This window comes from Clostridium sp. LS (assembly GCF_002760435.1).
GTDB lineage: Bacteria > Bacillota > Clostridia > Clostridiales > Clostridiaceae > Clostridium.
In genome coordinates this window covers 1-55386 of sequence record NZ_AUUU01000029.1, presented here as the reverse complement: position 1 = coordinate 55386, position 55386 = coordinate 1, and the positions used below count along the sequence as shown (strand labels likewise).

Annotated in this window: 47 protein-coding genes and 1 other annotated feature; of the genes, 37 read left to right on the top strand and 10 right to left on the bottom strand. The window is 28.7% G+C overall.

Annotated features, from left to right (window positions below; translation table 11 throughout):
- Positions 1 to 427 precede the first annotated feature (427 nt).
- Positions 428 to 725 (top strand) — a binding site (T-box leader).
- 134 nt (positions 726 to 859) lie between these two features.
- The 4 genes from COL3_RS07770 (at position 860) to COL3_RS07755 (ending at position 8115) form a co-directional block, all read left to right on the top strand.
- Entirely contained in the window at positions 860 to 3505 is a 2646-nt protein-coding gene (locus COL3_RS07770) for a valine--tRNA ligase (protein WP_008420730.1), read from the top strand.
- A 180-nt stretch (positions 3506 to 3685) separates the two neighbouring features.
- The gene (locus tag COL3_RS07765; RefSeq protein WP_008420729.1) at positions 3686 to 4519 is read left to right on the top strand and encodes a TerC/Alx family metal homeostasis membrane protein; all 834 of its coding nucleotides are present in this window, start codon (positions 3686 to 3688) and stop codon (positions 4517 to 4519) included.
- A gap of 258 nt (positions 4520 to 4777) precedes the next feature.
- A complete protein-coding gene (locus COL3_RS07760) occupies positions 4778 to 6085 on the top strand; it encodes a folylpolyglutamate synthase/dihydrofolate synthase family protein (RefSeq protein WP_008420728.1) in 1308 nt (435 codons plus the stop codon).
- 53 nt (positions 6086 to 6138) lie between these two features.
- Positions 6139 to 8115 (top strand): HIRAN domain-containing protein, encoded by a 1977-nt coding sequence (locus COL3_RS07755; RefSeq protein ID WP_008420727.1) that lies wholly within the window; start codon positions 6139 to 6141, stop codon positions 8113 to 8115.
- A gap of 303 nt (positions 8116 to 8418) precedes the next feature.
- Here the strand turns inward: COL3_RS07755 and COL3_RS07750 are convergent, their stop codons facing one another.
- Positions 8419 to 8670 carry a TIGR03905 family TSCPD domain-containing protein gene (locus tag COL3_RS07750; protein ID WP_008420725.1) on the bottom strand — a complete coding sequence of 84 codons (252 nt, stop codon included), beginning with the start codon at positions 8668 to 8670 and terminating at the stop codon, positions 8419 to 8421.
- Positions 8671 to 9075: 405 nt separating this feature from the next.
- Between COL3_RS07750 and COL3_RS07745 the strand changes: the two genes are divergently transcribed.
- Positions 9076 to 9972: a YncE family protein gene (locus COL3_RS07745; RefSeq protein WP_008420723.1), complete on the top strand. Its 897-nt coding sequence runs from the start codon at positions 9076 to 9078 to the stop codon at positions 9970 to 9972.
- Here the strand turns inward: COL3_RS07745 and COL3_RS07740 are convergent, their stop codons facing one another.
- A complete protein-coding gene (locus tag COL3_RS07740) occupies positions 9973 to 10497 on the bottom strand; it encodes a DUF4364 family protein (RefSeq protein WP_008420721.1) in 525 nt (174 codons plus the stop codon). It abuts the gene before it with no gap.
- Between the two features lie 168 nt (positions 10498 to 10665).
- Between COL3_RS07740 and COL3_RS07735 the strand changes: the two genes are divergently transcribed.
- Both COL3_RS07735 and COL3_RS07730 read left to right on the top strand, forming a co-directional pair.
- Positions 10666 to 11448 (top strand): polysaccharide deacetylase family protein, encoded by a 783-nt coding sequence (locus COL3_RS07735; RefSeq protein ID WP_008420718.1) that lies wholly within the window; start codon positions 10666 to 10668, stop codon positions 11446 to 11448.
- Between the two features lie 195 nt (positions 11449 to 11643).
- Positions 11644 to 12294, top strand: a complete 651-nt coding sequence (locus COL3_RS07730) for a single-stranded DNA-binding protein (protein ID WP_008420717.1) — start codon at positions 11644 to 11646, stop codon at positions 12292 to 12294.
- Between the two features lie 147 nt (positions 12295 to 12441).
- Here the strand turns inward: COL3_RS07730 and dapD are convergent, their stop codons facing one another.
- Positions 12442 to 13152: a 2,3,4,5-tetrahydropyridine-2,6-dicarboxylate N-acetyltransferase gene (dapD, locus tag COL3_RS07725; RefSeq protein WP_008420714.1), complete on the bottom strand. Its 711-nt coding sequence runs from the start codon at positions 13150 to 13152 to the stop codon at positions 12442 to 12444.
- 157 nt (positions 13153 to 13309) lie between these two features.
- On the opposite strand from dapD, the gene COL3_RS07720 reads away from it, so the two are divergent.
- The 3 genes from COL3_RS07720 to COL3_RS07710 all read left to right on the top strand — a co-directional run bounded on the left by COL3_RS07720 (position 13310) and on the right by COL3_RS07710 (position 15935).
- Positions 13310 to 14455 carry an aminotransferase class I/II-fold pyridoxal phosphate-dependent enzyme gene (locus COL3_RS07720; RefSeq protein ID WP_008420712.1) on the top strand — a complete coding sequence of 382 codons (1146 nt, stop codon included), beginning with the start codon at positions 13310 to 13312 and terminating at the stop codon, positions 14453 to 14455.
- Between the two features lie 84 nt (positions 14456 to 14539).
- Positions 14540 to 14857 (top strand): pyrimidine/purine nucleoside phosphorylase, encoded by a 318-nt coding sequence (locus tag COL3_RS07715; RefSeq protein WP_008420710.1) that lies wholly within the window; start codon positions 14540 to 14542, stop codon positions 14855 to 14857.
- Positions 14858 to 14972: 115 nt separating this feature from the next.
- Positions 14973 to 15935: an AEC family transporter gene (locus tag COL3_RS07710; protein WP_008420709.1), complete on the top strand. Its 963-nt coding sequence runs from the start codon at positions 14973 to 14975 to the stop codon at positions 15933 to 15935.
- Positions 15936 to 16016: 81 nt separating this feature from the next.
- On the opposite strand, the gene dapB is transcribed toward COL3_RS07710, so the two are convergent.
- From dapB to COL3_RS07695, 3 genes are read right to left on the bottom strand one after another with little or no spacing between them, the layout of a single operon-like run.
- Complete coding sequence (dapB, locus tag COL3_RS07705) at positions 16017 to 16772, bottom strand: 4-hydroxy-tetrahydrodipicolinate reductase (RefSeq protein WP_008420708.1); 756 nt, start codon at positions 16770 to 16772, stop codon at positions 16017 to 16019.
- Positions 16773 to 16781: 9 nt separating this feature from the next.
- Positions 16782 to 17660, bottom strand: a complete 879-nt coding sequence (gene dapA, locus COL3_RS07700) for a 4-hydroxy-tetrahydrodipicolinate synthase (protein ID WP_008420707.1) — start codon at positions 17658 to 17660, stop codon at positions 16782 to 16784.
- 29 nt (positions 17661 to 17689) lie between these two features.
- On the bottom strand, positions 17690 to 18682 hold the full coding sequence (locus COL3_RS07695; protein WP_008420706.1) for an aspartate-semialdehyde dehydrogenase: 993 nt from the start codon (positions 18680 to 18682) through the stop codon (positions 17690 to 17692).
- A 435-nt stretch (positions 18683 to 19117) separates the two neighbouring features.
- Between COL3_RS07695 and COL3_RS07690 the strand changes: the two genes are divergently transcribed.
- The 13 genes from COL3_RS07690 (at position 19118) to COL3_RS07630 (ending at position 32768) form a co-directional block, all read left to right on the top strand.
- Entirely contained in the window at positions 19118 to 19342 is a 225-nt protein-coding gene (locus tag COL3_RS07690) for a small, acid-soluble spore protein, alpha/beta type (RefSeq protein ID WP_008420705.1), read from the top strand.
- A gap of 96 nt (positions 19343 to 19438) precedes the next feature.
- Positions 19439 to 20179, top strand: a complete 741-nt coding sequence (locus tag COL3_RS07685; protein ID WP_008420704.1) for a class I SAM-dependent methyltransferase — start codon at positions 19439 to 19441, stop codon at positions 20177 to 20179.
- 68 nt (positions 20180 to 20247) lie between these two features.
- Entirely contained in the window at positions 20248 to 21126 is an 879-nt protein-coding gene (gene hslO / locus COL3_RS07680; protein ID WP_008420703.1) for an Hsp33 family molecular chaperone HslO, read from the top strand.
- A gap of 218 nt (positions 21127 to 21344) precedes the next feature.
- Positions 21345 to 23198 (top strand): alpha-amylase, encoded by a 1854-nt coding sequence (locus COL3_RS07675; RefSeq protein ID WP_008420702.1) that lies wholly within the window; start codon positions 21345 to 21347, stop codon positions 23196 to 23198.
- A 205-nt stretch (positions 23199 to 23403) separates the two neighbouring features.
- Complete coding sequence (locus tag COL3_RS07670) at positions 23404 to 24246, top strand: pseudouridine synthase (protein ID WP_008420699.1); 843 nt, start codon at positions 23404 to 23406, stop codon at positions 24244 to 24246.
- A gap of 102 nt (positions 24247 to 24348) precedes the next feature.
- Positions 24349 to 24678, top strand: a complete 330-nt coding sequence (locus tag COL3_RS07665) for a hypothetical protein (protein WP_008420697.1) — start codon at positions 24349 to 24351, stop codon at positions 24676 to 24678.
- Positions 24675 to 26153, top strand: a complete 1479-nt coding sequence (locus COL3_RS07660; protein ID WP_008420694.1) for an ATP-binding protein — start codon at positions 24675 to 24677, stop codon at positions 26151 to 26153. Before COL3_RS07665 ends, COL3_RS07660 begins: the two co-directional genes overlap by 4 nt.
- 49 nt (positions 26154 to 26202) lie before the next feature.
- A complete protein-coding gene (locus tag COL3_RS07655; protein ID WP_008420691.1) occupies positions 26203 to 26901 on the top strand; it encodes a response regulator transcription factor in 699 nt (232 codons plus the stop codon).
- Between the two features lie 214 nt (positions 26902 to 27115).
- Positions 27116 to 28288, top strand: a complete 1173-nt coding sequence (locus COL3_RS07650; protein ID WP_008420689.1) for a TolC family protein — start codon at positions 27116 to 27118, stop codon at positions 28286 to 28288.
- A gap of 1 nt (position 28289) precedes the next feature.
- On the top strand, positions 28290 to 29777 hold the full coding sequence (locus COL3_RS07645; RefSeq protein ID WP_008420687.1) for an efflux RND transporter periplasmic adaptor subunit: 1488 nt from the start codon (positions 28290 to 28292) through the stop codon (positions 29775 to 29777).
- Positions 29778 to 29789: 12 nt separating this feature from the next.
- Positions 29790 to 30527, top strand: coding sequence for an ABC transporter ATP-binding protein (locus COL3_RS07640; protein ID WP_008420684.1), 738 nt, complete (start codon positions 29790 to 29792; stop codon positions 30525 to 30527).
- Positions 30518 to 32008 (top strand): ABC transporter permease, encoded by a 1491-nt coding sequence (locus COL3_RS07635; RefSeq protein WP_008420682.1) that lies wholly within the window; start codon positions 30518 to 30520, stop codon positions 32006 to 32008. The genes COL3_RS07640 and COL3_RS07635 overlap by 10 nt, the downstream gene beginning before the upstream one ends.
- A 256-nt stretch (positions 32009 to 32264) precedes the next feature.
- Positions 32265 to 32768 carry a hypothetical protein gene (locus COL3_RS07630; RefSeq protein ID WP_008420680.1) on the top strand — a complete coding sequence of 168 codons (504 nt, stop codon included), beginning with the start codon at positions 32265 to 32267 and terminating at the stop codon, positions 32766 to 32768.
- A 58-nt stretch (positions 32769 to 32826) separates the two neighbouring features.
- Here the strand turns inward: COL3_RS07630 and COL3_RS07625 are convergent, their stop codons facing one another.
- The gene (locus tag COL3_RS07625) at positions 32827 to 33450 is read right to left on the bottom strand and encodes a manganese efflux pump (RefSeq protein ID WP_008420678.1); all 624 of its coding nucleotides are present in this window, start codon (positions 33448 to 33450) and stop codon (positions 32827 to 32829) included.
- 324 nt (positions 33451 to 33774) lie between these two features.
- Between COL3_RS07625 and leuA the strand changes: the two genes are divergently transcribed.
- Complete coding sequence (gene leuA / locus COL3_RS07620) at positions 33775 to 35445, top strand: 2-isopropylmalate synthase (protein WP_008420676.1); 1671 nt, start codon at positions 33775 to 33777, stop codon at positions 35443 to 35445.
- Between the two features lie 120 nt (positions 35446 to 35565).
- Here the strand turns inward: leuA and COL3_RS07615 are convergent, their stop codons facing one another.
- Entirely contained in the window at positions 35566 to 36192 is a 627-nt protein-coding gene (locus COL3_RS07615; protein WP_008420674.1) for a VTT domain-containing protein, read from the bottom strand.
- A gap of 247 nt (positions 36193 to 36439) precedes the next feature.
- On the opposite strand from COL3_RS07615, the gene COL3_RS07610 reads away from it, so the two are divergent.
- Positions 36440 to 37312: a DegV family protein gene (locus COL3_RS07610; RefSeq protein WP_008420673.1), complete on the top strand. Its 873-nt coding sequence runs from the start codon at positions 36440 to 36442 to the stop codon at positions 37310 to 37312.
- A 37-nt stretch (positions 37313 to 37349) separates the two neighbouring features.
- On the opposite strand, the gene COL3_RS07605 is transcribed toward COL3_RS07610, so the two are convergent.
- Both COL3_RS07605 and COL3_RS07600 read right to left on the bottom strand, forming a co-directional pair.
- The gene (locus tag COL3_RS07605) at positions 37350 to 38603 is read right to left on the bottom strand and encodes a DNRLRE domain-containing protein (RefSeq protein WP_008420672.1); all 1254 of its coding nucleotides are present in this window, start codon (positions 38601 to 38603) and stop codon (positions 37350 to 37352) included.
- Between the two features lie 76 nt (positions 38604 to 38679).
- Entirely contained in the window at positions 38680 to 38961 is a 282-nt protein-coding gene (locus COL3_RS07600; protein WP_008420671.1) for a hypothetical protein, read from the bottom strand.
- A 431-nt stretch (positions 38962 to 39392) separates the two neighbouring features.
- On the opposite strand from COL3_RS07600, the gene COL3_RS07595 reads away from it, so the two are divergent.
- The 12 genes from COL3_RS07595 to COL3_RS07540 all read left to right on the top strand — a co-directional run bounded on the left by COL3_RS07595 (position 39393) and on the right by COL3_RS07540 (position 55142).
- Entirely contained in the window at positions 39393 to 42491 is a 3099-nt protein-coding gene (locus COL3_RS07595; protein WP_008420670.1) for a glycosyltransferase, read from the top strand.
- Between the two features lie 54 nt (positions 42492 to 42545).
- Entirely contained in the window at positions 42546 to 43508 is a 963-nt protein-coding gene (locus COL3_RS07590; protein ID WP_008420669.1) for a GDP-mannose 4,6-dehydratase, read from the top strand.
- Complete coding sequence (locus COL3_RS07585) at positions 43501 to 44607, top strand: DegT/DnrJ/EryC1/StrS family aminotransferase (protein ID WP_008420664.1); 1107 nt, start codon at positions 43501 to 43503, stop codon at positions 44605 to 44607. Before COL3_RS07590 ends, COL3_RS07585 begins: the two co-directional genes overlap by 8 nt.
- On the top strand, positions 44597 to 45664 hold the full coding sequence (locus COL3_RS07580) for a hypothetical protein (RefSeq protein WP_008420663.1): 1068 nt from the start codon (positions 44597 to 44599) through the stop codon (positions 45662 to 45664). The genes COL3_RS07585 and COL3_RS07580 overlap by 11 nt, the downstream gene beginning before the upstream one ends.
- Positions 45651 to 46541 carry a UDP-3-O-(3-hydroxymyristoyl)glucosamine N-acyltransferase gene (locus tag COL3_RS07575; RefSeq protein WP_008420662.1) on the top strand — a complete coding sequence of 297 codons (891 nt, stop codon included), beginning with the start codon at positions 45651 to 45653 and terminating at the stop codon, positions 46539 to 46541. The genes COL3_RS07580 and COL3_RS07575 overlap by 14 nt, the downstream gene beginning before the upstream one ends.
- 226 nt (positions 46542 to 46767) lie before the next feature.
- Positions 46768 to 48555, top strand: a complete 1788-nt coding sequence (locus tag COL3_RS07570; protein ID WP_008420661.1) for a TPR domain-containing glycosyltransferase — start codon at positions 46768 to 46770, stop codon at positions 48553 to 48555.
- A 173-nt stretch (positions 48556 to 48728) separates the two neighbouring features.
- Positions 48729 to 49790, top strand: coding sequence for a histidinol-phosphate transaminase (gene hisC / locus COL3_RS07565; protein WP_008420660.1), 1062 nt, complete (start codon positions 48729 to 48731; stop codon positions 49788 to 49790).
- A gap of 79 nt (positions 49791 to 49869) precedes the next feature.
- A complete protein-coding gene (locus tag COL3_RS07560; protein ID WP_008420659.1) occupies positions 49870 to 50376 on the top strand; it encodes a GNAT family N-acetyltransferase in 507 nt (168 codons plus the stop codon).
- A 23-nt stretch (positions 50377 to 50399) separates the two neighbouring features.
- Positions 50400 to 51434 carry a M42 family metallopeptidase gene (locus tag COL3_RS07555; RefSeq protein WP_008420658.1) on the top strand — a complete coding sequence of 345 codons (1035 nt, stop codon included), beginning with the start codon at positions 50400 to 50402 and terminating at the stop codon, positions 51432 to 51434.
- Between the two features lie 153 nt (positions 51435 to 51587).
- Complete coding sequence (locus COL3_RS07550; RefSeq protein WP_008420657.1) at positions 51588 to 52832, top strand: extracellular solute-binding protein; 1245 nt, start codon at positions 51588 to 51590, stop codon at positions 52830 to 52832.
- Between the two features lie 38 nt (positions 52833 to 52870).
- Complete coding sequence (locus COL3_RS07545; RefSeq protein WP_008420656.1) at positions 52871 to 53512, top strand: HAD family phosphatase; 642 nt, start codon at positions 52871 to 52873, stop codon at positions 53510 to 53512.
- A 151-nt stretch (positions 53513 to 53663) separates the two neighbouring features.
- Positions 53664 to 55142, top strand: a complete 1479-nt coding sequence (locus COL3_RS07540) for a leucine-rich repeat domain-containing protein (RefSeq protein ID WP_008420655.1) — start codon at positions 53664 to 53666, stop codon at positions 55140 to 55142.
- Positions 55143 to 55386 lie beyond the last annotated feature (244 nt).

Genomic DNA, 55386 nt, shown 5'->3' with positions numbered 1-55386 from the left:
CTTTCGAATAACAGATTTTTATTTTTTAATCTGTCTACCTTAAAGGGAGCATATCAAGATTGAATTTACGATTTTTTAATGCGTAATTCTAAAAAGGGACGTATATCTAAGTACTGAACTAGAATCAATTCAGAATAAATTAAAATTCCCATTATTCATACAACTGAGAGCTAATATATATAATGTCCAAGCTAAAACATTTGAAGTTTATAACATTAGGTTTATTCATATAAAAACATATAAATATTTATATTAAACATGCTGGTTTACGTGGATTTCTATTTAAAGATGATAATAAAGAAGATTGGCTCAAATTCTTTTCATGCCTAAGCATTAAGGCAGCTAAAAAGTTGTTAAATATATTTAATGTAGAAACTATTATTGACAAAATTTATACTATAGGCTATCATTTTAAGTAAATTAATAGATAAAAGCAATGAAAAAGAGGAGTAAAAATTTTGAGGCATTATTGGAAACTCGCAATAAAAGCTGAGGAGTACGGTTCTTTTTGTTAAATGTTAGATTTAGAGAGAACTAGAAAGAGAGAGGGAGCAGCTGAAAACCCTTATGCAGGAAATTTTGAAGGTAGCTTTTGAGCTTCTTTAGTGAAGTAGCAGTAGCTAAAGACGGTTTATCTGAATCGTTATTTAAATTAAGAGTCCATTAGAGCAATATAGATTGTTTGTGTGGAAATAAAGGTGGTACCGCGAGCTTTCGTCCTTTTGTGATGTAAGCTCTTTTATTATGCAGTTAACAGCTAGCAATGGGAAGTTAACATTCAAATCCCAAAGGGATTTGCTCCATAACTGTAAATTGTAAACTGTGAATTGTAAACTGAATTAAGTTGGAGGAATAAAAAATGTCAGAAGAAATGAAAAATATATCAACTACCTATGATCCAAAAGAATTTGAAGAAAGAATTTATAAAAACTGGGAAGAAAAAGGCTATTTCACACCAGTTGTTGATAAAAGCAAAAAGCCTTATACAATAGTTATGCCACCACCAAATATAACTGGTCAGCTTCATTTAGGGCATGCATTTGATGATACTCTTCAAGATATGCTTATCAGATTTAAAAGGATGCAAGGATATGCAGCGTTATGGTTACCAGGAGAAGATCATGCATCTATTGCAACAGAAGTTAGAGTTGCAAACATGCTTGCTGAACAAGGTTATGATAAAAAAGAAATGGGAAGAGAAGCCTTCCTTGAAAAAGTTTGGGAATGGAGCGATAAATATAGAGCTACAATAAGAAATCAAGTTAAAAAACTTGGAGTTTCAGCTGATTTTACAAGAGAAGCTTTTACTATGGATGAAAATCTTAGTGCTGCAGTAAAACATGTATTTGTTAAGCTTTATAATGAAGGCTTAATTTATCAAGGAAATAGAATAACTAATTGGTGTACTCATTGTGAAACTGCTTTATCAGATGCTGAAATTGAATATGAAGAACAAGCAGGCCATTTCTGGCACATAAACTATCCATTAGCTGATGGAAGTGGTTACCTTGAAATCGCAACTACAAGACCTGAAACTTTACTTGGAGATAGCGGTGTAGCTGTAAATCCTAACGATAAAAGATATAAACATCTTATAGGTAAAACTGTAATACTTCCATTAGTAAATAGAGAAATTCCTATTGTTGGTGATGATTATGTTGATCTAGAATTTGGAACTGGTGCAGTTAAAATGACTCCAGCTCATGATCCTAATGACTTTGAGGTTGGTAAAAGACATAATCTTGAAATCATTAGAGTTATGGATGATAAAGGTGTTATTAATCACTTAGGTGGAAAATATCAGGGCTTAGATAGATATGAAGCAAGAAAAGCTATAGTTAAGGACTTAGAAGAATTAGGTCTATTGGTTAAGATTAAAGACCACTCACATAATGTAGGTACTCACGATAGATGTGGAACTACTGTAGAGCCAATAATATCAAAACAATGGTATGTTAAGATGGAAGCTCTTGCAAAACCAGCTATAGAAGTAGTTAAGAACGGAAAAACTAAGTTTGTTCCTGAAAGATTTGATAAGATATATTTTAACTGGATGGAAAACATTCAAGACTGGTGTATTTCAAGACAATTATGGTGGGGACATAGAATTCCTGTTTACTATTGTCAAGATTGTGGAGAAATGATGGTACTAGAAGACGCACCAAAAGCATGTAGTAAATGCGGAAGTGCTAATTTAAAGCAAGATAATGATGTTCTTGATACGTGGTTTTCTTCTGCATTATGGCCATTTTCAACACTTGGCTGGCCAAATAAAACAGAAGACTTAGAATACTTCTATCCAACAAGTACGCTAGTAACTGGTCATGATATTATATTCTTCTGGGTTGCAAGAATGATATTCTCAGGACTTCACTGCATGGGTGAAACTCCATTTGATACTGTTCTTATTCATGGTTTAATTAGAGATTCTCAAGGAAGAAAAATGAGTAAATCTTTAGGAAACGGGGTTGATCCATTAGAAGTTATTGACACTTATGGAGCTGATGCTTTAAGATTTATGATAGCAACTGGTAATGCTCCTGGTAATGATATGAGATATTACCCAGAAAGAGTTGAGTCTTCAAGAAACTTTGCTAATAAGATTTGGAATGCTTCAAGATTTGTTATGATGAATCTTGATAAAGATATAATGAACAAATATAAAGATTGCAAAGAATATTCTTTGGCTGATAAATGGATTTTATCTGAAATGAATACTTTGATTAAAGAAGTTACAGAAAACATGGATAAGTTTGAGTTAGGAATTGCTATGCAAAAGATTTATGACTTTATGTGGACTGAATTCTGTGATTGGTATATAGAACTTGTTAAGCCAGTATTCTATGGTGATGATGAGAATGCTAAGGGAATAGTTTATAACGTGTTAAATACTGTTTTAATTACAGGATTAAAATTATTGCACCCAGCTATGCCATTTATAACAGAAGAAATCTTTACTCATTTAAGTGACGAAGAAACAATAACAACTTCAGCTTGGCCTGTTTTTGATGAGGCTTTAGTTAATAAAGAAGCTGAAAATGATATGGCTTTTGTAATTGAGGCAATTAAAGGTTTAAGAAATGTTAGAGCTGAAATGAACGTACCACCTTCAAGAAAAGCAAAAGTAATTTGTTATATTGCTGAAGATGCTAAGAAGGCATTTAATGCAGGTTCTGCATATATTGAAAAATTAGCTTCAGCTTCAGAAGTTGAATTTATAACTGATAAAGCAAATGTTCCAGCTAATGCTGTGTCCTTAGTTGTTAAAGGTGGAGAATTATTTATGCCGCTTTTAGATTTAGTTGATAAGGAAAAAGAATTAGATAGATTAAATAAGGAATTAAAGAAGTTAGAAGGCGAAATTGATAGAATAGATAAAAAACTAGGAAATCAAGGCTTCGTAGCTAAAGCACCAGCCGCAGTTATAGATGCTGAAAAAGAAAAGAGAGTTAAATATGTAGAAATGTTAGAAGCTGTTGAAGCAAGAATAAAGGCTTTAGGTTAATAACAAAATACATTTAATTTGAGTTTATAAGTTGTTTAAAAAGTTTCAATTCATAATTTGAATTGAAACTTTTTTAATTGAGAAAAATTATTTTATTAAAAATTCTGTAAAGTAAGGATATAAGAAAATAATAATTAATATATATAATTTTAAGAATACTATTTTGGAGGTATTTAAATTTTGAGAACAAAAAGATATTTATTTAATTTAATATTTTGGATATCCTTATCAATTTTATTTAATATTTTAGTTTATTATACAAGAGGTGAAAGATCAGCTGTTGAGTATTTTGGTGGTTACATAGTTGAAATGTCGTTAAGCTTAGATAATTTATTTTTATTTCTAATGATTTTCTCAAGCTTTAGAATAAAAGAGGAGTTCCAGGAAAGAGTTCTTTTATATGGCGTTATTGGCGCTATGGTATTGAGGCTAATATTTATACTACTAGGTGTTGCCATGGTAAGTAAATTTAGTTTTTTACTTTCAATATTTGGTATAATATTATTACTTAGTGGTATAAAAATATTCCTTAGAGAAGAAGAGAATATGCAATTTCAGGATAACTTCGCGGTAAAATTTTTAAGAAAAGTGATTCCAATAACAAATGCTTTGCATGGAAATAAATTTTTTGTTATACAAAATAAAAAACTTTATGCTACACCTTTATTAGTAGTACTTCTAATTATAGAGTTTTCAGATATTATATTTGCAATAGACTCAATACCAGCTATTTTTTCAATAACTACAGATACCTTTATAGTATATACTTCCAACATATTTGCAATATTAGGTTTACGAAGTATGTATTACATTTTAGAGAGAATGAATTATATGTTTAAATTTATGAAATATGGAGTGGGATGCATATTAATATTTACTGGTATAAAGTTATTATTACTCTTTTGGCATATTGAAATTTCAGTTACAAATTCTGTTTTAATTATAATATCCATTTTATTAAGCAGTATTTTAATATCTTTGGTATGGAGCGAAATTAGTAAATTTAAAAATTAAAAGGTATTATAGGGGCTGTTTTTTTCAAAGTGTATAATTATTTAGAGGAAAGGAAACTTACAAGCCCTTTATTATGAGATAAATTGAATTTTAGTGTATGGAAAATATATAAATCTAGCCAAGTATAACTTACCATTGACCTTTTCGTATATTTTTATATTAGTGTTTTACCTATAATTGAGATATAATGTAAAGTAATACATGCAAATTACTTAAATAAAGAAAATGGATAATAGAAAAGACAAGAGGTAAAGAAAAATGAACATGACGTATAAAGAAGCAATGGATTATATATCAAGTGTGGGAAGATTTGGTTCGAATTATGGACTTGAAAGAACCTTTAGAATTTTAGAACTACTTGGAAATCCTCATGAAAAACTTAAGTTAGTACATATAGCTGGAACTAATGGCAAAGGATCTACTACAGCTATGGTTACAAAAATACTGCGAGGTCTTGGATATAAGGTTGGAATGTACACATCGCCTTACTTAGAAGAATTTGAAGAAAGAATTCAGATAAATGGAAAGAATATTAATAAGGATACATTAGTAAAATTATTAGAAGAAGTAAAAAAAGCAATAAATAAAGTAATCGAAGAAGGGTATGAGCATCCAACTGAATTTGAGATTATAACGGCTCTTATGTTTTTACATTTTTACAATGAAAAAGTAGACTATGCTGTAATTGAAGTTGGCCTTGGAGGAAGATTGGATTCAACCAATGTAATAACTCCAAAAGTATCTGTAATTACTTCTGTAAGTTTAGATCATTTAAATATATTAGGTGACAATATAAAAGATATTGCAAAGGAAAAAGCCGGAATAATTAAAGAGCAAGTACCAGTTGTATTATATCCTCAAGAGGAAGCAGTAAATAAAGTAATATTAGAAACAGCAAAAGAGAAGAATAGTCAGGTGTATTTTGTAAAACGAGAAAACGGAAGCTTAATTGATATTAACTATGAAGAATTATATCAAGATGTAGAAATTAAAAGTTATAAAAATACATATAATATTAAACTGCCATTACTTGGTATGCATCAAATACTAAACTTAGGTGTTGCGCTAAATACTGTCGAAGTATTATGCGAAGCAGAAGGAATAGAGCTAGAAAAAGATAAAATAGAAGAATCTTTACGGGATGTTAAGTGGATTGGACGACTTGAAGTATTAGGGAGGAAGCCGACTATAGTTATTGACGGAGCACATAATATAGATGGTATTAAGGCTCTTCGAAAAAATATATGTAAGTACTTTAAATATAATAAATTGTATTTGTTACTTGGAATTTTAGCTGATAAACAAGTTAAAGAAATGATAGAAGAGATAACTCCAATAGCAGAAAAAGTTTATGCTTTAACACCTCATAGTGAAAGGGCTGAACTATGTGAAGATTTAAAAAATGAGATATTAAATTATAATCCTAATACTATTGCATGTGAAAATTATGAAGATGCCTTGTGTTTGGCGCTAAATGAAGCAGGAAAAGAAGATTTAATATTAATTAGCGGTTCACTATATATGATTGGAGATATGAGAAAAATAATAACTTCAAAAATAAAATAAAACATAGAATGTCGTTACAATTTCAATTAAAGAAAAGGAGTAATGAAAGTTATATGGTTAAAAGAAATAAAGAGAGTATAATGTATAATAAAAAATCAGTCTATTATGATTTAAAAGAGTTTCATGATAGAAATTCAGGTGAACTGTATAGCTATCAAGACTTCGAAACAGCTGGTATAAGGGAATATAAAAGTATTACAAATAAATTGCGTCCACTACATGAATATGAAAAGAATAGATTGGCTAATGAATTAGTGCAGATCTTAACTAGTGATATTTCTATAGAAGAAAGATTAAGTAATTTAAATGGATATATAACTTTAAATCCGATTATAAATTATTATGAAAATTTGATTAATATTATTGAAGCGTTATTGAGTTATAAAAGCAATATCAATACTGAGATAAAGGAAATTGTAAATAGGATTCTTCTATATAGTGGATGCAATGAAGAAATAAAATTAGGTATACTACTTGCACCTATTTGTAATGTTGAAAATACAAAAGAAATATTAAGTGTTTTTTCAATTCATAATGATTATCTATTTTATGTAGTGAAAGCTTATGAGTATATAGGGAATTGTAATGATATTATTTTTGAAATATCAAAAAAATCTAAAGGATACGGTAAAGTATTTTGTGTAATGAATCTTAGACCAATAAATTATGAAATTAGAAAGTGGATGATTGAAGAAGGTTGTGACAATAGTGTAGGAGTAACTGAATTATTATCCTATTGTATGCTTTCATTAGATTTATTAGATTATTTAGAAAATACTAAGTTTGATAATGAAGAATTAGAGCTTTTATCTAAATCAATTAGTATATTATTATCTGATTATGGATTAGATGATATTAAAGATTCAATAAAAGTTTGCAATAAATTATTAGATATTATAGATCAGCTTAATGGAGGAATTTATTCATTATATGTAGTTATATCGATTCTTTATTCTATAGAAGCAGTTATAATTGATGATTATAAGAATAGGAAAAATTCAGTTTCATATAAATTTAATGATGAATACAAAGATATTATTGAGAAGTGCAAAGTAATTTGTAAAAAAGATGTTTGGCATGAAATAATATCAAAGGAAATATTAAATATTGAAATTGAAAGCAGTGTTATTATAAGTTGTGCTGAAAAGACTAAATATAAATTAAGAAAAAAGGAATATGAAACAATATTAAAAAGAGATTGTACTAATGCATTATTATATAAATATGCTTTTTCAGTAGGGAATAAAGCAATAAAAAAATGTGCATTGGATTTAGGATTGCAGAAGCTGCCATTGGATCAAATTTTTAGAGGTCAAGATGAGTTAAAAATTGAAAGTTTGGATTATGATGATATAGTGCATATTTGCTTTTTTATAATAATAAAGTACTCTCAATATGACGATTTTCAAGATAAGTATAAAGAGCTTAATCTCCAAGCCCTAAGATCACCGCTAATTGAAACAAGAATTCAGGCAGCAGTAAATTTACAAAGATTTAAAGATGAATTTGATACTTTTGATAAGGAAGTAATTAATGATGCAATCGGTTCGGAGATGGTGGGAAATGTACGAAGATCACTTAATTCTTTATTAATTAGCTCAAATGATAAAGAAAAGAGATATGTAGAAGTCAGCGATAATATGCACATAGATATTCATGTTAAAGATGTTTATTTAATAAATGTAAATATTGCAGGCACTAATTACGTTGATATGAGTGAAGTGTATAATAGATTATTTGAAGATGATATTGTTTATTTAAAAAGGGAAGCTGATAATCAGTTTGATTCAAATGCTATTGAAATAATAACTACTTCAGGCTATGTAATTGGTTATGTTCCTAAGGAACATAATTATATCTTAAAAAACCTTATGGATAAAGGAAAATACTTATATGGTAAAGTAAAAGAAATTAGCGAGGATTTTAGTATCATAAATATTGACATATATTTAAGCTATAAAGATGTAATAGAAGAAGTGACGAATACATTGTCACTACTGTCAGGTGAAAGAGAATATTATCTACAATAGAAAAGTTAGCTTTAATATTTATTTATAGTTAAAAATATATACAAGATTTAATAGACTAAGTATATATCAAAGCCAAATAAATTATATAAACATTTGCGAAGAAGGCATTTAAAAATAAGCTGCAAAAAGCACTTAATGGAGGGGTGTTCACTTAAACTTGTCTAAATGAAATTGGAGCAAGCTTAAGTGGATACGGGTCTCTATCAAGTGCTTTTTGCGAAATTTTCATAGTTCAGTGAGCAAACATTTATATAATTTTGGTTGATGTATAGCTAGTCTAATTTTAATTTTGCATATTCAAGTCTATGCTGATGCCTCTTTCCAAGCTAATAGAGCTTTGGATAATTGGTCAGGACAAGATGTACCTTTATTTTTGCAATCTATTCCTTTTAATCTTTCAATAACTTCGTCAACTGGCATGCCTTTTACTAAATGTCCTATTCCCAAAAGATTTCCAGCACAGCCTCCAACAAATTCTACATTTTCGACAATATTATTAGTAATTTCAAGATTTATAGTGCTTGAACACACTCCAGATGTTTTATATGAAAACATTAAACACACTCCTTTGAAATAATTTCATATTATAAATACAACTCTATTATACGTCGAGTAAGCAATATAAAGTACAATATGATTTTGTGTGAATCATCACTTAAGCAGACATCTCAAAAGTGAATGTCCAAAAAGTGAGAATCGAAATTTTACATTTCGTTCTTCGAACTTTCTCTTTAGAGTTTTTATATTTGGAAACATGAACTTTCCCTGTGGGCATCTATGATTTGATGATGGTCGCTTACTCTGTGAGCACTCAGCAAACGTATGTGAGTCGAGTTTCCTTTATTATAATAGAAATCTGTCAATAAATAAAGATAGTACATCTAATAATTTGTGCCAATAATATATTTTTAGAATATATTATAGATAGTAGAGTGATTATCTTTAAAGGAGGAAAATGGAATGAGCTATATTATTTTATGTAACACTGGTTCAGATAGTTTAAACAAAATTGATACTGAGAATTTAAAGACTCAAAGTATAATTTTATCTATTGGTGAAAGTCCATTTGGTCCTCATGGATTATCGCTTTATAAAGGTAAGATTTTAGTGGCTAATAACTATAATAATAGTATATCTATAGTTGATTTCAATAAATTTAAGGAAGAAAATAATCTATATGTTGGAGCTCATCCCAATGACATTGTAGCATATGATGACATTGCTTATGTATCTTGTGGAGAATCTAATTCTGTGATTGTATATGACTTAGTAAATGAAAGAATTAATTTTGAAGTACCTACAGGAAGGTTTCCACATAATATAACTTTACTTGAAGAAGAAAATCTTATATTTATCAGCAATATGGGTGATGATAGTATATCAGTAGTTGATTATCTTAATAATAAAGAAATAAAGAGAATTAAAGTAGAAAGTACACCTATAAAAATAAATATTTCAAAAAATAAGAAATATTTATACGTGTGTATGAGTTATCTTGGCCATGATAAGAATGGAAGTATAGGAATTATAGATTTGAAAACTTTAAATTTAATTAATATACTTACAGTTGGCTATTCACCAGTAGATTTATTTGAAGAGAGTAATTACTTATATGTTTCAAATTTGTGTGATGGATCTATTAGTGTAGTAAATTTAAATGAGTCAAAGGAAGAGAATAAAATAAATATTGGTGGTATGCCAAGAGGAATTGTAAAAGTAAAAGATAATTTATTTGTAGGTGATTATTTAAATGGATTGTTAAATATAGTGAACATGAAGGATAAAAAAATAAAAATCATACCAATAGGATCTGAACCTAATAGTATGACCTTAGTAGATGACACTATGAAATTTTAGTTAGTTAATAAGTAAATTAATTACGTTAGTATATATTTCAGAAGGATTTTCCTTCCACTTATTGCAAATTGAGATTGCTTGATTCTTGGAAGGGACAGATAATTTTAATTCCATTAATAGTGAATTATCTTCTATTGCCTTTAAATCAACAATGAAACTATCATTTGAACCGAGAGTATAATCCGCATGAATAGTTAATTCTTTTTTAATAGAATCAATTTTTTCTTTTATATAATCATTAGTAATAGATATTTTTGAAGGAGATATTCTGTCTATAAACAATGAAAGGACGGTATCTCCTTTTTCAGTTAGTCTTAATAGTTTTTTATCATTAACTTCTTGATATTCAACGAAATTGGATTCCTCTAGCTCTGATAAATATTGTTGGAATGTAAAATAATTAATAAAGTTATTTTCAAGAATTATTTCAGTAAGCTGAGTATTTGAGATTGGATCTTTAATAGATTTTAATACATATAACATAAGTAACTTATTTTCTGCTAATTCTGATGAACTTTCGTACATAATTACCTCCATAATTGATGAAAATCTTCTTCTATTATAACACAAAAAAATTTTTAGTGAATAGTTAGTAAAAGATAAATTAAAAATGTAATGTGATTGCAATAGCATAAATCCCATAAATGTGAATATAGTTTATATAAGAAATATATAGTTAAAGGGGTATTAAAAGTGGTATGGAAGAAAAAGAGGATAGGAATAGATTTAATATTAATTATTTGTCTTATATTTGTGTCAATAGGAATTAGCAAAGCTACACAGGCTATAGGTAATATTCATGAAGAAGCACCAATTTATTGTGTTGATACTAATGATAAAGTAGTAAGTTTGACTTTTGATATAAATTGGACTGAAAATGATACAACTAATGTAATATTAGACGTATTGAAAAAATATAATGTTAAAGGAACATTCTTCATAATGGGAGGATGGGTAAATTACAGTGAAGATAATGTAAATAAGCTAAAAGCAATCAAGGAAGGGGGGCATGAAATAGGAAATCATTCTTATAAGCATCCTAGCTTTGTAAAAATAGGATCAGATAGGATGAAGGAAGAAATTGAAAAAACAAATGATACAATCGAGAAATATACAGGAGAAAGACCTAAATTATTTAGATTTCCAAGTGGAGATTATAATAAAGATGCTTTTTCAAAAGTGAGAAACTTAGGATATATGACCATCCAATGGGATGTTGATTCTGTTGATTGGAAAGAGTTATCAGCTGAAACAGAGTACAATAGAGTTATGAAGAATGTTAAGCCGGGATCTATTATTCTATTTCACAATGCTAAGTATACCCCAGAGGACTTAGATAGGATTATAAAGGAATTAAAAGAGAAAGGCTATGAGTTCAAAACTGTTGGTGAAATGATATACTCTAAAGACTATAATGTAGACAATCAAGGGATTCAACATAAAGTGAAACTTGATTCAGCTGAGACTGAATCTTAGCGGACTTCATCATAATAGGCGCAATGTCTAGAAACTGATTACCACGTGGGATTTATTAGTGGAAATTAGCTGTCAGATAAAAATAATTAATATTTATTGAAAATTAACTAGTATTTGTATTATAATGGTAATATATGCAAGTGGGAGCATATATTACACAAAATAAAATAATTTCCGATGGAGAGAGGGATTACAATGGATAATTTAATGTTAAATAACAAAATTTACCTTGAAGGCAAGGTAACATCTGGATTAGAGTTTAGCCATGAAATGTATGGGGAGGGGTTCTACACTTTTGATTTAGATGTAATGAGATTAAGTGACTCAGTAGATACATTAAATATTACTGTTTCAGAAAGATTATTGAGTGATATTAAATTAGAAGTGGGTATAGACGTAATAGTTGAAGGACAACTTAGATCTTATAATAAATTTATTGATGGATCTAATAAGCTTATACTTACTGTGTTTGCTAGAAATATTGAGCCATGCTTAGAAAGAAGTAAAAATCCTAATGAAATATTTTTAGATGGATATATTTGCAAGGAACCAATTTATAGAACGACACCTTTTGGTCGTGAAATTGCAGATGTGCTTTTAGCTGTAAATAGAGCATATAATAAATCAGATTATATTCCAACAATTGCGTGGGGAAGAAATTCGAGATTTTGCCAAACATTAAGTGTTGGTGACAATATTAAAGTATGGGGAAGACTTCAAAGTAGAGAATATCAAAAGAAAGTATCTGACAGTGAAGTAGTTAAAAAAGTTGCATATGAAGTGTCAATTTCAAAAATGGAAAGGGCTAATAAAGAAGAGATAAGTGGGGAAGAAGGAGCTGTATAATTAAAGAATAATAGAAATTTATATAATTATTAGATTATTAAATACATTGTTATTTTTTAGGGTTAAAAGCAAAGGTTTCAATAAATATTAAATTTATTGAAACCTTTTAGTTTTCTATGTAAGCCAAGTAAAATAAGTTAATGTGTTCTATTTTCTTAAATCATCTAAGATTTGAGTTTTATCTTTTGTTTTATCATCAACTTCTTTTATTATTTTTGCAGGTGATCCAGCAACTACAACATTAGCAGGTACATCTTCAGTAACAACAGAACCGGCTGCAACAACGCTGCCTGCACCTATCTTAACACCCTCAAGAATTACTGAGTTTGCTCCTATTAAAGCGTTATCACCTATCATGCATGGTTCTTTACTAGGTGGTTCTAATACACCAGCAACGACAGCACCAGCACCTAAATGAACATTTTTACCTAATTGTCCACGAGCTCCAACTACTGCATTCATATCTACCATAGTTCCATCGCCGATTTCAGCACCAATATTTATTACTGCTCCCATCATGATAACAGCATTTTTGCCAATGGTCACTTTATCTCTTATGATAGCACCTGGCTCAATTCTTGCATCAACTTCAAGTAAGTCAAGCATTGGAATTGCTGAATTTCTTCTATCATTTTCTATTCTGAAATGTTTAATAAGATGTTTATTATCTAATACTATCTTAGTTATAGAATCAGATTCTCCCATTAGTATATAAAATCCGTTAGAACCGTACCATTCTACATCATTCATGTCAGCATTGCTTAAATCTCCATTTACATAAACTTTCACTGGAGTTGATTTTTTTGATTCCTTAATAAATCTAGCAATTTCATAAGGATCTGTTAAATTATATGACATTATATCACCCTTTCCATTATTTTCGCAATCAACCTTATTATAATAAAGATTAAACACAATTAAAAGAGGAAGAAGCAAAAAAATACAAATAGTTTGAATCAATTTTGGTAATGTTGTAAAATAAGTTTATATTGCAAATACAGGGGGCAAATAAATTATGAATAAACAAGTTGAGAAAATACAAATTTCAGGAATTAGAAGGTTTGCGGAAAAGGTAAAAAAAGTTGATGGTGCGATTTCATTGACTTTAGGACAGCCAGATTTTCCTGTACCAATAGATATATCAGATGCTATGATTAAAGCTATCAATGATAATAAAACTGTTTATACCTCAAATGCTGGAATAGATGAACTTAGAGAGGAGATTTGCAGGTATTTAAATACATTTGAAATTAGCTATGATAAAGAAGAGGTATGTATAACAGTAGGAGGTAGTGAAGGGTTATATTCAGTACTATTTGCTGTAATGAATGCAGGAGAGAAAATTTTACTTCCAGGACCTGCTTATCCAGCTTATGAGAATATCGGAATTATGATAGGTGCAGACGTTGTAACATATCCATTAAGAGAGGATTTTACGCTGGATATAGGTGTAATTAGAGAAAAACTAGAAAAAGAAAATATCAAGGTATTAATGTTATCTTTTCCATCTAACCCGACTGGGGCAATTTTATCTAAAGAGCAAAGGGATGAACTTGTTGAAATAATAAAAGAAAAAGATATAATAGTTATAACAGATGAAATGTATTCAGCTATAATATTTGATGAATATTATTCAGTTGCGCAAGCAAGTGAAATAAAAGAAAAAGTCATATATGTAAGTGGTTTTTCAAAAATATTCTCTATGACAGGCCTTAGGATAGGGTATGTAGCATGCTGTGAAAGATATATGAAAGAAATAATGAAGGTACATCAATATGGTGTATCCTGTGCGCCATCTATAGCACAATATGGTGTTTTAGAAGGGCTTAAAAAATCATTAAATGATGTTGAAACTATGAGAAAAACCTTTGAGCGAAGAAAAAATTATTGCATGGATAGGATAAAAGCACTTAATTTGGATGTTTCAGAACCTAAAGGGGCGTTTTATATCTTTCCCTCAATTAAAAAATTTAATATGCCAGCGGAAGAATTTTGTGAAAAACTTTTAAATGAAGGAAAACTTGCCTGTGTACCAGGAACTGCATTTGGAGATTTAGGAGAAGGCTACATGAGAATATCTTATTGCTATAGTGATGAAATTTTAAAAGAAGCATTTGATAGGCTTGAAGTTTTTTTGAAAAAGAACTTTCCAAATAGTTAATTAAGTAGTTTTATTAAAATAATTATAATTATTTTTTGGTAAATTACTATATTATAAATAAAAAAATAAGTAAGGGGCATTACAATGAGTGAATTTAAAAATGTAACAGCAGTAAAAAAAGCAAATGTATATTTTGATGGAAAGGTAACCAGCAGAACTATTATATTTGAAGATGGCGAAAGAAAAACTTTAGGTATAATGCTTCCAGGTGACTATGAATTTGGTACTGGAGATAAAGAAATAATGGAAGTTTTAGGAGGCTCAATGGATGTTAAACTGCCAGGCAGCGATAAATTTGTTACATACAAAGAAGGAGAGTCCTTCACAGTTCCAGCTAATTCTAAGTTTAATCTAATTATAAAAGAAGTAGCAGATTATTGTTGTTCTTATATTAAAGAATAGCAATAACCTTAATTTAATAGCTATCCAGGGTGTTAATATACATGTTGGATAGCTATTTTATATTAACTTTATTGACAAAGGAAAAGGGCTTTAAGCTTATTAGGGGGCAATAAGAATGTTGATTTTTTTACATATATTAGGAAATAATATTATACCTATTTTTACATTAATAGGATTAGGATATATAGTAAGCAAAAAATTTGATTTGAATATTTTTACACTTAGCAAATTAAATTTTTATATATTTGTGCCGGGCTTTATATTTTACAACATTTATACTACTAATTTATCTTTTGATATGCTTAAAATATTACTTTTTAGCATCGTATATTTAATAGTCAATGATCTAATATCAAGAATTGTTTCAAAGTTTCGAAAATATGAGATAAGCCAGGAAAATGCATTTAAAAATTCTATTATGTTTAATAATACAGGTAATATAGGAGTTTCTCTTATTACACTTATTTTTGGAAGTACACCATATATCATTGATGGAAAGACACCATACCTAAATGAAGCGCTAGCAGCTCAGATTATGATTTTAATTTTTATGAATATTACAATGAATACAGTTGGCCTTTATAATGCCGGAAGAGCTAAAATGAATATTAAGGAATCTATTCATAAAATTCTTACAATGCCATCTATATATGCTATGCCTCTTGCACTTATGCTTAAATATCTAAAGATTGATATAACGTCAACACCATTATGGCCTGCCCTTGAATACATAAAAGGGGGACTTGTACCTATAGCATTAATAACATTAGGGGTTCAACTTTCAAAAACTGAATTTGATTTTAGGAATATTAATGTAAATATAGCGGTTTTTACACGTTTGATTATTGGTCCCTTACTAGCATTAATATTGATACACGCATTTAGATTTTCAGGAATTATTGCGCAAACACTGCTTATTTCTTATTCAGTACCAACAGCTGTAAATACAGCCTTAATTGCTGTGGAATATGATAATGAGCAGGACTTCGCATCTCAGGAAGTAATGGTTTCAACAATTCTTAGTGCCATTACACTTACCTCTGTTATATACATGGCAGGAGTTTTATTTCCAATTTAGAATATTACAGTTTAGTGATTAAAATATTAAAAGAAACAGAAGGGATGAAATATCTCTTCTGTTTCTTTTGATTAATAATCTTTATTCAAGTCCTATAACATCATTCATGTCATATAATCCTGGGTTAGTCACTGTAGCCATATATTCACATGCTTTTAAAGCACCAACTGCAAAAACTTCTCTTGAAATTGCTTTATGAGTTAACTCAATTACTTCACCAGATCCAGCGAAAATAACATCGTGATCTCCTATAATAGCTCCGCCTCTAACAGCGTGTATTCCAATTTCACTTTCTTCTCTTTTAGAATTTCCTTCACGGCCATATATATACTTTGTAGAATCTTTTATAGAATTCTTAATGGAATCTGCAAGCATAATTGCAGTACCGCTTGGTGCATCTACTTTTTGATTGTGATGTTTTTCAATTATCTCAATATCGAAGTTTCCATATAGCATCGGAGTAATTTTCTTTAATACAGAATTTATTAAATTAATACCAAAAGACATATTGCCTGATCTAAATAACTTTAAAGATTTACTCTTTTCATCTATTAAAGCTAAATCCTCTTGTGTAAACCCAGTTGAACATATTACTAATGGTTTGTTAGTTTTTTCAGTTATTTCTAATAGATCATGAAGAGCGTCAGCTCTAGAAAAGTCTAGTAATACATCATAATCTATATTTAAATCTTGTATAGTTTCAAAAATTGGGTATGAAGCATTGCTAGGATACTTATCAATTCCGGCAATTATTTCTACACCTTTAAATTTTGCAGCACACTCAGTAATCATTTTACCCATTTTACCTGAGCAACCATTCAATACTATTTTTATCATCTTATCACCTTACATCAATTTATTATCTATCAAAGCAGCTTTTAGTATTTCTTCATTGTTACTGTCCATTTCGCAAAGAGGAAGCCTTAAAGGACCAACATCGAATCCCATAAGATTCATAGCTGTTTTAACTGGGATTGGATTTGTTTCTATAAATAAAGTGTTAGTTAATGCTAAAGTATCTAGCTGGATGTCTAAAGCTTCCTTAAAATTATTGTTTAAACATTCTTTAGCTATAGTATGCACTTTGTTTGGAATTATATTAGCTAAAACTGATATTACACCTTTTCCACCTAATGACATAATAGAAACAATTTGATCATCATTACCAGAATAAATATCAATAGAATCTCTGCATAATGCTTTCATTTGTGCTATTTGACTGATGTCTCCACTTGCTTCTTTTATAGCAGCAACATTATTTAACTTTGAAAGCTCAGCTAATGTTTTTGGAGTAATATTTACTCCAGTTCTGCTAGGAACATTATAAAGTATTATTGGTGTCTTTACTTCATCATTAATAGCTTTAAAATGCTTTACTAAACCTTTTTGAGTAGTCTTATTGTAATATGGAGTAATGACAAGAAGTCCATCAACCCCAACACTTTCAGCATACTTACTCATATAAATAGAAGAAGCAGTATTGTTTGACCCAGTACCTGCAATTACAGGAATTCTTTTGTTTATTATATTAACTGTAAATTTAATTGTATCTTTTTTCTCTTTTTCTGTCATTGTAGTAGCTTCACCTGTAGTACCACAAATTACAATAGCATCAGTACCTTGACTAATGTGCCATTCTAATAATTCTTTAAGTTTTTCGAAGTTAACTCCATTTTCATTAAAAGGGGTTACTATAGCTACAGCCGAGCCTTGAAATATTGACATTTAGATTCCCCCAACATAATTGCTATAGACTATTTATTGTCTTTAATCATAATTTCAGCTATTTGAATAGCATTAAGAGCTGCTCCTTTTCTTATGTTATCACCAACAACCCATAAGTTTAGACCATTGTCTACACTGAAATCTCTTCTAATTCTTCCAACATAAACATCATCTTTTCCAGAAACTTCAAGTGCAGTAGGATATTTTAATTCCTTAACATCATCATATACAGTTACACCTGCAGTGTTTCCTAATAATTCAAAAATATCTTTTATATCAAATTCTGAATTTAACTCAACATTGATACTTTCACTATGACCATTAAGTACAGCAACTCTGGCAGTAGTAGCAGTTACTCTTAAGTTTGGTTCATGAAGTATTTTTCTTGTTTCCTTAATCATTTTTTCTTCTTCTTTAGTATAGCCATCTTCTAAGAAAACATCGATATGAGGTAATACATTACCTGCTATAGGATAAGGGAATTTCTTAGGTGCTATGCCTTTAACGCCATCCTCTAAATCTTTAATACCTTGGATACCTGCTCCTGATACTGCTTGATAAGTAGAATATACAATTCTTTTTATGCCATATTTATCATGTAAAGCTTTCATTATAGGCATAGCTTGAATTGTAGAACAATTTGGATTTGCGATAATTCCTTTATGAAGTTTTATATCCTCTGGATTAACTTCTGGCACTACAAGTGGTACCTCAGGATCCATTCTCCAAGCACTACTATTATCAATTACTACAGCCCCATACTCTGCAAATACAGGTGCAAATTCTTTACTAGCATCTCCACCAGCTGAAAATAGTGCATAATCAATTTTTTTATCTTTTATATTTTTTTCGCAAGTTTCTTCAACAACATAATCCTTTCCTTTAAATGGTAAAGTACTACCTTCTGATCTTTTTGATGCGAAAAGATATAAATTTTTTACTGGAAAGTTTCTTTCTTCTAAGATTTCTAAAAATTTTCTACCTACATTTCCAGTAGCCCCAACTATTGCAACATTATACACAATAATCCCTCCTAATTTTATTTATAATTATTTTTACACATACAAATACTATAGTTAAATATTGAATAAATATCAAGTGATTGAGCAAAATAAGTTGAAAAAAACTATTCATTGTCTATTAATATTCCATTAATTAGTAAGACTATAAATTTAAGTGTATACTTATGCATATTTATACCATAAACTGGTCGTACTGTAACATACACAGAATATACTGAAATAAAATTAGGGCGATTTTTTGAAAAAATATTTTCTTAGAATAGTACAAACACTTGAAGGAAATAATAATAACAATAATGTTTAACTTTACTGTATTTCTTTATTTAAGATAAATTTGATTAGAATAATTTTAAAAGAATTAATTCATGGTTATCATTAGGAAAGCAACAAAATTTAGAGATGAAAAAATTAAAAATAGATTGGCAGGGATATAAAATGAGCAATAATAAATCAGTAAAAAAAATTATAAAGGCTAAGATTAAAGCAAATAAAGAACTTACGGAAGAAGAGAAGATAAGAGAGAAAATTAAGTATGAAATTGCTGAAGAATTAGGATTAACTGATAAAGTTAAGAAAGAAGGATGGGGGGGACTATCTTCTGTGGAAACAGGCCGAATAGGTGGAATAATGGCAAAGAGAAAGAAAAATAATATAAAATAGTGCCTGGCAAGTGTTGGCTAATTTGACTAAGTAAAGAATTACGATATAATATATTAGATGAATTAGTATACTTAAATTGAGGGCGTGATAATTTAAATGGCATATAAGGAGTTTGCAAACATATATGATGAATTAATATATGAAGATATTGATTACGATAATGTTGAAAAAAAAATTATAGAACTTTGCAAAGAAAATAATGTGAAATTTCAGGACTATTTAGACTTAGCCTGTGGCACAGGTAATGTGGCAGTTAGAGTAGGGAAGAATTTTAAAAACATATACGCTGTTGATTTATCAAATGATATGTTAAATGTAGCTTTTGATAAGTTTAAAAAGAATAAAATTAAAGCTAAAGTGATATGTCAAGATATGTGTGAATTAAGCTTAAATAAAAAATTTGACCTTATAACATCTGTTCTTGACAGTACTAACTATATAACCGAAGATGAAGAGTTATTTAGTTATTTCTCGAATGTTTATGAGCACTTAAATGAAGAAGGATTGTTTATCTTTGATATAAACTCATATTATAAACTTTCTTCAATACTAGGGAATAATATATTTACTTATAATTGTGATGATATTTTTTACACATGGGAAAATTCTTTTGAAGATGACATATTAAATATGTTTTTAACTTTTTTTGTAAAAACTGAAAATAATCTTTATGAAAAATTTCAAGAAGAACATTTTGAGCGTGCATATAAAGAAGAATATATAGAAAAAATGCTAACTAAATGTAAATTTAAAATAATAAATAAGTTTGAAGGGTATTCTAATAATAAAGTAAATGAAAATAGTGAAAGAGTACTTTATGTTGTAAAGAAAATATAATAAAATTCGTTAATTGTTAACTCTTAACTGTTAACTCTTAACTAAACTAAGTAGGAGATGAAACAAATATGCAAGATAAGATAATTAAAGCAACTGCAAAAGATGGAATGGTTAGAATAATTGCTGGAATTACTACTGAATTAGTAAACTATGGAAGCAAGATACATGAATGTACACCTGTTGCAGCAGCTGCTTTTGGTAGAATGTTGACTGCTGGTGCAATAATGGGAACAACTTTAAAAAATGAAAAAGAAGTTATAACATTAAAGATAAATGGAAATGGAGAAGCAAAAGGAATTACTGTAACAGGTCATAATGATGCATCTGTTAAAGGGTTTATAGGTAATCCATATATTAATAGGCCTCTTAATGAAAAGGGTAAATTAGATGTTGGGGGCGCTATTGGTACAGATGGTATTTTATATGTAATAAAGGATTTAGGGCTTAAAGATCCATATGTTGGACAAGTGCCGATTCAAACTGGTGAAATTGCAGAAGATTTTGCATACTATTTTACAGTATCAGAGCAAACGCCATCGGCAGTATCACTTGGAGTATTAGTAGATAGAGATTTATCTATTAAAGCAGCAGGAGGATTCATTGTACAGATGATGCCAGGTGCAGATGACCTTCTTGCGGATGTAGTTACATATAGATTAGAAGAAATTCCACCAATAACTACATTAATTAGTGAAGGAAAGACTATCGAAGAAATTTTAGAATTTATATTTGACGGTATGGATTTAAAAATATTAGAATCAATAAACCCGGAATATAAATGTGATTGCTCTAGAGACAGGGTAGAAAAAGCATTAATTTCAGTAGGTAAAGAAACACTTCAAGAAATATATGATGATAAGAAAACTGAAGAAATTGTTTGTAATTTCTGCAATACTAAATATGAATTTACTAATGAACAAATAGGCCAGTTATTAAAAAATAGCTAAATCCTGTTTTGAATTAAATATATTGGAATTAAAATAGAGGGTAATTTTTTATAAATTAACCTTTATTTTTATGTTAAGAATTTCCCTTGAAAAACATATGTAGAAAAATGTGGTATAATTTAAATTAAGAGACTGCTAAAAAGTAATATTAAAGAAAATGGTATAAACGAATATTTATATAATTTCGTTACAGAAATTATATTTACTGGGGGTAAAAAATGGGGAAGATTAGTAAGGCAATAAAATTGAAACTTCAAGAATTAAGAATTGATGATATTTTTAAAGAAAAAATATTAAAATATAAAGATTATACAAAAGATGAACCTGGAAATATTGAAAATGAGAGTAAAGAAGAAAAAATACAATCAATAGATATTAATGAAGCACAAGAAGATGAAGATAAGATAATTGAATATAAAAATCACGAAGATAAAGATTTAAATATTGATGAATCAATTAAAGTTGGAGTAGAAAATTTAAAAAAAGATTTAGTAAAAGAAAATAAAATATTAAAAAGACCATTTAAAATAAATAAATCCTATAAATTAAAACATTTAGAGGCTTTAGAGGAAGTTGTAAAAAAAATAGAATTTGAAGAGAAATCACAACAAGTTCTTAAAAATGTTACAATAAACGAAACTATGATGCAATATTTTGAATGGTACTATCCATGTGATGGGTCTCTTTGGAATAAGATTGCAGAAAATGCTGAAGAGTTACAAAGTGTCGGGATAACGGCCCTATGGCTTCCTCCAGCTTATAAAGCAACAAATGGAATTTATGATGTTGGCTATGGGGCATATGATTTATATGATTTAGGAGAATTTAATCAAAAGGGAACTGTTAGAACAAAATACGGTACTAAGAATGAATATTTAAAAGCTATTGAGGCTGCCCATAAGAATAATATTAAAATTTATGGAGATGTAGTATTTAATCATAAAGCAGGAGCTGATGAATCAGAAATTGTGCTTGCAAGGCCAGTTTCAGATAGTAATAGAAATGAATACATAGGTGAGAAAAGAGAAATTAGAGCACATACTGTTTTTAATTTTCCAGGTAGAGGTAATAAGTACTCTAAGTACCAATGGCGTGCAAAAGACTTTGATGGTGTAGATTTTGATGATATTTCAAAGGAACACGGTATTTTTAAATTTGAAGGTAAAGAATGGGAAGAGGATGTAGATTTAGAAAATGGGAATTATGATTTTTTAATGTTTGCAGATTTAGATATGGACAACCCAAATGTAATTAATGAACTAAATAATTGGGGACAATGGTACTTAGAGCAAACAAAGGTAGATGGTTTTAGATTGGATGCTATTAAACATATTAGATTTGATTTTTTTTCAAAATGGCTTAAGAATATTCGAGAAAACAGTAAAAAAGAATTATTTGCAGTTGGAGAATATTGGACCCATGATGTTAATAAATTAAATTATTATATGGAAAAAAGTAATAACAGCATGAATTTATTTGATGTGCCACTACATTTTAATTTTTATAGTGCCAGTAATTCTTTTGGAAATTTTGACATGAGAAAATTAACAGATAATACTCTTTTAAAAATAAGGCCAGACAAAGCAGTTACTTTTGTTGATAATCATGATACTCAACTTGGGCAATCATTAGAATCATGGGTACAACCTTGGTTTAAACTATTGGCTTATACATTTATATTAACTAGGAAGGAAGGATACCCATGTGTTTTTTATGGAGATTATTATGGCATACCAGAGAAGAATTTTCAAGGATTGAAAGATAAACTGGATATACTTTTGAAAGCAAGGAAGAATTTTGCATATGGAGAACAGCACGATTATATGGATGATGCTTCTATTATAGGTTGGACACGAGAAGGAGACGATGATCATAAAGATTCTGGACTTGCAGCTGTAATTACAGTTAACACTGGAGGTATGAAAACCATGTATGTCGGACATAAGCATATTGGAGAAACGTGGATAGATCTAAGTAACCAGTGCCAAGCAAGAGTAATAATAGATAATAATGGATGCGGTGTTTTTAGTGTGCGGGATGGCTCTTACTCTATATGGGTAAAAGAAATATAATTAACTATTTGCTTAAATCTTACTTTAAAGATTTGAGCTTTATTTATTTACGGCAATGTATTTTTACTTTAACTGTTATTATAGCTAGACTAGGTGGTATTCTGCTACAATTAACTTATACGAGGAAGCATTTGGGCTAGAAAAAACAATTCTACTAAATTAATATATTAATTTGATTTTATAAACTTGAAAGGAAAATTAAAAAATGAGAATAAATAAGCTGTTTAGTAATTATGGAATTTGTTCTAGAAAAGAAACAAATAAATTAATCGAGGAAAAAAGAATAAAAGTAAATGGTGAATATTGTGAATTAGGACAGTGGGTTGAAGAATCAGATGAAATAATGCTTGATGATAGTCGTGTTTTGCCAAAGAAAAAAATATATATTGCATTAAATAAGCCGGTTGGGATTACTTGCACAGCAGAAAAAAATGTAGATAATAATATAATTGATTTTATAAAATATCCTCAGTACATTTTCCCAGTTGGACGATTAGATAAAGACTCACAAGGGCTTATTCTTATGACAAATGATGGCGAGTTAGCTAACGAAATTTTAGAATGTGATAATATGCATGAGAAGGAATATATCGTTGAGGTTAATAAAGGTTTTAGTGGTGATTTCGTAAAGCAATTATCTCAAGGGATTAATATTACTGGCAATGAAGGTTCAGGTATTAAAAGAATAAGTGATACCCTTGGTATTAAAAAAAATGAAATTAATGAAAAAGTTTTATTAACGAAGGAAAGCATTAACAAATTGAATACAATTCAATTAAATAGTTTAAGTAAGAACAAAGCTAATATTGTCAAAACACGACCTTGCAAGGTTTTTAGAATAAACGAAAATTCATTTAGAATAATATTAACCCAAGGGCTTAATAGGCAGATTCGTAAGATGTGTGGAGCTTTAGGTTTTGAGGTTATAAAATTAGAAAGAATTAGAATTATGAATATAATAATTAATGATATGGATATAGGCAAGTGGAGATATCTCTGTGAAGAGGAGGTAGAGGAATTAAGGAGATTAGTTAGTTTAAATGATTAATCTATTATGCGCAAAGGTAAATCATAAGTACATAATCATTATTGAAATAGTTATAACCCTATGAGATAATTTAACATATCAATATATAGGGAGAGTAAAAAAATGGATAAAGAATATATTAATGCAAAAGAGGCGACCCTAAAATATAGGTTGTTTTTAAAAGTTGTAACTTCAGTAAAGACATTTGATTCATATAATAGTTTTTTTAATATTTATGACCAATCTGAAGAACCATGCAGAAGGATTGCTGTTCTTACGAAAACAAAAGAATTGGAAGAAGTATATGATGAAAATCCGACTGAAAAAATTAATGAATGTAAAGTAATTGATGGTAACATATGGATTAAAGAGTTTTCCTTACTTACTAATCCTGAAAAGATTGATTTATCAGACTTAGTTGTAGATAAAAAATTAATTGAGGAATTATTATGAGAATAAAAAAAAGGCTTACAATTTCAAATATTCTTATGTTGATAATACCCGTAGTTATGATACTTTTCATTGCTGGAATAATGTATATACCATTTTCAAATGCATATGAAAGTAAATTTGCCAGTGATAGGGAACGCGATCCAAATGCATACTTCATTCAACAAAGTTTAAGACCTGATATGAAAAACTTTGAAAATAAAAATGATTTTGCTAAATTGCCAGATACATTGCAAAAGTTTCTTACCCCTAAAGGATATCATTTGATAATTACATACGATGGGGAAATAATATCATCAAATATTACTGATGCAGATAAAGAAGCTATTTCAATAATAGGAGATAATATACTTTTTCAATCTAATTCGTTAGTTTTGGAAATGAATACTACATCTTTAGTTAAGAATAGTTTTAAAAAGGATGATAAGATTGTTAATATAATTGCAATCAACTCATCTTATAAACCAATAAGATTTGACTTTAAAAGTGAAATAGCTTCTTTTATGATAAGTTATATAGCTATTGTTTTTGTAATTTCCTTAATCGTTGTAACTATAACTAATGCTGTATTATCTAGCAGAATTTATAGAAAGCTAATAAGACCTTTAGAACTTTTAAGTTATGGAGCTGAGCAAATAAAAAATGGAAATCTTGATTTCGAGATGAATTATGATAGTGACGATGAATTTAAGCAGGTGTGCAGTGATTTTAATGAAATGAGAATGCGTTTAAAGGATTCAGTAGAGATGCAGTTAAAATATGAGGAGAATAGAAAGCAATTGGTAGTGGGGATTTCTCATGATTTAAGGACTCCATTAACTGCTATAAAAGGTTATGTTGAAGGTTTGCGTGATGGGATTGCCAATACTCCTGAAAGGCAAAAAAAATACTTAGATACAATTTACACGAAAGCCTGTGATATGGATATATTAGTTGATAGTCTATTTTTATTTTCAAAGCTGGATACAGGCCAATTTCCATTTAAATTCAGCATAATAAGTATAAAAGAATATATAAAAAGCTTCTATGAGTGCACTAAGAAGGAGTTTTATGGAAAAGAAGTGGGAGTTTTATTGGAATGTAATTGTAGTGATTATTCCATGGTAAAGCTTGATCAGAAAGAGATGAATAGAGTTCTCTTAAATATAATGGATAACAGTGTGAAATATAAAGGAGACAAAAAGGTTAACATTAAGATTAATTTGCATGAAAAAGATGATTTTATTATTTTAGAGCTAAGGGATAATGGTACAGGTGTTCCCAATGAAGATATACCCAAATTATTTACAAGCTTCTACAGAGGAGATGTTGCACGTACAAAACCTAACGAAGGAAGCGGACTTGGACTAGCTATAGCAAAACATATTGTTGAAGCTCATGATGGAGAGATTAGTGCTTATAACGACAATGGTCTCATAATAAAGATAATCCTACCAAAAAGCCACATCAAAACTAAATATAATATCAATAATAAATAGTAAATTATAATATACAAGTGAATAAGAGGAGAGAATTGGAGGAGTTAAAGTGAAAACAATATTGATTATAGAAGATGATGAAAGTATTGCTGAATTAGAAAGAGATTATCTTGAAATAACCGGGTTTAACACAGAAATAGCCCAAGATGGACACAAGGGATTGGAATTAGCATTAAGTAAAGATTTTGATTTGATTCTCCTAGATGTTATGCTTCCAGGTAAGGACGGCTTTAAAATTTGCCAAGAAATAAGAGCTTTTAAAGAAATCCCAATTTTATTGGTTACAGCGAAAAAAGAAGATATATATAAGATACAAGGTCTTGGAATTGGAGCAGATGATTATATAGTAAAACCATTTAGTCCTAGCGAGCTTGTTGCAAGAGTTAACGCACATATTTCACGTTATGAACGTCTTACAACTTTAGAAAAAAGTACTGATAATGAAAAAAGTTCAATAATTATTGGAAGAGTTAAAATCTTGCTTAAAGCGAGAAGAGTTTATGTTGGAGAAGAAGAAGTTAAGTTTGCAAATAAGGAATTTGAATTGTTAATGTTCCTAGCTTCAAATCCTAATATTGTCTTTTCAAAGGATACTTTATTAGATAGGATTTGGGGAGAGGAATCCTTAGGCGATAGCTCCACAGTTACTGTACATATAAATAGAATAAGGGATAAAATTGAAATAGATAGTAGTAACCCAGAATATATAGAAACTGTGTGGGGTGCTGGTTATCGATTTAATATGTAAACTAAGAAAAACTATATTTGCAGTTAATATTATATTCATTTATTAAGATATTAGCTGCAAATATATTTTTTTTACAAAAAATATTTAACATAAATTTAACATTGGTTTATATTTTGTTTATATATGTGTAACGTGAAAGTTAGAATTACCAATTATAATAGAAAGAAATTACAAATTTAATTTTCTAAAGTGACAAATTGAGGAGGAGACAAGATTGAAAAAAACATGTATAAGTTTTTTAATAATCACTTTAATAACATCGAGTAGCATATCATTACTTAATATGCCTTATGCATATGCAGATACAACTAGCAACAGCTCAACTGAAACGTCAGATGATAGTGCTATTAAAGTATCATTAGAAAACATAAGGGATATTATGACTGAGAATAACTTGGATATTAAGATTCTAGATAACAAATTAAAAATTGCAAGACAAACATACGACGATGACAAATCTACCTATACTTCAAAAACTGAACCAAAACAAGAAGATTATAAGGATGCTAACGGTAATGATGATACTACAGCCTATAATAAAGCTTTGGATGAATATAATTCAGCTAAGGATGCGTATGACAAAGCAAAGGATGATTTGAAGACTGCTAGAGATAATTATGATAAAGGTGTAGAAGATCAAGTTTATGCAGCTCAACAAGCATATATAACTTATTTATATGATTTATCAAAAAAAACTATAGCCGAAGATACAAAAAATCAAAATGAAAAGAAAGAACAGATTTATAAGCTTCAATATGATAGTGGATTTATATCTAAAAATAAATACACTTCTTTATTACAGGGAAATACATCTGCTAATGATTTAAATTCAGCGCAGGATACAACGGAGCTTGACAGAGTTAAATTGTGCAATACTTTAGGAATTAGTTCAGAAGAAAAAGTAGTATTTAATACTGATATAACTACAGATTTTCAAGTTATTGCTAAAATAAATTATGAAAATGACTTGAAACAAATGCTCGACAACAATTTAGATATAAAAGTACAAAACGATGACATTAATGATTTGGAAGATCAAGAAACTGATTACGATAAGAAGGATCAAGAAGATATTTATAATTATATGTATGAAAATGCCAACAGTCAGCTAAAAAAACTAATGGATACTGCAGAAACAGACTTTAAGTCAAAATATAATGACCTTATTACTTCTTATAATTCACTAAAAAGCAGCTATGATGTAATAAATCAAAAGCAAGCAGAATACAAAATCACTCAGACAAAATACGATTATGGATTTGTTTCAAAAAATGATGTAGATGCTGCTAAGTTGACTTTAGATAATGATAATGCTGATTTTATAAATAAAAGAAATGAGTGTTATTTGAAATATTTAAAGTATATTGAAATGAAAGAAGGTTACTAAATTGAAGTTGTTATTTCATAAAAAAGGTTTAGAAAGTAAGGAAATAATAGAAAAAGGATTAGCTAAGAAAAAGTTTTTTACTAAAAAGAAGATTATAAGTATAGTTTCTGTATTACTTGTAATAGTTCTAGGGGTTACGATATATAAGGTGAAATTTGCAAAAACAAAAACAACACAAAGCAGTGTTAAATATACAGTGCTTAAGAAAACAAATATTGCATCAACAATTAGTTCATCAGGAGCAATAAAGAGTGGAGACTCTACAAATATATATTCTAATTTAGAATATAATGTTGCATCAATTAACGTTGAAATAGGTGATGTTGTTAAGAAAGGCGATATTCTTGCAACAATAGATACATCAACTTTGCAAGAACAACTTTCTGAAGCTGAACAAACACTTGCTGCAAATGAACAAAAAAATAATTTATCATTAGCAAGCGCGCAGCAAAAATATGAAAATCTAAAATACTTGCACGATAATAATTTACAAACTGATGTAATAAATGCCGAGAAAGCCGTTGACAGTGCAAAACTTGATATGGAGAGTAAAAGCAGGACTTATGAATATGATAAGGTAATGTTTCAAAATGGGGAAATATCAAAAGAAGATTTAAGTGCAGCAGAAACAAATTATGAAAATGCTAAAGGTGCTTACGATAAAGCGACTGTAGCATTAGAAGCTACAAAGGTTAATGCTGAACAATCATTAGCTGAAGCAAAAACAGCATATGAATCAGCTCAAGCAACTGCTAATGATAAAAGCAGCAGACTTGCATATGAAGATAAGAAAAAGAAGTTAGAAGATGCTCAAGTAGTAGCAACAGTAGATGGTACTGTAACTAATGTTAATGCTGTAGTTGGAGTACAAGCATCGGGGGCGTTATTTGTAATTCAAGACCTGAATAATTTAATAGTAAATGCAAGTGTTGATGAAACTGATGTTGCAAAAGTAAAAGTTGGACAAAGAGTGGAAATAACAACAGATGCATCTGGGGCAGATATCATTCCGGGGCAAGTAGTAAGTGTTGAACCTGTATCTAGTACTGCAAGTGCAAGTACTAGCAGTACTAGTACAAGTAGTGGAAAAACTAGTACATCAACTAGTACAACAAGTAATTCAACAAGCAGTGATGTATCCTTTACTGTTAAAGTACAATTAACTGGTCACAATGATAAAGTAAAAGTAGGTATGAATTCAGTAGTAAATATTATTACAGATGAGAAGGATGATGTATACTCAGTACCATACGGAGCAGTAACTAAAAGTAATGGACAAGATGTAGTATATGCAGCAGTAAAACAAGATAAACAATATGTTGTAAAAGAAATACCTATTACAAAAGGTATAGAATCTTCTACTAATGTTGAAATTGAAGGTTCAGACCTTTCTGATGGACTATTTATACTTACTGATCCAGCAAATTATCATGTTGGAGATGCTATAACAATTGAAACTCAAGGATATAATCGTAAAACAAGTAAGTAGGAGGTGAAATTTTTGGCTAGAAATATAATAGAAATGAAAAATATTAAAAAAAGCTTTTACATTGGAACTCCTAATGAATTAAATATATTGAAAGGCATTGACATTACAGTGCAGGAAGGGGAGTTTGTATCTATTATTGGAACCTCCGGTTCTGGTAAAAGTACCCTAATGAATATAATAGGTGCACTTGATCGAGCGACTTCTGGTAACTATGTGTTGGATGGCACAAATATTGATGAAATTTCAGATAATGGACTTTCTGAAGTAAGAAATAAGCAAATAGGATTTGTATTTCAAACCTATAATTTAATACCAAGGAGTTCAGCTTTAAAAAATGTTGAATTACCAATGCTTTATTGTGGAATGGGTAAAAAAGAAAGAAGAGAACGAGCTGAACAACTTTTGGAGCTTGTTGGAATGAAAGATAGAATGTCTCATCAACCTAATGAACTTTCAGGAGGACAAAAGCAAAGAGTTGCAATTGCAAGAGCGCTTGTAAATGATCCAAGTATAATACTTGCCGATGAACCAACAGGGGCACTTGATTCTGCAACTGGAAGAATGGTAATGGATTTATTTCACAAAATTCATGAAGAGGAAGGGAAGACCATAGTACTCATTACCCATAATAATGAGCTTGCAGATGAAACTCAAAGGATTATAACCCTAAAAGATGGCAATATAGTAGCAGAAGAATTGAATAAAAATTATTATAGAAGATTCCGAGAAGAGGAAAAGGTATGTTTATAAAAGAAAATATTTTGCTTGCAATAGCAGGCCTTAGAGCAAATAAAATGCGAGCATTGCTTACAATGCTTGGTATAATAATAGGAATTGCATCTGTAATTGGTGTTGTTTCAGTTGGAAATGCAATGACATCTTCTTTGACAAGTTCAATGGCTTCAATGGGTGCTACAAATATTACAGTAAATGTTCAAGAAAGAAGTTCAACAAATACTACAGCGAGTACAGGCACAAATAATTCAAATAATCAGAACTCAAAAAATTCAGCAGGTAGTACACAAAATGGAAATGGGGGATCTCAATCTAAAGGAGGGCAACAGGGCAATGGTGGCCAACAAGGAAATGGCGGATCTCAAGCTAGAGGAGGTGCTCAAGGAGGCGGAGGAATGCCAGCAGGCGGCGCTATAAGAGCAGCAGGAGGCGGCGGTATGCCTCCAGGTGGTTTTGGTAGACAAGGAAAGTCAAGCAGCACTGCAAAGGATACAGATCTTATGACTATGCAGCAAATAAATGAGTTACAAGATAACTTTAGTGATAAAATTAGTTCATTAAGTTTGTCAGAGAATGGTGATTCAGGTAAAGTAAAAAATGAAACAACGTATGCCAATATAAGCACAGTAGGCACAAATGTAGGGTATAAAGATGTTAAAAGTATAGAAATTTCGGAAGGTAGATACCTTTTACAAAACGATATTGATGGTGCTAAGGATGTAGCAGTAGTTTCTGATAAATTAGTATCAAAAATATTTGGTGATGGTGTAGATCCTATAGATCAAAAGATAAAAGTGTATACATCTAGCGCTATCCACACATATACAATAATTGGAGTATATAAATATAAAGCTCAAGGTGGAAGTAGAACATCGTCTGATGAAAATCTAACAACAGATTTATATGTGCCAATTACAGTTGCTAAGAAAACTGCAACAAATAAAAATTATCAAACATTTACAATAAAGGCTAAAGATAATGTAGATGTTCAAACTTTTACAACTGAATTATCAGATTATTTATCAAAGCTCTATGTAAAAAATACAAAGTTTGAAGCAGCAGCAAGTAATATGGAAAGTATGCTTGAAAACATGACAACAATGATGACTACAGTGGCTTTAGCTATATCCGCTATTGCAGGAATATCACTTGTAGTTGGTGGAATTGGAGTAATGAATATAATGCTTGTTTCAGTTACAGAGAGAACAAGGGAAATAGGTACTAGAAAAGCACTTGGTGCTAAGAGCGGCCATATCAAGATGCAATTTATTGTTGAATCAATTATAATATGTTCAATAGGTGGTATCTTAGGAATATTACTTGGTTTAGGAGCAGGGGCAGCAGGCTCGAAAGCAATGGGCTATGCTACTACGGTATCTCCACTAGTAATTTTAATAAGCTTTTCATTTTCAATGTTTATCGGTGTTTTCTTTGGATACTATCCAGCGAAAAAAGCTGCGGAACTTGATCCAATTGAAGCTTTAAGATATGAATAATAATTAATGTAAAATTATTTTATAGCACTTTCTTTTAATTAAAATAAAAAGAAAGTGCTATTTTATTTAAAATATAAAGGAAACCGTATTCCAAAAGATAAGATTTACTGAAAAAAATAAAAGTATTATTAAGGAAATATTAAGATAATATTGATTGAAACCTTAAAATTCATAAAGTAAAATAATAAACTGTAAGGAATATAATTTTATAAGTAATTATTTTAAATTATGTATTTTAAGAGATGAGGGAAAGAAGATGATGAATAAAAATAATTTTTGGGGATTCTTTTTTATAGTAATCGGAATATTATTATTTATGTCAAGATTATTGCATATACAATTGTTTGGGATGGATAGATTATGGCCTTTGTTCATATTGATACCAGGTTTATCTTTTAATTTTGCATATTTTGCAACAAGAACTAATCCTGGAGTATTAGTTCCAGGAGGAATATTAACCACACTTGGACTTTTGTTCTTTTTTGAAACCATAACTAATTGGCATTTCGCTGGTTATACATGGCCAATATATCCTTTTTCTGTCGCAATAGGATTATTTCAACTATACTATTTTGGTGGTCGAAAAAGGGGACTACTAATACCAATATGTATTCTAACTATAATACCAGCTGTATCTTTTGCAAGTATGTTGTTTGGTAATATATTTAGGGTAATTAATACGACACTAGTAGTACCTGCTATTTTGATACTAGTTGGTATAGCTTTAATATTTGGTAAGGGACATAAAAATATAGAATAATAAGTATGCCATCGAAAATTTTATTTTTAAATTTTTCCGATGGCATATATTTTTAAAATTAAACAAATGCCTCATATATTCCTAGTACAATTAAAATTGTTCCTGAGATAAAATATGAGTGTTCTTGAAACCATTTTATTAGACTCATGTTGGTATTATAATAACCGAAGTAAACTGATATTATGGATAAAATAAAGTAAAAAAATACACTAATGCCAATATTAACACCTGTTATGCTGGCTGCAAAAGAGGCTAAAAAATTATCTATTCCAATAGCTAAAGAGAGATTAAAGCATTCTTTTATATCAATATGATTCGATTTATCAGAATCGACAATTATAGGGTTTTCCAAGATGTTTTTATATCTCATTGGACTTATATAAAAATAGGAAGTATCGTATCCAAGGTGTTTTTGTTCCAATCTAATATATTCAACAATAAATGATAATCCAATAAAACTTAATAGAACAGCACCAAATATATTATCTAATTTAAATCCAAATAGAGGTTGAATCAATCTACCAATGTACATTGATATAAAGAGAGAAATAGAAGTTAAAATTGTGAGTAATATCATACTTGATTTAGGCAAATAGATTTTTTTAGTACCATAAGATGAAGAAACTGATAGAGTGTCTATATTTGAAGAAATAGCTAGTAATAGTGGTGATAAAAAAATCATATGGAACTCCTAAAAATTATTATAGTATAATATATTCTATTGATGTAAAAAATGTTATAAATTGATACATTAATAAATATCATTCAGGAATATTGTTTAATTTATTGAAAATAGTATGAAATATTTACATATAGTAGGTCATATGGTAAAATATTTTTATCGCTCAAATTTATAAAGAGGTGGTTTAGGTGGGGTTAATAAGAAAGTAGATAAGAAAATTATATTTATTATGAAAATTCGAGGTATAGTTGAGGGATTATATCTGGGAATAAGAAATCAAGTGGAAGCTAATTTTATAATAAATATATTTTGGGGGGCAATTAAATGTTAAATTATAAAAAATATAAAAGATTTGAAACAATAAAATTGAAGGGCAGAACATGGCCTGATAATGAAATAACTAAGGCACCAATTTGGTGCAGCGTTGACTTAAGAGATGGGAATCAAGCTCTCATAAATCCAATGACTGTTGAAGAAAAAGTTGAATTTTTTAATTTACTTGTTAAGTTAGGATTTAAAGAAATTGAAGTGGGGTTTCCATCATCATCGCAAATTGAATATGATTTTTTAAGAAAGTTAGTTGATGAAAATCATATACCTGATGATGTAGTGGTGCAAGTGTTAACGCAAGCTAGACCACACCTAATTAAAAGAACCTTTGAAGCATTGAAAGATGTAAAGCAGGCAATAGTTCATATATATAATTCAACTTCGGTACTTCAAAGAGATGTTGTTTTTAACATGAGCAAAGAAGAAATTAAAGAAATTGCCATAGAAGGAACAAAATTAGTAAAAAAATATTCTGAGAGTTTTGATGGAAAGATATTTTTAGAATACTCTCCTGAGAGTTTTACTGGAACAGAAGTAGAATATGCATTAGAAATCTGTGATGCTGTATTAGATACTTGGGGAGCCGCTAAAGATAATAAGGTTATAGTCAATCTTCCATCAACAGTACAAATGGATACTCCAAATGTTTATGCAGATCAAATTGAGTGGATGTGTAGAAACTTTAAAGATAGAGAAAGAGTGATTGTAAGTGTTCATCCTCATAATGATAGAGGAACAGGTGTTGCAGATGCAGAACTTGCAATGCTTGCAGGAGCTGACAGAGTTGAAGGAACTCTATTTGGAAATGGAGAGAGAACAGGAAATGTAGATATATTAACTATAGCTTACAATATGTTTTCTCATGGTGTAAATCCAGAGTTAAATCTTGAGAATGTAAATGAAATAATAGAAGTATATGAAAGATGCGTTAAAATACCAGTTCATGTTAGGCATCCGTATGCCGGAAACCTTGTATTTACAGCATTTTCAGGCTCACATCAAGATGCTATTAATAAGGGAATGAAAAAATACCAAGAAAGACATGATAATATATGGCAAGTACCTTATTTACCTATAGATCCTAGTGATTTGGGAAGAGAATATGAAGCGTTAGTGAGAATTAACAGCCAGTCAGGCAAAGGTGGAATTGCCTTCGTTATGGATCATTGCTATGGATTTAAGATACCAAAGGTAATGCAAAAAGAATTTGCTGATGTCATCCAAAGGATTTCAGAAGGAAAGGGAGAAGTTTCTCCTTCAGAAGTTATGGAAGCCTTTGAAAGAGAATATTTGAATTTAGAAACGCCATTTAAGCTTGTAAAGTGCACTATTTCAGATATTTCTGAAGATGATGGTGAAGAAGATACTAAGGTAAATGTAACGATAGTTTATAATGGAATTTCAAAGGAACTTGAAGGCATAGGTAATGGACCTATAGATGCATTTAAAAATTCATTAGCAGAAAGCAGCTTAATTAATGTTAAGATTATAGATTATACAGAACATGCATTAAGTACTGGTTCTGAAGCTAAGGCTGCTGCATATGTATACATGGAAAGAAATGATATTGATAAGAAAACTTTTGGTGTTGGTGTAGATAGTAATATTACAAGAGCATCAATAAAATCAATGATAAGTGCAATTAATAGACTATACTCAAAGTAATTATTAGTTAAATTAAAAATTGAAAAATAACTGACGGATATGTATTTAGATTTTACATATATGTCAGTTATTTTTTATTATTTAGATAAGAATTCGCTTTACCACTAAAAATTTCTATAACTAGCCAATTTGTTTATTCCATTTTCTTAAGTTATAAAAATTTATTAATACAACAAAAATAAGCATCACACTAAATACATATAAAGAATACTTTATACTAATTCCTAAAAAGGTGTATAAAAGAATTATTGGAGTATCAGCAAGAAAAATAGTTAAAACATACTTAATAAAGGTAATCTCTGCTAATACAGAAAACAAACAAATAATATCTGATGGTACAACTGGAGATGAAACACCTAAGGCTAGAATTTGTACATTATTTTTTTTGATAGTATTATATATTTTTGGGTATTTATTTATAATTTTATTTTGATAATTCATGCCTAACGTAAGCTTAGCGAAAAAATACAGTAGAACTTCGCTCATTAGATTAGCTAACGCAGTTAAAATAAAAGCGTCTAATGGATTAAATAGAACACCTCCTATTATTATAAAAACTGTGCATGGAATAAGTGTGAAAATTCTTAATGAAGCAATAATGAAAAATAATAGAGCACTATAATTTTTATATGTATTCAGAAAACTAATAATTTTTCCCACGCCATCGATATATAATTCATATTTAAAGAATATGAATAGAATTGCCAACCAGAATAATAAAACTATGATTTTAAATAATTTAGTCATTTGCGCCTCCGTATAGAATGATTATGTAAACATTTTTGTAAAAATATTCTTGTATTTACTTATAAATCTATTATACCAATAAATTTAGAAGATGAAATATAAGAATTTATATATTTAAGAAATAATTAATATATTAAATTTTGCATTAATATTTAATTTAGTTAACAAGAATTATTGTTATAAGTAATACATAATATTTTAGGAATATAAGTTAGATTGAATATTATATTTCGAAAGGAAGAATTAAATGAGAGATTTCAAAATAATAACAGATTCCGGATGTGATTTATCTTATGAAATAATCAATTCTTTAGATATTGAGTATTTAGGGCTAGAGTGTGAAATTGAGGGTACACGGATAATTGAAGATGGTGGCAAAATATTAAATTATAAGAATTTCTACGAAAAACTAATAAAAGGAGCAATGCCAAAGACAAGTCAAATAACTCCAAATAGATTTATACAAATATTTGAAAAGTATATTTCCCTGAAATATGATATTTTGTATATAGCCCTGTCATCAGGCTTAAGTGGAACATTTAATAGTGCTTTGACAGCAAGGGAAGAAATCTTGGAGAAGTACCCAGAAGCAAATATAAAAATTATTGATTCAAAAGCTGCTTCTAGTGGACAAGGATTGCTAGTATATACTGCGGCTAAGTTAAAAGAAGAAAGTAAAAGTCTTAATGAAATAGTAGATTATATTGAGGAGTATAAAAGGAACTTATATCATTTTTTTACAGTAAAAGATTTGAAACATTTGGAAAGGGGCGGCAGGATTAACAGCGCATCAGCCATAGTCGGCAGTGTGCTTAATATTACCCCAATTCTTACCGTTAATGAAGAAGGAACTTTAGAAGTTATAAAAAAAATTAGAGGAGAAAAGAAAGTTTTAAAAGAGTTAATTAAATACATTGGTCAAAATATCTGTGAGAATAATTTGAATACAGTGTTCATCTCCCACGCAGATAATAATGAGAGTGTGGAATTTTTATTATGTTTAATAAAAGAAAAATTTAAGGTAAAAGATGTGATAATTAGCTATATGGGTTTAGCAGTAGGCAGTCATACTGGCCAAGGCGCTGTTGGAGTATATTTTTTGGGGAAAAGACGAAAGTAATTTATGCTAAGAAAAAAGATATTATTTATTGGTTCAATTATTCTTTATAAGAACCATAAAATAATATCTCTTCATTATCACCTAAATCTATTTTGGGCATAATAGCAATATTGTATGTTTTATCTATATGCATAGGAAAATCACTAGATAAATTATCATAAATATCTGTTGTATAGTAATTATCAATATGATTTGAACTGTGTCTCTGTACTCTAACATTGACAGCAGCAATGTATTTAGAGTAAGGGGCCACAGTTCCTGTAACATGTATCTGCCTTAATGTACAATAATCATGAAAGCTGTGAGTAAAGATATCCTTTAATAAAATAAAAATATTATCAATTATACTATTCAATGAATCTAAGGACAACTGATTATTTATAATTGAATTGCTTATTAAATATGGAACTATGAATCCGGCAGCAATTTTTGGTGTTAGTGGTAGCTGCAGTTGCTGTTGAGCAATATTATTATGAAATGGCATAGAATTTAATAAGCTGTTACTTTTATTTATTAAAATATTAGGATAGCTATCTAATATTTCACCATTGACAAAGGCACTTTTTGTTAACGGAGGATCTGGAGCAGAATTATTTTGGTAATGTTTTAGTATAACGTTATTATGATCTTTTTGAAAAGGATTATTTTTTACACTATTATATTGTTCAATAAGACCTTCTATAGGATTATTGTAGATATTGTTATTTCTATTTGGATAATTTTTTTGTATCATAGGTTCTTTCTCAGCATGTGGATTTGCTCTTGATCTAAACCGTTTATCAGTATAAGAAGTAAAATATACTTTTAAAAATGGAATAAGATATTTTTGTCTACATATAGCGGAACCAAAATGCAAAAGAGAATTTTTAATTCTACTACATAACATTATGCTTGTATTTATATTAACATCTTTAAGCCATATTTTTACTAATGAGGTAATGGGAATTGCTACAGCCGTTTTTGATGTCATAGGATAAAATATTTTTTTAAAGTTATCATTAATTCTAGGGTGATTTCTAAAGGTTGTATAAGTACTAAAATACTCATCTAGGGAATATACTTCAAAAATTTTATCGTCATCATCATAAAATTTATCAGTTTTAAATAATACTAGTTCTGCATAACTTATTGAGACATCATTAGGGATAGTAGAAATATCAAAAAAAAGATAGCTTATATAGTTATTAATACCATCATTTCCTACAGATATAATATCGTTATTGATATTTCTAGTTGGAAACTTATTAGTTATTGTTAAACTTTTGCTTGCAGGAATAATTATGCTAGCCACATTTTAACCTCCAATTTATATGCTTTAAAACATGAAGTCATAGAATGACTCCATGCAAATAATATATTTTTGTATTCTATGCTTGAGCTGTGAAAGAGAAAGCATAGGATGGTGTAACAGTACCACTAGTAAATTTAGGAACAATAGCTACGTTGTATGTCCCGTGAAAGACATATTGTGTGGAAGTAGGAGCAATTGAAATTGTTCGATAATATATATCATTTCTACTTGGATTAGTAACGGTAACTCTTATACGAACATAGCCTTGAGTATTATCACCAGGAACAGTGCCTAAAACTTGAACTGATCTAACAGAGCTAGTTTTGGGAGTATCGAAATCTACAGTAAAATCTGCCATTTAATACATCTCCTTAAAAGATTTTTTAAAATTTTTCTATTATATATTTTATTGATAGTTTTATAAATTGTGAATAGATTAAATTAATTTGTAGATTATTAAGTGAATTTTTGAATACGAGGAGAAATTTATATTATTTTATGAGTTGAATGATAACAAGTATAAGATGCTTTAAATTATAAAAATCTATTGAATATCACTTTAGGCACAATCAAAAAAATAATAAGTCCATTTGACAGTATATTTTCCATCATCCTACGTCTGCAAAATGCCATAATAGGCCTACTATGATGGCATTTTACCTTCTTATCTGATGAAAAATATTCACGCCAGCCTTTGACTTATTATTTTATTTCATGTGCCTTAATGATAAATCATATTATAAAAAGCTATAGAATAAGATATTACATATAGAATATTGGAGTGATAAAATGCAAGCGGACTTAAAAATTACTATAAATAATCCAGAGGGAGAATTAACTAAATGTATAGAAACAATAGAAAAAAAACAAGATCAAAAAGGAAATAAGGATAGAATAGCTTTTTTTGTAAAATTAGGATTAGACAGTTTTCTTGATGATATTATTAAAGTCTTATCAAAAGATTATGAAATAAAAAAGATAATAGTACGAGATTATAAACAAATTGATGAAGGGATGAATTGGGCAGATATATGTTGGTTTGAGTGGTGTGATGAACTGGTGGGTTATGGAAGTAAATTAGAGTTGGCTGAAGAAAAGAGAATTTTATGCAGACTTCATAGTTATGAAGCTTTTACAGATTATATCAATAATGTTAATTGGAATAATATTGATAGTCTCATATTGGTTTGTGAATATATTAAAAATTTTATAATTGAAAATTTTAATATAGATAAAAAAATTATGACAGTGATAGCTAATGGAATAGATGAAGATAAGTGGATTTTTAGAGAGAAAAAAAATGGATTTAATATAGCATATGTGGGGTATATAAATTACAAAAAGGGGCCAATGCTTCTATTGCACACGTTTAAGGCCATTTATGAAAAAGATCATAGATACAAATTGTATATTGCTGGAGTTTTTCAAGATAATAGAGATGTACTTTATTATAACCAAATGGTACGAGAATTCGGTTTGCAGAGCAATGTTATATATGAAGGTTGGCAAGATGATTTAGATAAATGGCTTAATGATAAAGATTATATACTATGTACTAGCATCCTTGAATCACAAAATATAAGTGTTATGCAAGCTATGTGCAAGGGGATTAAACCAATAATACACAATTTTGTTGGAGCAAAAATGATATATGATAACAAATATGTATGGAATACAATTGATGAAGCTATTAATATGATTATGTCAGATAAGTATGATTCTTACGAATATAGAAAATATATTATTGATAGATATAGTGCTGTAGAGCAAAAAACTAGAATAACTGAGTTAATTACTAGACTAAACTTACAGAAAAAAGATAAGGAGCTATTAAAAGAGCCATTAGTTACAATTGGAATTATAAATTATAATTGTTCAGAATTTTTAGAACAATCTATAGAATCTGTATTAAAGCAAACATATAAAAATATTGAGATAATTATTATTGATGATTGTTCAATTGATGATTCAGTAGAAAAAATAAAATTATATGAAAAAAAATGTAAAAATATTAGAACTATATTTCATAAAGAAAACAGTGGAAGTGTATATAAAGGAATAAAAGAAGTTATTAAATATGCAAGTGGCGAATATTTTATGTTATTATCGTCTGATGATTTTTTAGTGGATGTAAATGTAATAAAAAACCATATTATAGAATTTTTATTGAATAGTGAACTAGATTATGTCTATGGGAATATTAAAATATGTGATGAATTAGGAATTAATAAATATGGATGGCAAAACAAGGATTATACTGATGATGAAATAATATTTGAAACGTTTAATCGAAAAGGTTCAGGAGTAATTCCGTTTAGTATTGGTTTATTCAAAAAAAATTTTTATGAAAGAAATAATTTGACTTTATTAATAGATGAGAATAATAGGGTAGCAGGAGATACTTTAAATACCTTAGTAAATTTAAAGTATGGTTGGAAAAGAAAATATATAGATTGCGATACAATTTGTTATAGACACCATGATAACAATATGACTTATGATTTAGAAAATAGAATTAAATCAATTATATCTGTTATGGAATATATAGTAAATAACTTTGATGAAAGAAAATACTTAACAGTCTCAGACTGGGGAGAATTGGATAAAAAATCACAGGAAAGTAAAAAAGATTATCTTATTGGAGTTAATTATTATAACACATATCTTATGTATTTAAATGGTAGTGGTATGCCTTGGAAACATGATTTAGATTTTGATATAGAACAAATAAAAGTATATTTACAGCCACTTATTAAAGTTATAGAAAAATACATGAAAAAAAGTTTGAGTAATAGTAGTTTATTTAGTCATGACATTAAAAATATTTTAAATGAAATAAGCACGCATAAAATAGAAATTAATATTAATAAACAAAGTGAAGAATATATTGCACAGACTCAAATAGTAGATAAAGGAAAAGAGTTAAAAAGAAGTTTGCTAGAAAAATACAAGGATAAATATAAAAGTTATAATTTTAAAATACTAATTTACTCAGTTACAAATGGATTCTGGAAGTATAGCTTTATCTCGTGGAAACAAATTTTAAATTATATGGGGGTTAAAGTTGATATAGTATATGAAGTAGGTCCACAGTTAAATTATGAAGAATATGATATTTATATAAATATAGCAGATAAAGTTTATATAGGTAATTCTTTTGTAAATCAATCTATAGAGCGTATAAAAAATAAAATAGGGTTGGTTTCTAAACAAATTGATAATGAAAAATTGGATTTAATTAATATACAGTTGTGTAGGAATTTTAATTATAAGTTTTTAATATCATCATTAGTAGAAGAAACAAATGATGAACATTTATATAACTGGGTAGAAAATAAGATCGATATAGTTAATGTTCCATTTGGATTTAATCCATTAATTTACTATCCAGAAAATACTTCTAAAGTATATGAGTATTTTTTGGTTGGAACTAACAGCTATATAAAGTGTAAAGAAACAGAAAAGTATTTAACACCAATTCTTAATAAATATAAATGTGGAATATTAAGAGGGACAGGATGGGAGAAGACTAGTATAGAATTAAATCCTAATAATGCAAAGTTTTTTTATAACAGAGCTAAAATAAACTTAAATTATCATTTAGATATACAAAAGCAAATAAGAAGTGAAGTTAACGAGAGAACCTTTATTATAGGAGCCTGCGGTGGATTTCAGTTAGTAGATAATCCTAAGCTAATTTATGACTTATATACAGAAGATGATATGGCAATAGCTAATGACGAATATGAATATATAAAAAAATTTGAATATTATTTAAATAAACCATTAGAAAGGGTTGAAAAAGCATATAATGCATTAATAAAAACTTATGAAAATAATTATAGTTTATTTAGCAGGTTAGAAATAATTTTGCAAAAATTCATTTAGCAAAATTAATAAGCTATATTATTTATAGAGAAATTTATGAGGGAGTATATATAATTGATTAGAAATAAAAAAATATTTTTAACAGGTGGAGCCGGATTTATAGGAACAAAATTATGTTACTTGCTAAGCAAAAATAATGAAATATTAATTTATGATAATTTAAATAGAAATTCGATAAAACACACTAGGTTATTAAATAAAGACAATATAAAATTAGTTAAAGGAGATATTTTAGATTTAAATTATTTAAAGCAGATAATAGATAAATTTCAGCCTAATATAGTAATTCACTTAGCAGCAATAGCAGGAATTGATACTGTCATAAAAAATCCAGTGACTACTATGAAAGTTAATATGCTTGGTACTTATAATGTTTTAGAAGCATTAAAAGACCATGAAATAGAGAGATTTATAGATTTTTCTACATCAGAGGTCTTTGGTTCTTACGCATATAAAGTAGATGAAGGCCATTCGACAAACCTAGCTCCTGTAGGGGAAGCAAGGTGGACTTATTCTGTTTCGAAACTTGCTGGAGAACATTTGACTCATAGCTATTACAAGGAATATGGACTGCCTATAGTTACGGTAAGGCCTTTTAATATATATGGTGATGGTCAAGTTGGGGAAGGAGCAATTCATCAATTTGTTGTTAGAGCTATAAAAAATGAGCAGATACAAATTCATGGTGATGGTGATCAGATACGATCTTGGTGTTTTATAGATGATTTTATAGATGGAATAATGCTTTGTTTAAGTAATAAGAAAGCCATAGGACAATCGTTTAACATTGGTAATCCGAGGGGAACAATAACTATATCGATGCTTGCTAAGTTAATAAAAACTATAGCACATTCCAAATCTGAAATTGTTTATGTGCCTAAATCTTATGTGGATGTTGAACTTAGGATTCCTAGCATAGAGAAAGCTAAAAAAATTTTAAAGTTTAATCCTAAATATGATTTAGATGAAGGATTAGAAAAAACAATTCAGTGGTATAGAGGTGTTTTGAATGATTAAACTTGCAGTACCAGATGTAGGTCAAGAAGAATTAGAGGAAATAAAAAAGGTTTTTGATTCAAAATATTTGGTACAAGGTAATAAGGTAGAGGAATTTGAAAATCAAATAAAAAATTATTTAAATATTAAACATGCTATAGCAGTTAGCAGTGGAACTGCTGCTCTACATTTAGCTTTACTTGCTGTGGGCTTAGAAATAGGAGATGAAGTTATAGTTCCTGATTTTACATTTCCAGCTACAGCTAATGTAGTAGAAATTATAGGCGCATCAATTAAATTTGTAGATATAACTTTAGATAGTTACTGTATAGATACTGAAAAAATAAAGAGTATGATTACAAATAAAACTAAGGCTGTTATTCCAGTTCATGAATTTGGTCAAACGGCTGATATGGATATGATCATGGATTTAGCTAAAAAATATAATTTAAAAGTTATAGAGGATGCAGCTTGTGCTCTTGGAGCAGAATATAAATTTAAAAAAGCTGGAACTATTGGAGATATAGGCTGCTTTAGTCTTCATCCAAGGAAAGCTATAACTACAGGGGAAGGTGGAATTGTCGTTACTAATAATGATGAATTGGCTGATAAAATCAAAATATTAAGAAATCATGGTATAAAATATATTGACGGAAAAGCTAAATTTGTAACTGCAGGCTTAAATTATAGAATGACGAACATTCAAGGAGCTATTGCAACTGTACAAATGAAAAAATTAGAGGAAATAAATAATAAAAAAATCAAATTAGCTATGGAGTATAATCAAATATTAAAAAAAATAAAAGGTATAACCTTACCCAAGGAAAAAAGCTATGGCAAGCATGCATGGCAGACATATCACATACTTTTAAACGAAGAAATTAATAGAGATGAATTAATAAAAAGTTTAAAAGATAATGGAATAGAAACTAATATAGGAGCTTATGCATTACATGGAGAACCCTATTATAAGAAAAAGTATAGATATGAAAATTATGGATTTAATAATTCAATAAATGCATATAAGCATGGTATGGTATTGCCATTACACAAAAATATTTCCATTGAAGAGATATCTTATGTAGCATTAGTGTTGGAGAAAATTTTAAATGAAAGATAATTTAATAGAATATTTTAAAAAGAAAGGTATGATAAATCCTATAAGAAGCATTAGCTTAATAAATAAGGCAATACAATTTAATAAGCTAAATTTAAATGATCTTATTATTTTTACAGAAGCAGCATCAGGTGAATTCATATATACACCAATTATTGCTGCGATGGCTGGTGCTAAAAAAGTTTATGCAATAACAAAGGATTCAGAATATGCAAATAAAGAAGAAGTAAGAAAGAATACAATGTTATTTGCGGAATTATGCGATGTTAAAGATAAAGTATGTGTAACTTATAATAAACAAAATATTAAAGAAGCAGATATTATTACAAATTTAGGATTTGTAAGGCCAATTGATAGAGAAACTATAGATATGCTAAAGGAAAATGCAGTAATTTCATATATGTGTGAACCATGGGAATTTAGAAAAGAAGATTTAGATATAGATTATTGCAGGCAAAAAGCTATTAAAATAATGGGAACAAATGAAAATTATCCTGGATTAGACGTTTTTAAATTTAATGGTCCGCTTGCAGTAAAGATGTTATTTGATGCGGGAATAGAGGTTTATAAAAGTAAGATAATAATTGTGAGCAATGATAATTTTGGTAATGTAATATACGATACATTGTCAAAATTATCATCGGATGCAGTTTTAGTAAAAGATTTAAATGAAGATAATTATAGTTTATTAACAAATGCTGATGCCATAATTATTGCAGATTATACATGCGATAAATGTTTCATAGGAAAAAATTTCTCTGGAATATCAGCAGAGAAATTAAAGGAATTGTCTGATTTTGTAACAGTTGTACAATTTGCTGGAATAGTTGATATTAATGATTTAAAGGAAAATAAAATATCTTTTTATCCCGACTGTAATGTTGGCAATTATAGAATGGGTAAAACTCTAGCATATTTGGGACCTAAGCCAATAATTGATTTACATTGTGCAGGCCTTAAGGTTGGAGAGATTATGTATAAAAGTGATAAGATGAATATTTCAAATAAATTGTGTCATAAGTTTGCAAAAATTGAAGGTGAAAAGAATGAAATTATCTGATTTTGTTAGCAAAATATCTGATATATATATTTACAGAGATGGTGAATTTAATGCACTTGATTTCGCTAATTCTAGATTAAATAATAAAATATTGACATTCATTGATGATGAAAGATATATAAATAGGTTATCAGAGTATATTACTTGTATAATATGTAATAGTAAAATTGCAAAAATTCTCCCTGAAAAATATGGTATCTGTTTATCAAATAATCCTCGCTTAGATTTTTATTTAACCCACAATTATTTAAATAAAAATTCATCTTCATATATGATGCAGGAGTTTAAAACATCGATTGGTGAGAATTGTAAAATAAATAATCGAAGCAGCATAAGCAGTAAAAATGTTGTCATAGGTAACAATGTAACCATAGAAGAACAAGTTATTATTAGAGAAAATGTTAAAATTTTAGACAATTCGATAATTAGGGCAGGAGCTATAATAGGAGGAGAAGGATTTCAATTTAATAAAGTAGGAAAAACAATTTTTATTGAACACGGCGGTGGAGTTATAATCGGGAAAGATGTTGAGGTACAATACAATACTTGTATTGATAAGGCAATTTTCCCTTGGGACAATACTATAATTGGTAATGAAACAAAAATTGATAACTTAGTGCATGTTGGCCATGCTGCCAAAATAGGCGAAAGATGTTTAGTTGCAGCTAATGCTTTAATTGGCGGCAGCACGGTTATTGGAAATGATTGTTGGATTGGAGTAAGTGCTACCATTTCTAATGGACTTATTATTGGTAATAATACTAGTATTAAAATTGGAGCCGTTGTTACAAAAAATGTTCCAGATGGGATTAGTGTTTCAGGAAACTTTGCAATCGAACATAATAAATTTATTAAGTTTGTTAAAAGTATAAGCTAATAATATTGTTTTAAGGTATATAATAAAATAATTTTATTGGTATAAGGGAGAAAAAGCCGGGGAAGAACCTGGTTTTTTTAATTATAATATAGTTTATTTCATAGAAATACAAATTAATCACGCCTCCATATAAAAGACATAGTATATTATAGAGGGATATACTTACATTAAAAAATAAATTAACTCTAATATTATTAGGCAAGAAATTTAGGATAGGAGCGATGGAATGAAAAATGAAGTAAGCTTATGTATGATTGTAAAAAATGAAGAGGAATATCTGCCAAAATGTCTTAGCAGTATCAAAGATATCATTGATGAAATAATTATAGTTGATACAGGATCTACGGATAAAACAGTAGAAATTGCTAAAACTTTTGGCGCCAAAATTTATTATTTTAAGTGGAATAATAATTTTAGTGAAGCTAGAAATGAATCATTAAAATATGCGACTAAAGACTGGATACTTATATTGGATGCAGATGATGAATTATTTGAAGAAGATAGAAAAACTTTTAAAGCATTATTAAATAGTAAACTAGATGAAAAAGCAATATATTATTTTGAAACATTAAGCTATTATGGAAGTAATATCGAAAAAGGAGATATTGCTATAAATATAAATCCACGATTATTTAAAAATAATCGTGGAATTCATTATAAAGGAGAAGTTCATAATCAGTTAGTATTTTATCAAGGAGAATATAATGCTATTTGTGATTCTATAAAAATACATCATTATGGATATTTAGATAAAAGGATAACTTCTAAGGATAAAAGAAATAGGAATATTTCTATTTTAAAAGAACAAATAAAAGTTAATCCAAATGATGGGTTCGCTTATTTCAATTTAGGAAATGAGTATGCTTCACTAGATGATATGAACGCTGCATTAGAATATTATTATAAATCTTATGAAGATTTTGATTCAGGCAGGGGATATAGCTTTATATTGATATTGCGCATAATTGTTTCAAATTATAATTTAGGAAATTATGATGAAGCTTTGAAGTTTATAGATGTTGGAGTTCAACATTATCCAAAGTGCACAGACTTGTATTACTATCAAGCGCTAATTTTCAAAGCTACTGATAGACCAACTCTTCAGATAAAAGCATTAGAGAAATGTATTGAAATAGGAGAAGCACCTTCAGAGCTAAAATTTCTATATGGAACTGGAAGTTTTAGAGCTTATTATGAATTAGGTAATATTTATATGAAGTATAAAGACTACGATACTGCATACAACCTTTATATTGAATCAATGAGTTCAAAACCTGATTATATTGAGCCTTTATATAATATAGCTAATATATTAAAGGAACAAAATGTTCCAATAGAAAAATTTAAGGCCATAATAGAAGAATTTTTTTCAAAAAACAAAGAATCTTGTTATGCAATTATTGCAGATCTGTTTTATCATGTAGAATATTATAAAACAGCATTAGAATATATGAAAAAATATGAAGATACAGGAACAAGTGCGGAAGACACTATAATGTTAAAGCTAAGATGTCTTATAAGAAACGGAGATTTTGAAGAATATTTAAGCATAAATGAAATGGACAAAAAGAGTTCTTGTTATATGTTTTTTTCAATGTATAGAGTTTTGAGTGCCATTTTATTAAAAAAATATGATTATGCATCATCTATAGTTAATAACTTTAAATATGATGAGTTATCAATTTATGATAAAAAACTTCTTGATGTATATTCAGAGTTAATTAAGTTGTTTACTAAAGAATCAACGAGAATATTATCACAAGATAAAAATAATAAGGAATATATGAATATAATTTTAGAAATTTTAGAAGTATTGCTTATAAATAATAAATTCGATGAACTAAAAATAGCTGTTAATTTATTAAATTTAATAGATAATAAATATGCATTGTTTTATCTTGGAAAGCTTTATTTTAAGAATGGATACATTGATCTTGCTAAAAAAGAGATATTAAGATCAATAAAAGAATTTGATGTATATGACTCCGAAAGTTTAGATATATTAAAGTATTAATCTGATTATGGAGATTTTAAGCTATTTCATTAATGTGGGAGATTATTGATAAGCTTGAATCTCTTTTTTTAAAATTATTTTTTATGAAGTCTTTTAAGAATGTTCTCTTTGCACATAGAGGTGAAATTAGGTTATAATGTACTAAAAAGCTAAACACACTAGGGGGCAATTAAATGAGTAAATATTGGAATGAAAAAGTAAGTGAAATAGAGCCTTATGTGCCAGGGGAGCAGCCTAAGGATAAAAAGTACATAAAGTTAAACACTAATGAAAATCCATACCCACCTTCAAATAAGGTTATAGAAGTTATGAAAAGTGCTGTTAATGGAGATTTAAAGCTTTATCCAGATCCAACTTGTAGTGATCTAATAAATGAAATTGCAGAGTATTATGATTTAAATAAAGATCAAATATTTATAGGGAATGGTTCGGATGAGATTTTGGCATTTTCATTTATGACTTTTTTCTCTAAAGATAGAAAGATTTTATTTCCAGATATAAGCTATACTTTTTATAAAGTTTACGCAGAACTTTTTGGTTTAAATTACGAATTGGTGAAATTAGATAATAATTTCGATATTCCACTAGAAGAGTTGAAAAAAGGAAATGGAGGAGTGATAATTCCAAATCCAAATGCACCAACAGGAAAATATATTGATGTAGAAGATTTAAAAAAATTAATTGAGGCGAATAAGGATACTGTTGTTATAATTGATGAAGCTTATATAGATTTTGGCGGTCAATCAATGGTTAAATTTATAAAGGACTATGACAATCTTTTAGTAATTCAAACTTTATCAAAGTCTCGTTCACTAGCTGGACTTAGAGTCGGATTTGCTCTTGGACATAAGGATTTAATTGAAGGATTAAATAGAATTAAAAATAGTATAAATTCTTATACTATAGATAGAGTAGCCCTTGCTGGAGCTAAAGCAGCAATTGAAGATAACGAGTATTTTGAGGAAATAACTAATAAAATTATAAATACGAGGGAAAAAGTTGTTAAAGATTTAGAGGCTTTAAATTTCAGAGTTCTGGAATCAAAAGCTAACTTTGTTTTTGCAAGTCATAATAGAGTTTCAGGTAAATTTTTATATGAGACATTAAAAGAAAATGGAGTGTTAGTTAGATATTTTAATAAGGATAGAATAGATAACTTTTTAAGAATAACTATAGGTACCGATGAAGAAATGAAAATCCTAATTGAAAAGCTTAAAGAGATATTAAAAAAATAAAAATAAAAGATAAGTTATATAATCTAAAGAGTTATATTTGGATTATATAACTTATTGTTATTACTTGGGAGATGATTAAGTGGAAAATAGAATAGATACAAGAATAAACAATTTTAAAATTAGGTTTGCAAAAGAAGATGATACTAAATTAATATTAGAGTTCATAAGGGAATTGGCAGATTATGAGAAACTATTAAGTGAGGTAATTGCTACAGAGGAAATCATTTATGATTCACTTTTTATAAGAAAAAAGGCTGAAGTTGTTATAGGAGAATATGATGGAAAACCAGTAGGATTCGCATTGTTTTTTCATAATTTTTCAACCTTTCTTGGCAAACCAGGGATATATTTAGAAGATTTATATATTAAGCCAGAGTTTAGAAAACTAGGATTAGGTAAAATTATGTTAACTTTTCTTGGGAAGCTGGCTATTGAACGTGATTGCGGCAGGTTAGAGTGGTGGTGTATAGATTGGAATGAATCAGCTATAGATTTTTATAAAAAGATGGGTGCAAAGCAAATGGATGAATGGACTGTTTATAGAGTTGATAATGAAGTACTATCCAATCTATCAAATGAGTTTTAAATTTTTTTAGGAGTGATTAACATATGAATTTGAACATTAATAAAAAGTATATCTTGGATATTGCTAAAGAAATATTGGAAACTGATAGCCCAACTGGTTATTGTTTTGAGGTAATAGATAAAATTAAAAGCATAGCTGAAGGTTTCGGATACAATTTCGAAACAACAAACAAGGGCTGTGGAATAATAACAATAAAAGGTAAATCTGAAGAAAAAGTAGTAGGGTTATCTGCACATGTTGATACATTAGGTGCTATGGTTAGATCAATAACGGGAGAAGGAAAATTAAAATTTACGTTACTAGGAGGGCCAATTGTTCCAACTTTAGATGGTGAATATTGTATTATAAGGACAAGAGAAGGCAAAAAGTTTACTGGAACATTTCTTAGCACAAGCCCTGCAGCCCATGTATTCGAAGATAGTTCTAATAAAATAAGAGATGCTAAAAATATGGAAATACGAATTGATGAAAGGGTAGGATCAAAAGATGATACAATAAATTTAGGAATATGCCCAGGGGATTTTATATTTATTGATCCTAAAACTACAATTACTGAAAATGGATTTATAAAATCGAGATTCATAGATGATAAAGGCAGCGTTTCATGCCTTATGGGACTATTAGAATTATTCAATAGAGAAAAAATTGTACCAAATTATACAACTAAAATATTTATTTCAACTTATGAAGAAGTTGGCCATGGGTCGTCATTTATTCCTAAAGATATAAATGAACTAATAGCTGTAGATATGGGATGCATTGGCGATGATTTAAGTTGTACTGAATATGATGTATCAATTTGTGCCAAGGATTCAGGAGGCCCTTATGATTATAATATGGTAACAAAGCTTGTAAATCTAGCCAAAGATAATAAATTGAGTTATGCAGTAGATATATATCCAATGTATGGTTCAGATGTAGGAGCTGCGTTAAGAGGCGGGAATGACATTAGGGGGGCATTAATTGGGCCTGGAGTCCACGCATCTCATGGGATGGAGAGAACACATTATAATGCTCTTGAAAATACAATAAAACTTTTATATTTTTATTTAACTTAATAGAAGAACTACTTTGACATGAAAATATTAGAAGAAACTACAAAAAATATAAAATTTATAGTCATATATATAACGGATAAAAGAATAATGTTATAATTGAAATTACTCTCATGTGAAAATCTGTAATTTTAAAATTATTATACGAGGTGCTATATGAAAAGTAAGATAATAAAAGTTTTAAGTTGTTTTATTTTATGTACATGTTTTGCTGGTGTTTTTAGTGGATGCAGTGGAACAAGGAAGGAAGAAAGTAAAAAAATTAACATTATTCTTGATTCAACAGAAGATGAAGGAAATGAAATTAAAAAGATTGCACAAAAATGGAGCGAAGATAATGGTATTGAGGTTAATGTAGTAGTCAGCTCACTTTATACGGGGGGAAGTGCCGATGAATATTTAGGAGCTACTCAAAATGGAAGTGCGCCTCAAAATGAAAATTCTATAGATATAGAATTTGGATTGAGTCATGAATTTTTGGAAAAATTAGCGAAGCTAGGTTTAGCGGAAGAAGTACCAAATAATTTAATTGACTTTAATAATTATATATCAAAAGATTTAATAGATGCAGTATCTATTAATAATAAAGTATATGCCTATCCTATATCTCAAGAGTGCCCAGCTTTATTTTACAATAAAGCTTTGGTTAACAAAGTTCCAGACACTATGGAAAATTTAGTTGAAGAAGGGAAAACTAAAGGATTTGAATTTGATCTTAATAATTTTTACTTATCATATGAATTTATAAATGCTGAAGGTGGATATACTTTTAAAAATAATAATGGTACTTTTAATAAAGATGATATGGGTTTAAATAGTAAAGGAGCAATAGAAGGGTATAAATTTCTGCAAGATTTAATACAAAAAGATAAATTAATGCCTACAGATATAAACGAAAATACAGCTCAGTCAGCATTTTATAATGGACAATCTGCTTACTATATAGGGGAGACTAAAATACTAAAGATGATGAAAGAAAATAATGCTAACTTAAAGTTTGGAGTGGTACCGATTCCTAAACTTGACGGCAAAATTGTGAAACCATTTAAAGGTGTTAAAGTGGCATTAGTTAATCCAAAATCAAATAATAAAGAGGAATCTTATAAATTGCTAAAATATATAATTGAAAATTCTAAGGGAATTCTAATGAGTAAAGGAAATAGGCTTCCGGTATTTAAGGACGCTCTAGAAAGCGAAAGCTTTAAAAATGATGAATATTTGCAAGGATTTTATTTACAAGCAAAAGATTCAGAAATAATGCCTAATATAGTTGAAACAGAATATATGTGGGGACCAGTTACTTCTAATTTAAGTTTATTAACAGCAGGTCAAATAACCCCAGAACAATGTGGAGAGAATATTATTACTGGTATTAAAGAAGGAAGTCAAATGGTTAAATAGTAACAGATTTGAGATATATGTAAGCAAAGGAGTAATATATGAAAGCAGTAATATTTGATATGGATGGAGTAATAATAGATAGCGAGCCTATTCACTTTGAGGTTGATATGCAAACATTGAAAGATTTAGGATGTAATATTTCATTCGAAGAATTAGAAAAATATGTTGGAACTACAAATGAATATATGATTACTGATTTAAAAAGAAAATATAACATCAACCAATCAGTTGATGAAATAATTCAATATAAAGTAGAAATGACTAAAAAGAAGGTAATAGAATCTGATTTAAAGCCAATAGAAGGAATTTATGAATTATTATTACACTTAAAGAGGAATAATATTCCGATAGCGATTGCTTCATCATCGCCTAGAAGTTTTATAGAAGTAGTTATATCAAAATTTGAGATTAAAGATTATTTTAATTATATTATAAGCGGGGAGGAAGTTCTTAACGGAAAACCAGCTCCTGATATATATTTTAAAGCAGCTAAAAAATTAAAGGTGTCTCCAGAGAATTGTATTGTAATTGAGGACTCAAGAAATGGAGTGTTAGCTGCTAAAGCTGCTGGAATGAAATGCATTGGATTTAAAAATGTTAATTCTGGAAATCAAGATTTATCTAAAGCTGATATAATTGTAAAATCAATTTCAGAAATATTAATAATGAAATATATTTAATAAAGGGCCCGAAAATTGGAAATTAATTTGTATAAATTATGAAACATTATATGAATTAATTACCATAAGATTGGATTTTTTCATAAATATTTGAGATTATGTATCTAAAATGGTATAATTTATATGGAAAAAATAAAAGGGAGACGATTAGATGCGACGTAATAAATTAAAAAAATTAGTAGTAATTGCTGTATTTCTATGTATTAGTAGCGTTCCGGTAGTAACTTATGCACAAGATTCCAGAATAAATGGGGATATAACGGATCAAAGTAATATTAAAATCGAGAATAATTGGCTTACAAGCGAAGTTGCTAAGCAATTAAACAAAAGTGTAAGGGATCTCACAGAAAAAGATTTTCTGAGTATTAAAAAAATTGACTTAAGATATCAAAAAATTGAAGATGATATACCTGACGAAATACGATTGCTGAAGAATTTAGAATACTTGAATTTAAATTACTGTAGATTGGATAAAAAAATTCCTGAGTATTTAGGAGATTTGCCTAAGCTAACTTATTTAGATCTTGGTGATAATAAACTTGAATCTTTACCTGATAATATAAAGCAGAAAATTATAAGTGGTAAATATACATATTGTGATGTAGAAGGAAATGATTTTAATCTTGATGAAGGATGGTATTTCCTTAAGGGCAAATGGTGTTACTTAGATAGACATGGGGATAGAATTAAAGGGACAAGTTTAAAAATTAATGGAAAAGTATATGTATTTGATGAGGATGGAAATGTAAGAGATGGATGGGAAACCGATAAAAGCGGAAATAAGTATTATTATGATAAGGAAAATGGACTAGTTAAGAATGATTGGAAATTAATTTCCGGAAATTGGTATTATTTTAATGATGATGGGATAATGCAAAAAGGTTTGCAAACAGTCAAAGGAATAAAATACTATTTAGATAATAACGGAGTTATGATTACAGGTTGGCAAAAAATAGATAAAGACTGGTATTATTTTGGCAGCTCTGGCGGAATGCAATACGGATGGTTAACTTTAGATTATAAAACATATTATTTAAATCCAAGTACAGGTATCATGGTATCTGCAGATACAACAATAAATGGTAAAAAATATAGATTTAATTCTGATGGTTCATTGGTTAAGAATATATGGTTGGATAATTATACATATGTACAAGCAAATGGAGAAACGGTAAATACTTACTATAACTATTCACATTCAAATACAAATTATCAATTATTCAAATATATGACGAATGCCAACAATCAGTGGAGTGTTGACAGTACTGCAGTAGCCTTACATGGGGGAATTACCAGCAATAATTGTGTATATTTTTCATCCGAGGCACTCAGAAGGATTGGAGTAAATATACCTATATCAACAGCTAACACATATCAATTTGAAAATGTGCTAAAGAGCATGGGATTTGTGTACAGCTATGACTTTTCCCAAATAAAGCCAGGGGATATTGTATTTACAAATAATTATTCCCATGTTTACATTTTTATGTGCTGGGATAGGGATGGATATGCTTACATTGTAGATAATCAAAGGACAAGCTTTGGGAATCAAGTACTTCATAGAAGATTAGTCCTTCAAGATACTGCTACTACAGACAGGGCAACACATTTCTTCTATTATCCATATTAATATTCTTTATTTATATGCTTCGAGAAAACAAACTTAATTTTTATAGTTATAAGAGTTAACACTATACAGAATATAAATTATACAATTAAATAATTAAAAAGAAATTAACATTCATAATTAAGACTATGTATTAATTATGAATGTTTTTTTATTCTATAGGAATTTATAATGCAGTAAAATCTGTGGGCAACTTGTGAGAACGGCTATTTAATTGGGTCGAGTATGGAAAAAGAATAAAAAATAA

What these genes read in the sequence shown, in the direction of transcription:
- COL3_RS07770 (WP_008420730.1), top strand. Translation starts at nt 860, where the DNA reads ATGTCAGAAGAAATGAAAAATATATCAACTACCTATGATCCAAAAGAA.
- COL3_RS07760 (WP_008420728.1), top strand. Translation starts at nt 4,778, where the DNA reads ATGAACATGACGTATAAAGAAGCAATGGATTATATATCAAGTGTGGGA.
- COL3_RS07755 (WP_008420727.1), top strand. Translation starts at nt 6,139, where the DNA reads ATGGTTAAAAGAAATAAAGAGAGTATAATGTATAATAAAAAATCAGTC.
- COL3_RS07750 (WP_008420725.1), bottom strand. Translation starts at nt 8,670, where the DNA reads ATGTTTTCATATAAAACATCTGGAGTGTGTTCAAGCACTATAAATCTT.
- COL3_RS07745 (WP_008420723.1), top strand. Translation starts at nt 9,076, where the DNA reads ATGAGCTATATTATTTTATGTAACACTGGTTCAGATAGTTTAAACAAA.
- COL3_RS07740 (WP_008420721.1), bottom strand. Translation starts at nt 10,497, where the DNA reads ATGTACGAAAGTTCATCAGAATTAGCAGAAAATAAGTTACTTATGTTA.
- COL3_RS07730 (WP_008420717.1), top strand. Translation starts at nt 11,644, where the DNA reads ATGGATAATTTAATGTTAAATAACAAAATTTACCTTGAAGGCAAGGTA.
- dapD (WP_008420714.1), bottom strand. Translation starts at nt 13,152, where the DNA reads ATGTCATATAATTTAACAGATCCTTATGAAATTGCTAGATTTATTAAG.
- COL3_RS07720 (WP_008420712.1), top strand. Translation starts at nt 13,310, where the DNA reads ATGAATAAACAAGTTGAGAAAATACAAATTTCAGGAATTAGAAGGTTT.
- COL3_RS07715 (WP_008420710.1), top strand. Translation starts at nt 14,540, where the DNA reads ATGAGTGAATTTAAAAATGTAACAGCAGTAAAAAAAGCAAATGTATAT.
- COL3_RS07710 (WP_008420709.1), top strand. Translation starts at nt 14,973, where the DNA reads ATGTTGATTTTTTTACATATATTAGGAAATAATATTATACCTATTTTT.
- dapB (WP_008420708.1), bottom strand. Translation starts at nt 16,772, where the DNA reads ATGATAAAAATAGTATTGAATGGTTGCTCAGGTAAAATGGGTAAAATG.
- dapA (WP_008420707.1), bottom strand. Translation starts at nt 17,660, where the DNA reads ATGTCAATATTTCAAGGCTCGGCTGTAGCTATAGTAACCCCTTTTAAT.
- COL3_RS07690 (WP_008420705.1), top strand. Translation starts at nt 19,118, where the DNA reads ATGAGCAATAATAAATCAGTAAAAAAAATTATAAAGGCTAAGATTAAA.
- COL3_RS07685 (WP_008420704.1), top strand. Translation starts at nt 19,439, where the DNA reads ATGGCATATAAGGAGTTTGCAAACATATATGATGAATTAATATATGAA.
- hslO (WP_008420703.1), top strand. Translation starts at nt 20,248, where the DNA reads ATGCAAGATAAGATAATTAAAGCAACTGCAAAAGATGGAATGGTTAGA.
- COL3_RS07675 (WP_008420702.1), top strand. Translation starts at nt 21,345, where the DNA reads ATGGGGAAGATTAGTAAGGCAATAAAATTGAAACTTCAAGAATTAAGA.
- COL3_RS07670 (WP_008420699.1), top strand. Translation starts at nt 23,404, where the DNA reads ATGAGAATAAATAAGCTGTTTAGTAATTATGGAATTTGTTCTAGAAAA.
- COL3_RS07665 (WP_008420697.1), top strand. Translation starts at nt 24,349, where the DNA reads ATGGATAAAGAATATATTAATGCAAAAGAGGCGACCCTAAAATATAGG.
- COL3_RS07660 (WP_008420694.1), top strand. Translation starts at nt 24,675, where the DNA reads ATGAGAATAAAAAAAAGGCTTACAATTTCAAATATTCTTATGTTGATA.
- COL3_RS07635 (WP_008420682.1), top strand. Translation starts at nt 30,518, where the DNA reads ATGTTTATAAAAGAAAATATTTTGCTTGCAATAGCAGGCCTTAGAGCA.
- COL3_RS07630 (WP_008420680.1), top strand. Translation starts at nt 32,265, where the DNA reads ATGATGAATAAAAATAATTTTTGGGGATTCTTTTTTATAGTAATCGGA.
- COL3_RS07625 (WP_008420678.1), bottom strand. Translation starts at nt 33,450, where the DNA reads ATGATTTTTTTATCACCACTATTACTAGCTATTTCTTCAAATATAGAC.
- leuA (WP_008420676.1), top strand. Translation starts at nt 33,775, where the DNA reads ATGTTAAATTATAAAAAATATAAAAGATTTGAAACAATAAAATTGAAG.
- COL3_RS07615 (WP_008420674.1), bottom strand. Translation starts at nt 36,192, where the DNA reads ATGACTAAATTATTTAAAATCATAGTTTTATTATTCTGGTTGGCAATT.
- COL3_RS07610 (WP_008420673.1), top strand. Translation starts at nt 36,440, where the DNA reads ATGAGAGATTTCAAAATAATAACAGATTCCGGATGTGATTTATCTTAT.
- COL3_RS07600 (WP_008420671.1), bottom strand. Translation starts at nt 38,961, where the DNA reads ATGGCAGATTTTACTGTAGATTTCGATACTCCCAAAACTAGCTCTGTT.
- COL3_RS07595 (WP_008420670.1), top strand. Translation starts at nt 39,393, where the DNA reads ATGCAAGCGGACTTAAAAATTACTATAAATAATCCAGAGGGAGAATTA.
- COL3_RS07585 (WP_008420664.1), top strand. Translation starts at nt 43,501, where the DNA reads ATGATTAAACTTGCAGTACCAGATGTAGGTCAAGAAGAATTAGAGGAA.
- COL3_RS07580 (WP_008420663.1), top strand. Translation starts at nt 44,597, where the DNA reads ATGAAAGATAATTTAATAGAATATTTTAAAAAGAAAGGTATGATAAAT.
- COL3_RS07575 (WP_008420662.1), top strand. Translation starts at nt 45,651, where the DNA reads ATGAAATTATCTGATTTTGTTAGCAAAATATCTGATATATATATTTAC.
- COL3_RS07570 (WP_008420661.1), top strand. Translation starts at nt 46,768, where the DNA reads ATGAAAAATGAAGTAAGCTTATGTATGATTGTAAAAAATGAAGAGGAA.
- hisC (WP_008420660.1), top strand. Translation starts at nt 48,729, where the DNA reads ATGAGTAAATATTGGAATGAAAAAGTAAGTGAAATAGAGCCTTATGTG.
- COL3_RS07555 (WP_008420658.1), top strand. Translation starts at nt 50,400, where the DNA reads ATGAATTTGAACATTAATAAAAAGTATATCTTGGATATTGCTAAAGAA.
- COL3_RS07550 (WP_008420657.1), top strand. Translation starts at nt 51,588, where the DNA reads ATGAAAAGTAAGATAATAAAAGTTTTAAGTTGTTTTATTTTATGTACA.
- COL3_RS07545 (WP_008420656.1), top strand. Translation starts at nt 52,871, where the DNA reads ATGAAAGCAGTAATATTTGATATGGATGGAGTAATAATAGATAGCGAG.
- COL3_RS07540 (WP_008420655.1), top strand. Translation starts at nt 53,664, where the DNA reads ATGCGACGTAATAAATTAAAAAAATTAGTAGTAATTGCTGTATTTCTA.